Origin of the sequence: Mesorhizobium sp. B2-4-15 (assembly GCF_006658505.1) — a bacterium.
Classification (GTDB): domain Bacteria; phylum Pseudomonadota; class Alphaproteobacteria; order Rhizobiales; family Rhizobiaceae; genus Mesorhizobium.
This window is the reverse complement of record NZ_VFUZ01000036.1, coordinates 1-49,447: the sequence shown is the minus strand read 5'-3', so window position 1 is coordinate 49,447 and position 49,447 is coordinate 1. Positions and strand designations below refer to the sequence as shown.

The 49,447-nt window shown below is 60.8% G+C and carries 50 protein-coding genes and 3 pseudogenes; 30 read left to right on the top strand and 23 right to left on the bottom strand.

What is annotated here, in order from left to right; translation table 11 throughout:
* Positions 1-524 precede the first annotated feature (524 nt).
* A pseudogene (locus FJ930_RS30655) lies at positions 525-701 on the bottom strand (cytochrome C oxidase subunit I); the annotation flags it as partial.
* A gap of 164 nt (positions 702-865) precedes the next feature.
* On the opposite strand from FJ930_RS30655, the gene FJ930_RS27760 reads away from it, so the two are divergent.
* Positions 866-2,380 carry a PAS domain S-box protein gene (locus FJ930_RS27760; RefSeq protein ID WP_181176465.1) on the top strand — a complete coding sequence of 505 codons (1,515 nt, stop codon included), beginning with the start codon at positions 866-868 and terminating at the stop codon, positions 2,378-2,380.
* A 621-nt stretch (positions 2,381-3,001) separates the two neighbouring features.
* On the opposite strand, the gene FJ930_RS27755 is transcribed toward FJ930_RS27760, so the two are convergent.
* The 3 genes and pseudogenes from FJ930_RS27755 to FJ930_RS30645 all read right to left on the bottom strand — a co-directional run.
* On the bottom strand, positions 3,002-3,478 hold the full coding sequence (locus FJ930_RS27755) for a hypothetical protein (RefSeq protein WP_140745328.1): 477 nt from the start codon (positions 3,476-3,478) through the stop codon (positions 3,002-3,004).
* A 58-nt stretch (positions 3,479-3,536) separates the two neighbouring features.
* Positions 3,537-3,749 (bottom strand): YidB family protein, encoded by a 213-nt coding sequence (locus FJ930_RS30650; protein ID WP_246677062.1) that lies wholly within the window; start codon positions 3,747-3,749, stop codon positions 3,537-3,539.
* Positions 3,750-3,767: 18 nt separating this feature from the next.
* Positions 3,768-3,875 (bottom strand): annotated as a pseudogene (locus FJ930_RS30645) (MucR family transcriptional regulator); the annotation flags it as partial.
* A 460-nt stretch (positions 3,876-4,335) separates the two neighbouring features.
* On the opposite strand from FJ930_RS30645, the gene FJ930_RS27745 reads away from it, so the two are divergent.
* From FJ930_RS27745 to FJ930_RS30640, 4 genes are all read left to right on the top strand, one after another.
* Positions 4,336-4,842, top strand: a complete 507-nt coding sequence (locus FJ930_RS27745; RefSeq protein WP_140745326.1) for a hypothetical protein — start codon at positions 4,336-4,338, stop codon at positions 4,840-4,842.
* Positions 4,843-4,868: 26 nt separating this feature from the next.
* Positions 4,869-5,234, top strand: coding sequence for a phage holin family protein (locus FJ930_RS27740; RefSeq protein ID WP_246677060.1), 366 nt, complete (start codon positions 4,869-4,871; stop codon positions 5,232-5,234).
* Entirely contained in the window at positions 5,231-6,103 is an 873-nt protein-coding gene (locus FJ930_RS27735; RefSeq protein ID WP_140745323.1) for a hypothetical protein, read from the top strand. The genes FJ930_RS27740 and FJ930_RS27735 overlap by 4 nt, the downstream gene beginning before the upstream one ends.
* Positions 6,104-6,244: 141 nt before the next feature.
* Positions 6,245-6,493: a hypothetical protein gene (locus FJ930_RS30640; protein ID WP_246677059.1), complete on the top strand. Its 249-nt coding sequence runs from the start codon at positions 6,245-6,247 to the stop codon at positions 6,491-6,493.
* A gap of 613 nt (positions 6,494-7,106) precedes the next feature.
* Here FJ930_RS30640 and FJ930_RS27725 read toward each other — a convergent pair.
* Positions 7,107-7,517, bottom strand: a complete 411-nt coding sequence (locus FJ930_RS27725) for a cbb3-type cytochrome c oxidase subunit I (RefSeq protein WP_140745321.1) — start codon at positions 7,515-7,517, stop codon at positions 7,107-7,109.
* Between the two features lie 1,978 nt (positions 7,518-9,495).
* Between FJ930_RS27725 and repA the strand changes: the two genes are divergently transcribed.
* The 7 genes and pseudogenes from repA to FJ930_RS27690 all read left to right on the top strand — a co-directional run bounded on the left by repA (position 9,496) and on the right by FJ930_RS27690 (position 14,719).
* Complete coding sequence (gene repA / locus FJ930_RS27720; protein ID WP_140745319.1) at positions 9,496-10,698, top strand: plasmid partitioning protein RepA; 1,203 nt, start codon at positions 9,496-9,498, stop codon at positions 10,696-10,698.
* Between the two features lie 81 nt (positions 10,699-10,779).
* Complete coding sequence (repB, locus tag FJ930_RS27715) at positions 10,780-11,748, top strand: plasmid partitioning protein RepB (RefSeq protein WP_140745317.1); 969 nt, start codon at positions 10,780-10,782, stop codon at positions 11,746-11,748.
* Between the two features lie 148 nt (positions 11,749-11,896).
* Entirely contained in the window at positions 11,897-13,102 is a 1,206-nt protein-coding gene (repC, locus tag FJ930_RS27710) for a plasmid replication protein RepC (RefSeq protein WP_141840907.1), read from the top strand.
* A 102-nt stretch (positions 13,103-13,204) separates the two neighbouring features.
* Complete coding sequence (locus tag FJ930_RS27705; RefSeq protein ID WP_140745393.1) at positions 13,205-13,594, top strand: antitoxin Xre/MbcA/ParS toxin-binding domain-containing protein; 390 nt, start codon at positions 13,205-13,207, stop codon at positions 13,592-13,594.
* On the top strand, positions 13,591-14,109 hold the full coding sequence (locus FJ930_RS27700; RefSeq protein ID WP_140745313.1) for an RES family NAD+ phosphorylase: 519 nt from the start codon (positions 13,591-13,593) through the stop codon (positions 14,107-14,109). Before FJ930_RS27705 ends, FJ930_RS27700 begins: the two co-directional genes overlap by 4 nt.
* Positions 14,110-14,238: 129 nt before the next feature.
* Positions 14,239-14,439 carry an AbrB/MazE/SpoVT family DNA-binding domain-containing protein gene (locus FJ930_RS27695; RefSeq protein WP_246677058.1) on the top strand — a complete coding sequence of 67 codons (201 nt, stop codon included), beginning with the start codon at positions 14,239-14,241 and terminating at the stop codon, positions 14,437-14,439.
* Positions 14,436-14,719: pseudogene (locus FJ930_RS27690) on the top strand (DNA-binding protein). Before FJ930_RS27695 ends, FJ930_RS27690 begins: the two are co-directional and overlap by 4 nt.
* A 180-nt stretch (positions 14,720-14,899) precedes the next feature.
* Here FJ930_RS27690 and FJ930_RS27685 read toward each other — a convergent pair.
* The 3 genes from FJ930_RS27685 to FJ930_RS27675 are packed head-to-tail and all read right to left on the bottom strand — an operon-like array spanning position 14,900 to position 16,682.
* Entirely contained in the window at positions 14,900-16,045 is a 1,146-nt protein-coding gene (locus tag FJ930_RS27685) for a site-specific integrase (RefSeq protein ID WP_140745311.1), read from the bottom strand.
* Positions 16,042-16,428, bottom strand: coding sequence for a type II toxin-antitoxin system VapC family toxin (locus tag FJ930_RS27680; protein WP_140745309.1), 387 nt, complete (start codon positions 16,426-16,428; stop codon positions 16,042-16,044). Before FJ930_RS27680 ends, FJ930_RS27685 begins: the two co-directional genes overlap by 4 nt.
* A complete protein-coding gene (locus tag FJ930_RS27675) occupies positions 16,428-16,682 on the bottom strand; it encodes a type II toxin-antitoxin system VapB family antitoxin (protein ID WP_140745307.1) in 255 nt (84 codons plus the stop codon). The genes FJ930_RS27680 and FJ930_RS27675 overlap by 1 nt, the downstream gene beginning before the upstream one ends.
* Positions 16,683-16,955: 273 nt before the next feature.
* Between FJ930_RS27675 and FJ930_RS27670 the strand changes: the two genes are divergently transcribed.
* Both FJ930_RS27670 and FJ930_RS27665 read left to right on the top strand, forming a co-directional pair.
* Positions 16,956-17,912, top strand: a complete 957-nt coding sequence (locus FJ930_RS27670) for a DUF1403 family protein (protein WP_141840906.1) — start codon at positions 16,956-16,958, stop codon at positions 17,910-17,912.
* A gap of 2 nt (positions 17,913-17,914) precedes the next feature.
* On the top strand, positions 17,915-18,616 hold the full coding sequence (locus tag FJ930_RS27665; protein ID WP_140745303.1) for an SMC-Scp complex subunit ScpB: 702 nt from the start codon (positions 17,915-17,917) through the stop codon (positions 18,614-18,616).
* A 34-nt stretch (positions 18,617-18,650) separates the two neighbouring features.
* Here FJ930_RS27665 and FJ930_RS27660 read toward each other — a convergent pair whose 3' ends face one another.
* From FJ930_RS27660 to FJ930_RS30635, 3 genes are all read right to left on the bottom strand, one after another.
* Positions 18,651-19,184 (bottom strand): RES family NAD+ phosphorylase, encoded by a 534-nt coding sequence (locus tag FJ930_RS27660; RefSeq protein ID WP_141840905.1) that lies wholly within the window; start codon positions 19,182-19,184, stop codon positions 18,651-18,653.
* Positions 19,181-19,567, bottom strand: a complete 387-nt coding sequence (locus tag FJ930_RS27655; protein ID WP_140745301.1) for a DUF2384 domain-containing protein — start codon at positions 19,565-19,567, stop codon at positions 19,181-19,183. Before FJ930_RS27655 ends, FJ930_RS27660 begins: the two co-directional genes overlap by 4 nt.
* A gap of 90 nt (positions 19,568-19,657) precedes the next feature.
* A complete protein-coding gene (locus FJ930_RS30635) occupies positions 19,658-19,807 on the bottom strand; it encodes a hypothetical protein (RefSeq protein WP_246677057.1) in 150 nt (49 codons plus the stop codon).
* 246 nt (positions 19,808-20,053) lie between these two features.
* Here FJ930_RS30635 and FJ930_RS27645 point away from each other — a divergent pair, with 246 nt between their 5' ends.
* On the top strand, positions 20,054-20,503 hold the full coding sequence (locus FJ930_RS27645) for a hypothetical protein (RefSeq protein ID WP_140745299.1): 450 nt from the start codon (positions 20,054-20,056) through the stop codon (positions 20,501-20,503).
* 81 nt (positions 20,504-20,584) lie between these two features.
* Here FJ930_RS27645 and FJ930_RS27640 read toward each other — a convergent pair whose 3' ends face one another.
* The 3 genes from FJ930_RS27640 to FJ930_RS27630 all read right to left on the bottom strand — a co-directional run bounded on the left by FJ930_RS27640 (position 20,585) and on the right by FJ930_RS27630 (position 27,986).
* A complete protein-coding gene (locus FJ930_RS27640) occupies positions 20,585-22,123 on the bottom strand; it encodes an HlyD family type I secretion periplasmic adaptor subunit (RefSeq protein ID WP_140745297.1) in 1,539 nt (512 codons plus the stop codon).
* Complete coding sequence (locus tag FJ930_RS27635) at positions 22,120-24,306, bottom strand: type I secretion system permease/ATPase (RefSeq protein WP_141840904.1); 2,187 nt, start codon at positions 24,304-24,306, stop codon at positions 22,120-22,122. The genes FJ930_RS27640 and FJ930_RS27635 overlap by 4 nt, the downstream gene beginning before the upstream one ends.
* A 71-nt stretch (positions 24,307-24,377) precedes the next feature.
* Positions 24,378-27,986 (bottom strand): FG-GAP-like repeat-containing protein, encoded by a 3,609-nt coding sequence (locus tag FJ930_RS27630; protein WP_141840903.1) that lies wholly within the window; start codon positions 27,984-27,986, stop codon positions 24,378-24,380.
* Between the two features lie 545 nt (positions 27,987-28,531).
* Here FJ930_RS27630 and FJ930_RS27625 point away from each other — a divergent pair.
* Together FJ930_RS27625 and FJ930_RS27620 are read left to right on the top strand one after the other, a co-directional pair.
* Complete coding sequence (locus FJ930_RS27625) at positions 28,532-29,446, top strand: helix-turn-helix domain-containing protein (RefSeq protein WP_348642759.1); 915 nt, start codon at positions 28,532-28,534, stop codon at positions 29,444-29,446.
* 473 nt (positions 29,447-29,919) lie between these two features.
* A protein-coding gene (locus FJ930_RS27620) for an IS630 family transposase (protein ID WP_246677055.1) occupies positions 29,920-30,868 on the top strand; the annotation gives its coding sequence in 2 pieces (ribosomal slippage) (positions 29,920-30,263 and positions 30,262-30,868; 951 coding nt in all).
* Positions 30,869-30,891: 23 nt separating this feature from the next.
* Here FJ930_RS27620 and FJ930_RS27615 read toward each other — a convergent pair.
* Positions 30,892-31,815 (bottom strand): nucleotidyltransferase and HEPN domain-containing protein, encoded by a 924-nt coding sequence (locus FJ930_RS27615; protein WP_141840901.1) that lies wholly within the window; start codon positions 31,813-31,815, stop codon positions 30,892-30,894.
* A gap of 597 nt (positions 31,816-32,412) precedes the next feature.
* The gene (locus tag FJ930_RS27610) at positions 32,413-32,739 is read right to left on the bottom strand and encodes a hypothetical protein (protein WP_246677054.1); all 327 of its coding nucleotides are present in this window, start codon (positions 32,737-32,739) and stop codon (positions 32,413-32,415) included.
* A 158-nt stretch (positions 32,740-32,897) separates the two neighbouring features.
* Between FJ930_RS27610 and FJ930_RS27605 the strand changes: the two genes are divergently transcribed.
* Positions 32,898-33,098 carry a hypothetical protein gene (locus FJ930_RS27605; protein ID WP_141840900.1) on the top strand — a complete coding sequence of 67 codons (201 nt, stop codon included), beginning with the start codon at positions 32,898-32,900 and terminating at the stop codon, positions 33,096-33,098.
* An 89-nt stretch (positions 33,099-33,187) separates the two neighbouring features.
* Here FJ930_RS27605 and FJ930_RS30855 read toward each other — a convergent pair whose 3' ends face one another.
* Entirely contained in the window at positions 33,188-33,553 is a 366-nt protein-coding gene (locus tag FJ930_RS30855) for an aldehyde dehydrogenase family protein (RefSeq protein ID WP_348642760.1), read from the bottom strand.
* Entirely contained in the window at positions 33,501-34,616 is a 1,116-nt protein-coding gene (locus tag FJ930_RS27600) for an aldehyde dehydrogenase family protein (RefSeq protein ID WP_348642758.1), read from the bottom strand. Before FJ930_RS27600 ends, FJ930_RS30855 begins: the two co-directional genes overlap by 53 nt.
* Positions 34,617-34,842: 226 nt before the next feature.
* On the opposite strand from FJ930_RS27600, the gene FJ930_RS27595 reads away from it, so the two are divergent.
* The 10 genes from FJ930_RS27595 (at position 34,843) to FJ930_RS27555 (ending at position 43,923) form a co-directional block, all read left to right on the top strand.
* Complete coding sequence (locus FJ930_RS27595) at positions 34,843-35,940, top strand: GSU2403 family nucleotidyltransferase fold protein (protein ID WP_141840899.1); 1,098 nt, start codon at positions 34,843-34,845, stop codon at positions 35,938-35,940.
* 359 nt (positions 35,941-36,299) lie between these two features.
* Positions 36,300-36,569, top strand: a complete 270-nt coding sequence (locus FJ930_RS27590) for a hypothetical protein (protein ID WP_246677053.1) — start codon at positions 36,300-36,302, stop codon at positions 36,567-36,569.
* Positions 36,570-36,649: 80 nt separating this feature from the next.
* Positions 36,650-36,799, top strand: coding sequence for a hypothetical protein (locus FJ930_RS30180; protein WP_181763487.1), 150 nt, complete (start codon positions 36,650-36,652; stop codon positions 36,797-36,799).
* A gap of 51 nt (positions 36,800-36,850) precedes the next feature.
* Entirely contained in the window at positions 36,851-37,078 is a 228-nt protein-coding gene (locus FJ930_RS27585) for a hypothetical protein (protein ID WP_141840897.1), read from the top strand.
* A 317-nt stretch (positions 37,079-37,395) separates the two neighbouring features.
* Positions 37,396-38,934, top strand: a complete 1,539-nt coding sequence (locus FJ930_RS27580) for a winged helix-turn-helix domain-containing protein (protein WP_141840896.1) — start codon at positions 37,396-37,398, stop codon at positions 38,932-38,934.
* A 149-nt stretch (positions 38,935-39,083) separates the two neighbouring features.
* Entirely contained in the window at positions 39,084-39,284 is a 201-nt protein-coding gene (locus FJ930_RS27575; RefSeq protein WP_141840895.1) for a hypothetical protein, read from the top strand.
* A 221-nt stretch (positions 39,285-39,505) separates the two neighbouring features.
* Positions 39,506-40,177, top strand: a complete 672-nt coding sequence (locus FJ930_RS27570) for a GntR family transcriptional regulator (protein ID WP_141840894.1) — start codon at positions 39,506-39,508, stop codon at positions 40,175-40,177.
* Between the two features lie 14 nt (positions 40,178-40,191).
* A complete protein-coding gene (locus FJ930_RS27565; protein ID WP_141840893.1) occupies positions 40,192-41,739 on the top strand; it encodes an ABC transporter substrate-binding protein in 1,548 nt (515 codons plus the stop codon).
* A gap of 61 nt (positions 41,740-41,800) precedes the next feature.
* Positions 41,801-42,835, top strand: coding sequence for a succinylglutamate desuccinylase/aspartoacylase family protein (locus FJ930_RS27560; RefSeq protein WP_141840892.1), 1,035 nt, complete (start codon positions 41,801-41,803; stop codon positions 42,833-42,835).
* Positions 42,832-43,923, top strand: a complete 1,092-nt coding sequence (locus FJ930_RS27555) for a beta-eliminating lyase-related protein (protein WP_181763486.1) — start codon at positions 42,832-42,834, stop codon at positions 43,921-43,923. Before FJ930_RS27560 ends, FJ930_RS27555 begins: the two co-directional genes overlap by 4 nt.
* 204 nt (positions 43,924-44,127) lie before the next feature.
* Here FJ930_RS27555 and FJ930_RS27550 read toward each other — a convergent pair whose 3' ends face one another.
* The 4 genes from FJ930_RS27550 to FJ930_RS27535 form a co-directional block, all read right to left on the bottom strand.
* Positions 44,128-44,907 (bottom strand): alpha/beta hydrolase, encoded by a 780-nt coding sequence (locus tag FJ930_RS27550; protein WP_141840890.1) that lies wholly within the window; start codon positions 44,905-44,907, stop codon positions 44,128-44,130.
* Between the two features lie 313 nt (positions 44,908-45,220).
* Complete coding sequence (locus tag FJ930_RS27545) at positions 45,221-45,826, bottom strand: MFS transporter (RefSeq protein WP_181763485.1); 606 nt, start codon at positions 45,824-45,826, stop codon at positions 45,221-45,223.
* Between the two features lie 39 nt (positions 45,827-45,865).
* Positions 45,866-46,375, bottom strand: a complete 510-nt coding sequence (locus FJ930_RS27540) for an MFS transporter (protein ID WP_181763484.1) — start codon at positions 46,373-46,375, stop codon at positions 45,866-45,868.
* An 87-nt stretch (positions 46,376-46,462) separates the two neighbouring features.
* A complete protein-coding gene (locus FJ930_RS27535) occupies positions 46,463-46,717 on the bottom strand; it encodes a hypothetical protein (RefSeq protein WP_141840887.1) in 255 nt (84 codons plus the stop codon).
* Positions 46,718-46,806: 89 nt separating this feature from the next.
* On the opposite strand from FJ930_RS27535, the gene FJ930_RS27530 reads away from it, so the two are divergent.
* Both FJ930_RS27530 and FJ930_RS27525 read left to right on the top strand, forming a co-directional pair.
* The gene (locus tag FJ930_RS27530; RefSeq protein ID WP_140745391.1) at positions 46,807-47,091 is read left to right on the top strand and encodes a DUF1778 domain-containing protein; all 285 of its coding nucleotides are present in this window, start codon (positions 46,807-46,809) and stop codon (positions 47,089-47,091) included.
* Positions 47,092-47,601: a GNAT family N-acetyltransferase gene (locus FJ930_RS27525; protein ID WP_141840886.1), complete on the top strand. Its 510-nt coding sequence runs from the start codon at positions 47,092-47,094 to the stop codon at positions 47,599-47,601. It abuts the gene before it with no gap.
* Between the two features lie 542 nt (positions 47,602-48,143).
* On the opposite strand, the gene FJ930_RS30790 is transcribed toward FJ930_RS27525, so the two are convergent.
* Positions 48,144-48,761, bottom strand: a complete 618-nt coding sequence (locus tag FJ930_RS30790; RefSeq protein ID WP_281408920.1) for a cold-shock protein — start codon at positions 48,759-48,761, stop codon at positions 48,144-48,146.
* Between the last annotated feature and the right edge of the window lie 686 nt (positions 48,762-49,447).

The following is a 49,447-nucleotide window of genomic DNA, read 5'->3' as shown; positions in this document are numbered from 1 at the left end:
CCTCGGCAAGAGAAGTTGAACGGAGCCTAGGAAGAATGCAGGAGAATGAGGATCGTTCCTGTCTCGACGTAAACTCGCTCCAGGCTACTGCCATCAACAGGATTGGTGATATGGATTCCGGCCGGCCTGTCGATGTGGGCAGCGCCTCTCCTGGCCGCCCTTTGGATTCGACTAGGGAAACCAGAGCAGGGGCCGATGTGCTTCGGCCAGCTTGAATAGGCTTGGAGAGTGCGCCTCGCAGCCGGCGAACATTCTTCCCTGTCCGAGCGCGATATATGTCAGGTTGCGGGCATTTTTCGCCTCGCAAGAGTTGATGAACTAAAAAGCGGGCCAAAGCGGAAAGTCCGTCCGGGCCAAAGATTGCCCGCGCGAACTCGCCTGCGACCCAAAGACGGCACACCGATCTGCGGGCCTCGGAAATAAGAATTAAAAAGAGATCAAGCTACAGCTTCTGCCTCTTTCTGGGATGAATTGCAGGCCACGTCCGCGCAGCACTCGTCCGCAAGAAAGCCGATCAGACGGTTCACCACCAGCACGACGCCGATGTAATAGAAGGCGCTCCCGATCAAGGGCGGGTAGAATGTTTAGAGCACGGAAGCGCTTCCAAGCGAAACCGGGACCATCGCCGTCACCGCGCCGGCCAGGGTGAGCCAGAAGCCCGGCCATGCCGGCCGCCGTCCAATCAGCGGCTGCTTGAGAGACTTTCGGAGATGGCGCATCACCCGGTGCTATGGGATTTCGCCGAGCAGCCGCAGCAGACGCATAGTTCCTCTGGGCAATGATTAGCTTCGGCGCTAAGCTATGTTCTTCGGATAATCGAAAAGCTTTGCCTGGCCGAATTATAATCAGCGCCGCGGGGTTGGGGATGCAGCAAGGGAGATCGAATCGCGCGGCCAGACACATCGGCGAGCGAGGACAGCCCGACAGCGACATCGCTCGTGAGCAGTCCGCCCTCTATCGCCTCACAGACCGACTTTATCACGCAACGGGCCTGATCGAGGTCTACGAGGCCGCGCTGGATGCAATATGCGAAATTCTCGGATGCTCGCGCGCCTCGATCTTGAGATTCGACAGCCAAGGCATCATGTGCTTCGTCGCCTCGCGCTCTCTATCTGAACAATACAAAGGCGCTGTTGAGGGCCATTCGCCTTGGGCGGCTGGTCAGCGCGACGTCGAACCGATCTTTGTGGAGGATATTCGTCACAGTGGCGAGCCTCAGCACCTCGTCGAGACGATTCTCGGCGAAGGTATCGAAGCGCTAGCATTCATCCCACTTGTCAGCGCCCGGGAGCTGATCGGCAAGTTCATGGTCTACTATCCGCTGCCCCATCACTTCACCACTGGGGAATGCGAACTCGCATTAACGATCGCCCGGCAGCTCGGTTTTGCGATCGAGCGAGACCACTCCGACGCGATCGCGCGGCGATTGAGCGCGCTCGTGGAATCGTCGGATGATGCCATCATCGCAATGGAGCCCACTGGCATAATTACCGACTGGAACAGCAGCGCCAGTCGGCTCTTCGGTTACAAGCGAGACGAAATGATTGGGCGCTCTGTCATGTTGCTCAGTCCACCCGATCTCCAGCACGAGGAGCCGGAGATCCTTGCGCGCGTCCGCGCCGGCGATCACGTCGAGCACTACGAGACCATCCGTCTGCGCAAAGACGGAAGCACGCTTCCCGTCTCTCTCACGGTTTCCCCCATTGCGGACGCCTCGGGCGCGATTGTGGGGATCTCTAAGATCGCGCGTGACACCTCAGAACGACTGCGCGCGCAACAGCAACAGCAGATGTTACTTCGCGAGATGGATCATCGCGTGAAAAACCTCTTCGCCATCACCAGCAGTATCGTCAATTTGAGCGCATCTGCCGCGGAGACGCCAGCCGCTCTCGCCTCGATCGTATCGGACCGTCTTGGTGCCTTGGCGCGGGCGCATGCCCTGACGATGCGCGCGTCAGAGGGTCGATCAGAGTCAGCCGCCACGAGCCTACATGCTTTATTGGCCGCGATTCTGGCACCCTATCACGACGATGCGAACGAGCACCCACGCTGGGCGATCAACGGCGTCGATATGTCTGTGCCCTCCACACTGATTACACCTCTGTCTCTGCTGCTGCATGAATTCGCCACCAATGCTGCCAAGTATGGCGGCCTCTCGACTGCGGAGGGGTCAGTGAAGATCGCTTGTTCCAATCGGGACGGCAAAATGGTCATGCAATGGCGAGAGGCTGGCGGACCGCCGCCTAGTAAAACGCCAAGGGAGGGTTTCGGCGGTCGCTTGATCCGTCTGGCGGCCAGCCAACTTGGCCGTGTCGATATTGCCTGGGAGAGTACCGGGGCGGTCATCGAGCTCACGATTGATAGAGAAATTCCGGCCTAACCGCCGAGTCGACCCGGTTTCAACCAATTGTTGCACCTCAAGCAAGCAGATGGATTGCACGGTAGCCCACTGGGGCTGGAGCGGCTCAGGCGGCCCGACTGGACGGGGGATGGGATGACCTACCGTCTCGGGCCCAACTGACCAGAGTGGGAGCTGCGCAGCGTCCTACCAGTCTCAGCGCTCACCGGATCGTTCCATTTGCCCAGGCGTTGCGGAACCCAAAATCCCGGTTAATCAGCGGAACATATGTCGCCGCAACCTTTACGGGATGAGACTGCCTCGAACAATTCGCGATATGATGGCCGAGCTTCCGCCGGATCAGCAGGAGCAGATCGAGATCCGGTGTCCGGCCCTGCGGCAAATTCTGGAGCCCTCATTGCGGGCGAAGGCACCAGATGTTGCACCGAAGCGCAGGCCAGCACCCGCCGCGCCGTCCATAGCCTGTGGCTACGAGCGCCGCTCCACGGCGCTCGGACCGCGGGAACACTGGGCGCCTGTCGGATCAACAGGGGCTCACCGCTATCATGGCTGAAGGTTGCCACATATGAGGACCGAGCCGACAGTAGGTCGATGAGGTACCTTACGAGCAGAGCGGGCAAGCAGCGTCGTATGCCACCCCGGTTAACAACCGTCGGCCCTTAGCGATCTTACCATGCGAACGACAAGCGGATCATAGGGGAGCTTTTCGTCGCTGCTATAGTTGACGGAAAACAGGGCTGCGCGGTCCCCGCAGACTTTGATCGCGCGAACATACAGGATGTGGCCGTCCTTCAGGCCCGAATAGCTGGCCCATTGAGGCGTCACTCGCTTATAGGTCAACTTCCAGCCGTCGGCCTCGTTTACTGCCATGCGATGCTCGATCTCGGTGCGAAAACTCGCCTTGCCGAGTTGCGCGCCCCAGACTGCCAGAAATGCTTTGTCTTTGCCCTCGAAGGCTGCCCCTTGATCAGAACGCTGAGTTAGCACAAACCCAGGTGGAACATCGAACACGAAGCCAAAATGCTTGATCCCGAAGGCTTGCCATCCCTGAGCACCGAGCAGCGATGTGGGCATCATCGCGATGAGTAAACTCAATAGAATATGAGGAACATGTCTCATGGCGTGCCCTTATCGTTTCGGCATCCGCCCCAGGTCTGTGGCACATCGTCGAGCAGGGTCAGCCCGTCCGAGGCATTCGTTCGGTGATCTGCTGGCAGGTTGCCGTTTGGGTCATCTGGTTGATGGCATCCGGCAGATCCGTTGTGATCCTCGCAATCAGCTCCTGGCGCGAACACCCACTCTGCCTAGAATGTGCCTCCAGTGTCTGCGCGTCAATGGCCGTCGCAACCTCGTAACGCCCGTTCGGCCCGGTGCCGACCCACGAATCCACTTTCGAGCCTGCGCCCGTGGCGATCAGATCGGGCAGAGCCGCAGCCGGTACTGAATTGTTTTGAACGTAAGCGGCCACGATGTCGGCAGTCAAACCGATCAGGTCGGCGCTCGCGATAGTGTTCAAGTCTCACTCCTGTGTTGCCCCATCTGCTCTCCTATTGTGGAATTCTTTGCCGCGCGGAGGCGGTACCCGAGCACAACCGGAAGCCGAGGTGGCGCTCGCCTCCTGGTCGAAGATCAGCTGCAGTTGCCAAATTGGGTGCAAGGGGGTCGGGTTCAACCTGTCTCAGGCGCCTGTCATGGTTCCTCGAACGTGCCGTTGGTCGCGGCCGACGGATTCCCGCTGAAAACAGAACTACCGTCGAGAACGCTTCAAGCTTGGAACCTGCTGTAACGCACAGCATGTCAGCGGCACCTAAATAATTTCGACGGTTCGGAACGCTTGCCCACGTCGCAAGTTGCTCGGTGAAAAGGAGCCTGCACATGAACAGCGTCATTTACCTGATTGGCCTGATTGTCGTCGTGCTTGCGGTCCTTTCGTTTCTAGGCCTCCGCTGACGGCAGGCTCGACATGGAAGACTGACATGAACACCAATCCTGAAAAGAACTCCGATCTCACGCGCACCGAGGTCGGCGGCCAGTTAAGCGATGTCCAAACCAAGGCCGCCGACGCGGTTGCCGCGGCAAAGGACGAGATCGCCGAGAAAGCCAGGGACGTCGCCGCGGAGGGTAAGGAGGCTCTTATGGATCAGGCCCAGGGCGCCCAAAACAACCTCACCAATGCGATCGCGGCATTCGGCGGCGCCATCAGGGCAGCCGGCGAGTATCTGGCCAACAGCGATCAACGGGCGGCCTCCAAATTCGCCATGGACGCGGCCGGCGGACTGGAACGCATGTCGGCGTCCCTCAAGGACAAACCTTTCGAAGACGTCCTCACCGAGGTGCGGACATTTGGAAGTCGGAACCCAGGGGTCCTGATCGGCGGGGCGGTTGTCGCCGGCCTCGCACTGGGTCGCTTCCTCAAGAGCACCGCCCCCAGGGCTGCTGATAGGACGGCTGTCGATACGGATGCTCCGAGGACCCAGTCATGACCCCGGGCCAGGACGAGCGAAGCTTGATGAGCCTCATCAGCGATCTGTCGCAGCAGATCGCAACGCTGCTGCAGACCGAAGGAAGACTGCTTCGGACCGAGCTTTCCGAAAAGGCCGAGAAGGCTGGTGCCGGTGCAATAGAGGTGCTTGGCGGAGCCATCTGCCTGATGGCCGCACTGCTTGTTCTGCTTCAGGCACTGGTGATCGCGCTGTCGAAGACGGCGCTCGGCCCGGGATGGTCTTCGTTGCTGGTGGGCGTGGTGGTCGCCATTGTCGGCGTCGTTCTCATCCGCACTGGCTCGGCTGCCATGAAACCGTCCGAACTCGCGCCGGATCGCACCGCTGGCCAACTCAAGCGCGATGCTGGCGTCATCAAGGATCAAGTGAAATGACTGAGAAAACATCCGCTGAACTTCAACGCGAAGCCGAAATTGCGCGCGCAAGAGTGTCCGATACGGCCGAATCCATTCGCAACAAAATGACGCCAGGTCAGCTCATCGACGAATTTTCAGGGTTGTTGACCGCTGGGGACAGCGGTTCGATGTTCGCGACCTTGAAGTCGCAGGTCGCGGCCAATCCGCTGCCGGTCGCGTTAGTCGGCGTCGGATTGCTCTGGCTGATGGCAGGGCAAGGCGCGGCGCTCCCCCAGCCGGACGGATCAATCAAGCGGCAAAGCTGGGGGTCGGGTCCGGTGGAGCGTGAACCCGCAGCGACGGGCGCCAGCTCGCCGGAGGGCGGGATCACCGACGCCCTGTTGGACGCTCCCGGACAGGCGGTGTCGATGGTCGGCGATGCAGTCGAAGGGATCACCGCCAGCGTTTCGGCGGCCGCTCGCGAAGCTTCGGGCGGTGCCGCCAGATACGGGTCCGCGACCGTTGAACAGGCCACCAAGGTAACCACCGCGGCAGCCGATATGCTGAGCCAGGAACCCCTTGTGCTTGCCGCTCTGGGATTGGCGTTGGGCACCGCTGTCGGAGCGCTGTTGCCGCACACCGATTTTGAAGACCAGCAACTCGGGCAAACAAGCGAAAACATTCGCGACAAGGCGAACGAACTGTTGTCCCAAGGGGTGGACGGCGCCAAGGAAGTCGCCGCCGACGCCTATCGTACGCTGAAGGAAGAGGCCGATAACAAGGGCGTCAGCGGAGATTCCGCCTCCCTTGTGGACAAGGTGAGCGATGTCGTGCGCAACACGGCCGCGAAGACCGAAAGGAACGTCCGCGACAAGCTGACAACGACCTCTGATAGTTGGCCGACCTGAGCTTGGCGAAGAGATCCTCGACTTTCTCGTTCATCCCTCGACAACGAGCGAACTGCTTCGCCGCAGCAGCGGGTTCATGAGACGCGACGCAGGTGCTCATGATGAGCAAACGCTTACTCAGCCTGCGAGGCAGCCGTCGCGGTGCGTTATAGGCTGTGCAAGGACCTGATACACGTCGACAACCTCGTGCTCGATCTCGCTATCGGCCATACGTTGGCGGTGAGCCGATTTTCGGGCCTCATCGAGCAGATCGCCTATCATCGCCGGATCGTCGACAGCCCCTTTCGGGAGATGATCCGAAATCCAGGCGTGGAGGAAATTGGTGGCGAACCGAATCGCAGGTCAAGAGCGCCCGTCAGCCCCTCTTGCTGGTTGGATTCGATCGCATGATCGCGGCTATCAACGAGTGCCGCACCGCCCGCTGACTGACGACCCGCGGCGCAGATTCGCAGGATATCGTACCTTTGCTGGCGAAGCGTGCCGGATGGGCAGGGATACAAGTCGACGAGGACAGGCATTCGAGTAGGTCGGAATGGGATTCTTGGGCAAATTGTTCGCAGCGCCGTTCGGCAAGAAATCCGCGCCGGCCAAAAGGTGGCGATATGCGCCGGGCCACCGGCGCGGGCCCGGCGACCGCCGCGCATTCGAAAGATGCCAGGACGCCAGCCGCCACCGGTCAAAACGCCAAAGCTGCGAGGAAAAGGAAATGACGGGACAAGAACAACTGGGATCTCACCAGCGCTCCCGCGTCGGCTGTGACGAAGAATACGACTCCGCGATTCGCTAGCAAGTTCCGTAGCTTAGCACCAAATCGGTTGCCAGCCATGTCAGCCCGCCTCGTTGGTGTAAGACGCGTACCAGGAGCGGCAGCCGGGAGCGCAACCGGCAAACTTGCTCGATTGCCGCGTGTTGCCAAACCCAGGTTGGCCCAAGGCCCGAAGACGGTGGCCCGGCCCTCTGCATTCCGACACCTACCCCGAGCGGGGCGGCTATAGCGCGGATTTCAGCGTGGCGCTGTTGACAATCCAGCAACCGAGCGCGCCGTCTCGGTCGAAAAAACCACGAAGGCAAATATCAAAACCGCCGCGGCCACAATTAGCGATCCGCCGGCGACGACCGGTTCGAGCTCCGTCCTTCCGCTCTGCATCATGAGATACAGCGCCGGAAGCATAATGACGATACCAAGGGTGTAGAGGCCATAGTGGATCATGGCGATTCGGCGCGCGGCCTTGGCCGGATTCAGTGCGTAGTACCCGCCGAATATCGCGCTTGTCACCCATCCCAACAGGTTGATATGGGCGTGTGCGGGGAAGGCCCCGTGATCGCCCGAGATCGCCATCTGCAGACCGGCTCCAATCCCCAGGATGAGGAACACTATTGCTGTTTTAAAGAACAGTTCTGAAACCCTTGGCATCTTATTTCCTCCCCGAATGCCATTCCAACGGTTCGCACATGCCACGGTTCTGGGATGTTGACAGCGGTTCCAGGCGCCTCGCGACAGGCCATTAGCCGGCTGCGTTGACGGTTGGTCAACGTTCCGTCAGCGTATGCGATTATGGGGGGCTAAAAAAGGGATTTCTAATAAAAACTGCTATCTTTAGCCCGCAATGAACCTTGCCGCATCAAGTGGAGCTGAGGCTCACGAGAAGAAGACGTTAGCCACGCGCAATCGGCACCGCCATTTCACCCCGAACAGACCGCGGCAGATAAACGAGGGTGCCGCCACTGGAGGTAGGGGCTCGGGCGCTTGCCAACGGGGTGCACATGGATTGCGTTATGGTCATCCCTGTGCGGGCAACATCGCGTCGATCCCTTTCATATACGCCCCGCCAAACCGATCTGCTGTTTCGACCGACGCCGTCAAATGCCGCTGCGCGGCAGGGTTCTGAGCCTCCACCGCGTCAGGCGGAACATTAGAAGCTTCTAAGTGTTCATCCTCGGTCAGAGGGCACTCGATAGTGCCTCCGGCATCAACTCTCGACCACAGACACGGAACTTGGACGGGGCCGAGGGCAAAGAGTTTGGAGATAGGTCATGCACAGCATTATCTATATTGTAGGGCTGGTCGTCGTTATTCTCGCAGTGCTCAGTTTCTTTGGCCTGAGGAGATAGGCCGCCTCGCCGACGGTCGCAGCGTAGATGTAGCGGCCTTGGGCGGCCGAAACACGCCAGTTGTATCCCGGTCCCTCCCCTTCATCCCTTCGATATGAAGGCATCAACGATGTTGCGTGGCCTTGAGCCTTTGGGCGGGCACGCGGCGCCGGCGTTGTCGTGGAATCTTTGACGAGGCCAACGGCAGCGTTCTCAGCGGATTGCATCGGCGGTGGCTTGCTCCGATTTGTCTATGCACTTTCTAGTCAAGCTTCGGCTCGGGGAAGCTCTTCGAATCCGTCCAGCATTTTCGGGATCGCGCCCTCGGGGTCGGGAGCGGTGGGCGGGCAAGCTCGGCCGGTAGCGTGCCCCACGGTTGCGGATGCGATACTTTGAAACAGTCCCCTGCCCCGGCTATGCGTGGCCGATCGAGCCGTGCCCATTGTTGGGCGCACCGAAGCATCCTCGCCAGCGCAGCGGCGAGGTCCAAATGCACATTGTTTCGCCGGGTGATGCGTGAAGGTCGCGACAAGCGCGACCTGAACCGGGTTTCTCCCATGGGCTTGGCTGGCCAAGGGGACTAGGCGCTTTGGATCGGTTGGATGCACTTCGAGGTTCTGCTTCGGCACGCTCATAAACTGATTGCCGAATACGCCCGTCTCGCCGTCGCGGGCCCTGGCAGGAACTGGTAAAGGCGAAGCCGGGTGGGGTTAGCCGAGCACGTGGTAGGCTGCAGGTTCTCACGGACTAGCGCTGCGGCATCGCCGGTGGTTTCTTTTCCAGCAGCTTGGCGACAGGCCCTCGCCTTGCTCGCGTGATGTGCGGACGTATTCGACAAGACACGCCGCCGCCAGCCGCTTTGTAGTGATGAAGGCCCGCCGTGGCTCTCGCCGATCGTTGGCTGATGAACATTCAAGTGACTGAGTCAGGCGGAAATGTCGGTCAGATGAAGAGGGCGGCGAACGCCTGATGGACGCAGAAGTCGGTGAAGGCGGGACCTTCTACAAGGGATTGGCGGGCTGGTTTCCCGGCGCACCAATGGCAGGTGATTCCAGACCGTGCGCACGGCCAAGTGGATAGTCCAGCGGCGTCGCTGGAGTTTACTGCGGTAAATTCCTTGACGAATGCCAATGAAAACAGCGCACTAAACTCGACGGCCCTGCATTTTCAGCGCGGAACCGATCGAAGGTTGTTAACTTCTTGTTAACCCAAAACTTCTTGCTGCTGCGGCCGAATCGGAGCTTAATGGCGGTTGTTGGGTACTTTGTCTCCAAAAAGCGCCAATTCAGGTTTCGAAAAGAATGAATATCGCCATGCGACTTCCTGTCTTCGAGTTCGACGACAAGATCCTCGAGCATGGGGCCGAAATTTCGCGCAGGCTCAATCAGCTGCGCATGGAGAAATTTCCCCCCAATGCGACGAAAACCCTGCGTCCGTTTTCGATGGCCGAGGTTGCGCACTACCTTGGCGTTTCGCAGAACAATCTGAAACGGCTCCATCTCGAAGGCAAGGGCCCCCTGCCCGATCAAGCAGCATCGGGCCGGCGCTCGTACACTGCCGCACAGATGCTGGAGCTTCGCCATTTTCTCGATCGCCACGGCAGGACCGATGTGAAGAAATATGTCCCCCACCGCAAGCCGGGGGACAAGCTGCAGGTTATCGCGGTTGTCAATTTCAAGGGTGGCAGCGGCAAGACCACGACGGCGGCCCACCTCGCCCAGCATCTGGCACTGACCGGCCACAGGGTCTTGGCCATCGACTTGGATCCGCAAGCTTCGTTGTCGGCACTCCACGGCTTCCAGCCGGAACTCGATCGCAACCTCTCGCTCTATGAGGCGATACGATACGATGAAGAACGTAGGTCGATAGCCGACGTCATCGTCCCAACGAACTTCCCTGGCCTGGACATCGTCGCGGCCAATCTGGAGCTTCAGGAATACGAATACGACACGCCGCTTGCCATGCAGGACAAATCGTCCAATGCCGGCCGGCAGTTCTTCCTGCGGATAGCCAAGGCGCTGGCGGACGTTGACGATCGTTACGATGTCGTGGTCGTCGATTGTCCGCCGCAGCTCGGATATCTGACCTTGACCGCCATGTCGGCCGCAACGTCGGTGCTGATCACCGTGCATCCGCAAATGCTCGACCTCATGTCCATGAGCCAGTTTCTGCTGATGCTCGGTGGGATCCTGAAGACGATCAAAGGGGCGGGCGCTGAAATCCAGCTCGACTGGTTCCGTTACCTGATCACGCGATACGAACCGACGGACATCCCGCAGGCTCAGATGGTGGGCTTCATGCAGTCAATGCTTGCCGGCCAGATCCTCGATCACCCGATGTTGAAGTCGACGGCGATATCGGATGCGGGCCTGACCAAGCAGACACTCTATGAAGTCGAGAAATCGGCGTTCACTCGCTCGACCTACGATCGGGCGATGGAGTCACTCGATGCGGTCAACGCCGAGATCGTCTCTCTTGTCCATCGCGCCTGGGGCAGGGTGTGATGGCGGCTTGTTTTTACTGCGGTAAAAATGCGCTTTTTTGTCCACAAAATCAGCTCTCTAGCTGATTTCGGGAATGGTTGAATGGCACGCAAGGACATATTTGGCAGCGTCATGGGCTCCGCAGCTGCGGCGCAGCAAGACAAGGACGTGTCGAGCTACGCGGTGCGTGGTGCGTCGCGTTCCATCATCCAGTCGTTCGAAGAGCTGTCGAAGAGTTCGGTCGTCGAGCTCGATCCGGATCTGATCGACACGTCGTTCGTATCGGACCGCATCGGGGACGACGACGGCGAATTCTCCGAACTGGTGCAGGCAATCCGCGAACGGGGTCAGGATTCTCCTATCCTGGTGAGGCCACACCCGTCGTCGTCAGGACGTTATCAAACGGTGTTTGGGCATCGGCGCGTCAAGGTCGCCCGTGCGCTGGGTAGGCCTGTTCGCGCCGTCGTCAAGCAAATGGTCGATCAGGACCATGTGATCGCTCAAGGCCAGGAAAATGCCGCGAGAGCCAACCTGTCGTTCATCGAGCGCACGCTTTTCAGTGAGCGTATTCTCAAGAGCGGACACTCACCGGAAGTCGTGAAGTCGGCATTGACGCTCGATGACACCACGTTTTCAAAGATGCGGTCGGTTTCGAACAACATTTCCGAAGACATTATCCTGGCAATCGGCGCCGCCAAGGGGATTGGCCGTGATCGCTGGTGGCAGCTGGCCAAGCTCATGGAGCATCCGGCAAATTCCGCCAAGGCAAGGATATTTGTCCAGACCGATGCCTTCAGCCAGGTCGACAGCGATGCGCGCTTCAATCAGCTCTTTGATGTCCTGGCAGCGTCGGGCAAAACGGCGAGACCGTCGCCGGCGCGAGCACGGGAAACCACCTGGGCGCCGAAGGACAATTCCGTGAAGGCAAGGATCACCGATAACGGCAAAGTGTTTACGCTCGCCCTGAAATCCAAGGACGCGTCAGCGTTCGGTGCATTCATTGCCGGCAGGCTCGGAGAGCTTTTCGAATCTTTCCGGGCGTCGGAAGCCGAAAACAAGACAGGAGACTGAACCCGCAAAAGAAAAAAGCCCCCGAGCGTTGCCGCTGCGGAAGCCTTTCTCTGAACTAAGCACTCTGAGAATCCCATTTCCGCGAATCACTGTCAAGTGCTTTAGGCGCCGTTTCGGCGAGCGGAGATCTTTTGCCTAGCCAAAGGCAATGAGAATGGGACTGGGAGTGACGCCCTTCGGTGGGCGAACAATGACGCTTGCCTTGCTGCAGGCCAGCAACGGCACGCGCGAAATTCCTCAAGGCGCCAGCGTAGACAAGTGGCAGGTCTATCGCTGGCTTTGCGAAGGCAAGACCATCATAGGTGTTGGCGATCGCGCCCTGGCGGTTCTGAACGGGCTGCTGTCGTTCTATCCGGACAGCGAGTTGAGCGAGGAAAACGGGCTCATGGTGTTCCCGTCGAACGCGCAACTGTCCTTGCGTGCCCATGGAATGGCCGGCGCGACGCTCAGGCGCAACCTGGCGGCTCTGGTCGCTTGCGGGCTTGTCATTCGCCGCGACAGCCCCAATGGCAAGCGCTACGCTCGCAAAGGCAAGGATGGCGCGATCGACGAAGCCTTCGGCTTTTCCCTGGCGCCCCTGCTGGTGCGCGCTGATGAAATACGCCTCGCCGCCGAGCGCGTACTGGCTGAAGGACGGGCACTGAGGTTGATGCGCGAGCGCCTTACCCTGCAGCGGCGCGACATCCAGAAGCTGATCGAGGCGGCGGTGGAGGAGGGCGCTACGGGCGACTGGGGAGCTATCTGGCGACGCTTCAGGGCGATTGTTGACACGATTCCACGGCGCGCTGACCTTCGCGATCTCGAGCCGATCGTGGCCGACATGGCCGCGTTGCGCGAGGAAGTCGATAGGATGCTGGAAAGCTTCATGAATTCCACAAATCAGAGCGCCAATGAGTCTCATAGTGAGCGGCAGCAATCTGATTCAAACACCGACTCTATCTTTGAATTTGAACCTGCTTTGGAAGAAAGCATGGCGCCGGCCGAGCCAGCAATCGGGCGGAACGACAAGCCGAAAGCCTACCCGCTTGGCCTGGTGCTGAAGGCGTGCCCGGACATGCTCGATTATGCCGTGGCGGGGATAGGCAGTTGGCGCGATTTCATGATCACGGCGGCCCAGGTCCGCGGATATCTGGGGATCTCACCGTCGGCCTATGAGGAGGCCTGCCACACGATGGGCCAGGAGACCGCCGCCGTGGTGATCGGCTGTATCCTGCAACGGGCCCAGCACATCAATTCCGCCGGCGGATATCTGCGGGTGCTGACCGAGAAGGCGCGGGCAGGGCAGTTTTCGGTTGGGCCGATGCTGATGGCGGCACTGAAGGCGAATGGGGCAACCATGAGGATGACAGGATGAGCGCACCGAACCGCCCAGGACGTCCGGCGCTTGAAATTGGGGGAAAGGTGGCATATTTTTTGTACAATAAATGCGGCCATTGATGTGGCGACGGTGGACTTCATGAGTCAGGCTCTCAAGGCACCTGGGCAGATGGAACCCTTGGTTTTGTCCTATATGGACCAGGCCGGGAAAATCGGCATCGACCAGGTGGCGGACGGCTTTGGAATGTCCAAGGGGCAACTGGCCGAGACCGCGGGCCTGGCTCGCGAAACGCTCTATCGATTGGAACGAAGCCGCACGGTCAAGACGCAGGGACGCCTGCGTGAAATGCTCGAAATCATAAGTCGTGTCGCGGATTGGGCCGGCGGAAAGGAACAGGCAATGGCCTGGTACCGAGCCCAGCCGCTTCCGGCATTCGGCGGGCGTACGGCTGAAGCGCTTGTGAAGGAGGGCAAGGCCGGCGCCGTTCGCGACTATCTCGATCATATGGCTCTTGGCGGCTTTGCGTGAGGTTCGTCGGAACCTGCTACAGGGCGCATGATCCACGTTGGGCCTTCAGGCCGACATCCGGGGAGGGAGCCGCAACCAGGGGCGCGCGCTTTAATCCCAAAGGTGTCCAGGCGCTTTACCTGGCCCTGACCGTCATGACGGCGGTGAAGGAAGCCAATCAAGGCTTCGCGTATCGGATCGATCCGTGCGTGTTGTGCTCCTACGAGGTCGATTGCGGGGCTATTGTGGACCTGACAACCGAGAAGGGGAGGGGAGAAGCGTCCGTCACCCTCGATGAGATGTCTTGCGCCTGGGCGACCACGCTCAGCGACGGGAAACGCCCGGCTTCGTGGGGTGTCCATGACCGCCTGCTGTCTCAAGGCATTGCCGGCATTCTAGTGCAGAGCTTTGCGCCGGGCGCTGAAGCGGAGGATCGCAATCTCGTGCTTTGGGACTGGGGGCCAGATCTGCCGCACAAGGTGACCGTATTCGATCCGAGCGGCCGATTGCCGAAAGACCAGCTGTCCTGGCGGTAGGGATAGGGGACGGCGTTTTTACTGGCGCGCAGCGACGATTGAAATCCGGTCGACAAGGCAAAAACCTTCAAGAAATCTGGCATTTACCGAGGACTAGACATGACCGTTACGGTCACAGCAAAGGGATAGGTGACGATCCCTAAACCCGTCCGGGATCTTTTGGGGATCGTTCCCGGGAGCAGGGTCGAATTCCATCGCGCCGCGGATGGCAGCGTGGTGCTTGCTCGAGCTGACAAGAAACAGCCTAGCCGTTTTGCAAGATTGCGAGGCCAGGCCGGTGAAGGTCTCGACACCGCTGCGATCATGGCACTGACGCGTGGTGAAGCGTGACGCTGGTCGACACCAATGTTTTGCTTGATCTTGTCACGGACGATCCGAACTGGGCGGACTGGTCCGTTGCTCAGCTTGAGGCGGCAAGTCTCGACGGGCCGCTGCCAATCAATGATATGATCTACGCGGAGCTGGCAGTCCGCTATGGCGGACCGGCGTGTCGCCTGACTTCTTCATTGGTACCCATGCGGCTGTCGGCCAACTTCCATTGCTTACGCGCGATTCCGGACGATATCTCACATATTTTCCATCTGTGCGGCTGATCACACCGAAAGCATAGGGGCACGAATCCAAGAGCTCGTTCGCGATGGGGCGGAAAGCGCCATTGGTCCGCGGCGAGGTTGTGGCAAGCAAGCCGCACGCAAGCGAGCCGCGTTCCAAGTGAGCGCCGCGGCCGACAGGCGACCACGCGCCGGCTTTTCACCGCGGCCTTGTCTTCCGGAAGAGGGGAGGGGGCTTTTCAGAGCCCCGACGCCTTGGTGAGGTTGACCCGAAACCGATCGCGCCGTCGCTGATATTTTCGGGTCATCTCGGCCGAAGCATGGCCAAGTTGCTTTTGCACATGGCGCTCGTCGACCTCGGCCGAGGAGGCCAGCCCGGCGCGAAGCGAATGGCCGGCAAAGAGTTTTCCGCGCTGACCTTCCGGCAAGTCGCCACGCACGCCGGCGGCGAGGGCGGTCCGCTTTACAAGTCGGGCGACCTCCTGGTCGTTCAGGCGATTGCTGCCGACGGCCTTGCCCTGGCCAGTAACGCGCCGGAAGAGGGGACCATGGGCGATGCGAGCAAGTTTCAGCCAGATTTGCACGGCAACAACCGGGCAGGTGGCGTCGGAGGAACCACGGCCGATTTCGACCTCACGCCAGCCGGTTTTTCCCCGCAATGTGATCAGCAGGCCTTTTTCCAGAATCTCAATCCAGCCGGAAGAATCCTCGGTTTGATCGCGGCCGCAATCCAGGCCGACGACCTCAGAGCGACGCAGGCCGCCGGTAAAGCCGAGAAGGAGCATGGCGCGGTCGCGCAAGCCGCGTAAGGTTCCGCGGTCGAGCGTTTCCAGCATGGCGATCAGATCCTCGGGCAGCACCGCCTCCTTCTGGCGGGGCGGCGCGGCGTGGGTGTTGCGGATGCCGGCCATCACAGTCGCGATATGGCGGTCCTTGCGGTCGAGCGCCTGGCCACGTTGCGCATAATTCCAGGTCAGCGAGGACAGACGGCGTTCAATCGTGGACACGGAGTTCGGCCTCTTGTCGCCCGTGACGGCACCTGACGCGCAGGCGGTGATATAAAGCCCGATGACCTGCGGATCAGGCGGAAACACCTCAATGCCCTGGCGGCGGCACCAGCTCCCAAAATGCTTCCAGTCGGCCGCATAGGCGCGCCGCGTATTGGCCGAGCTTGCTGCCTCGACATAGTTCTGGGCGCGGTCAGCCAGGCGCTCCAGATGCTCCGAAACGCGCGGCCCGGGTCGGACGGCCGGAAGGGGAGGGGAGGGGGCGTCGGCTGAGAGATCCTCCGGCGCGCGGCCCATCTCCATGACGACGTCGACGATGTCGGGCATGTCGTCGTCGCCGGAAGCCGATGATCCGTGACCGTCGTCAGCCATCCTCATGCAGCCTTGATGTCCGTTCGGGAGAAATCATCGCCCTTGAAAAGAAGCGGTTCGCCGGAGAGTTTGGCCAGGGCATAAGAGAAGCAGTCGCCGTAATTGAGCGCCGCTGGATGCCGTCCCTTGCCAAAGCGGCGCCAGGCGCGGCGGGCCTGGTCTGCGTGCTCTGCGGTCACAGCCACGATGCCCACCTCCGCTTTGTGCAGCCAAAGGTCAAGATCCGCTCCGCCTGCTTCTCCGAGGCGCGCCTCGATGACCATGGCTGCCTCAAGCACCGTCGCAGCCGATATCAGGCGCACAGGATCGTCGGCAATTTTCTCGTGGAGACCGCTGGCTTCCGGCTCATTGAACGCGATTGCGGCGATAACCGACGTATCGATGACCATCAGGATGGAATTCCGTTCTCGTCATAGCCGATGATCTCATCGGGCGTTCGATCGTCGAGAACCGGCAGCGCGTTCAAGCGCTTGCGAATTGCCTCCAGATCCTCCAGCAGCGCTGCCTTGCGCGCATCAGAGCCTGTCCTCTTCAGTCGCTCCTCGAGCGCTCGCTTGGTGGCAACAGTAATGGTCTCACCCGTGCGCTGGGCGAGCTCGCGAGCCAGAAGTTCCGTTTCCCGATCCTTGATGCTGAGGGCCATATGCGGGTACCGTGGTTCCTAATTGTCTACCTTCAGCCTATATACTCTACCCAACGCCGGAATGCACGACATCTGCGGCCCTTCTCTGTGGTCGAGGGGAGCGATGCCGAGTACGATTTTTAGGGTTTTGATCGACGAGAGAGGCCATTTCCTCTATAAAGAACAAAACGAATGATAATGCAACATTATCATTCCTTATTCTCTGACGACAAGCTGTGCGTTTTGTGCCGAAATTGATGGCGCAAAGCGCACGCGCGATTTACCGTCAAAAGCATGATTCGCCTTGATCCCATGACCGCCAGCCCTACCGCGCCGCCGATCGTTCCGGCCTGGGCGCTCGCCCTGGGCGGCGCGCCGAGCGATGCCGAAGCCGCCTTCCAGGCCGGCGCCGCCTTGGGGGCGCTCGACAGCCTCGCCCGCGCGCAGCCCGCCTGGGCCGGCGCGTGGCGCCAGCGGCTGGCACTTCGCTGTGCCGCCGCCAGCATGCGGCTGGCCGGCCGCGCCGAGGACGAAGCCGCGTTGCGCGATGCCTGGCATCTGTGCTCGGCCGGCGCCGATCCCGGGCCCGCCGGCGCCATTTTTTCCGCTTGGCGGCAGCTCGCGCTGCAACCGCCCGTTGCCAGCGCCGATCGGCTCGACAAGATCGTCGGCCAGCTTGGCCTCCATTGGGACGCCGCCGCACTCGCCACCCTCTGCACGGAGATCGAAAAGCTGGCGGGGTCGCAGCGGCCGGCGCCATTCGCCGCCGCGGCGATCGCCGCTCAAATCGTCGCCATCCGGCCCGACTTCGAGCTGGCGGCCTGGTGGCTGGCCGATCTGGTGCTGGCCCACAGCCTGGGCTGGCCGCGGCCGCTGCCGCTCCTGATGGCCCAGGCCTTTGGGCCGGCATTTCGGTCGACGGACGCGCGCGGCAAAAGGATCCGGCCGGGAGAAGAGGGGTTTGAAGTGGCGATCTGCGTGGCGCTGGCGCAGGCGGCGGCTGATGCCTGCCGGCTGGCCACGGAGTTGTCGCGCCGCGCCGAAAATCTCCTCGCGGTGGCGCCAAAGCTGCGCGCGAAAGGCGCCGGCGACGTGATTTTCTTGCTCCTGAATGAAGACGCTGTGCCGGGCACGCTGACGACCAAAAACCTGTCGCGTTTCGCGGCGCGACGCCTGTTCGAGCGGCTGCAACACCTCGGTGTCGTGCGCGAGCTGTCGGGCCGCCCCACCTTCCGGCTGTTTGGGCTCTAGCGATGAGCGAAGCGTCCGCCCGCCGCAAGCCGAACGATCAGCCGGCCCTGCTTGACACTGAGCTCGAGCACTTGCCGCCGGAACTGCGCTGGCGCGAGTGGATGGGTCGCGTCGAAGCGGTGATCTTTGCCGCAAGCGAGCCCGTCCCGCGCGAGGTGCTGGCGCGGGTGGTGGGCAAAGACTGCAATCTCGAGCTGGTCATCGACGACATCCGCGCCGAGCTCGCCGGCCGCCCCTACGAGCTGGTGGCGGTCGCCGGCGGCTGGCAGCACCGGACCAAAAAGGTTTTTGGCGACGCCATCCACGTCGCCTTCGGCACGGCAGCGGGCGAGGGTGCAAAAGAGCTGTCGCAATCCGAGGCGCTTGTTTTGATGTGCATTGCCTATTTCCAGCCGATCACGCGCGCGGAACTGTCGAGCTTTTTCGGCAAGGAGGTGTCACGCGACCTGATCGGCGTGCTGCGCGGGCAGGAGCTGATCGCCTCGGGGCCGCGCAGTCCGCGGCCGGGCGCGCCCTACACCTATGTGACGACGAAGAATTTTCTGTCGCAGTTCGGGCTCGACACGCTGCGCCAGCTGCCGGATTTCGAAGCGCTCGAGGACGCCGGGCTGCTGTCGAAGGAGAAGCTTTTGGCCGGGGATATTCCGGCCGGGTTGGCTAATAGTGAGGGCGAGGACGATGTCGTCGAAGAGCAGGTGTCGTGAGCGGGCGTTTGTCGCCTTGCGATCCCAGAGACGGTCAATGACTCAAGGACCAGGACGACTGGTCGTGCGGTAGTCGGTGATCGGGATCGTGAACCGCGACGTGATCGCCGTCGACAAGGTTGGCTGGAAAGATCACCAGATTAGTGCCGCCGGCATGACGCAGCGACGGAAACAGAATGCCGCGAAGCCCGGCGGTGATGACCATGTCCGCAAGTTTCCACGACGGCGGGATTTTCTTGTCGATGCGAGCGATCTTGCGCCAGGCACAATCCCATTCCCGCCAGGCACCGTCCCAGATGTCCGGGTCGAATCCCTGCGAAAGGTCGGCCACCTCGGCGAGCGTGATCTGGTAAGCGGCAAGAGTGGCTGGCGGGACGATGCTGGCACCCTGCTTGTATTCCTCCAACGCTGTCTGAGGAGCGCGGGACAGGTAAAGCGCTTCGACGCCTGGCCGGTTGAAGCGCCCGCCGTCGATCGCCGCGCCTGCACCGCTGGTGGGCAGGAAGGCCCATTTGGGTGTCAGATAGCGATGGAAGATCTCGTCCGGCCCGACGCGGGTGACCTTCACCCGCGCGCCCCGTTCTCGAGATCCCGGATAAAGGCCAGGACTGCTTCGACCTGGCCGTCCGCGACGAGCTCGGCCGCCGTGCGATGGCCATAATCGGCGATCGGTTCATTGCGATACCAGTAGATTGCCTTGTCCACGTCGCCGGTGAGCTCCGTTGCCGCCGAGATCACCTTCACCATCTCGCGCATCCGGCCCTGCAGGCGCTCCGATGACGGGTTGCGGAGCGTGTTGCGGTGGACGCCGGTCAATTGCGCCAGATTGGCAACTTTCACGCCCAGCGCCTGCGACAGGCGCTTCGGCGAGATATAAGGAGTGCGCGGCTCCTGCAGGCTGTCGACAAAGCCCGAGATAACCGTGGAATGTGCTAGCTGTGCCTGGGCCATGACAATTCTCCGACCTCTCATACGCACAATATATGCACATTTCAACGCATAGCAAGTGAACAGACGTTTGGGCGCGTGGGCGGCATGTACCTAGAAGAGCGTTCCGAGAACCTTCCAGATCTGTTCGACAACCGGAATGCCGGCGGTCGGCGATGCTCCAATGACCGGAAACTGCACGAATTCTCCCTCGCCAGCCTGACCAACATTCTCAAGATAATAGACGGTCTGCGAACCGGGCATCGCCTTTCCGAGCCGTTTGAGATAGGCAAAGTGATCGGTCGAAAACTCGTCGGCTCTGGTAACGACTGCTAAGATGCGCCCGTCGAGTGTCGAGATTTGCGGTTAAGAGCCGAATCAACAGACTATTATGTAAGTATCGATAAGAGATAATTTATCGATACTGACTTTTATCATCGAGGATATCGCCTGTGACGGAAGTAAAACCCAAGATAACTTCTGTTTCGTGGATGACGTACAATCGAATCAATGGCTTATGATCTTGCCAGCCTGCCCCTGAAGGTCCTAATCGGGCCGCTCGCATGCGCCGAAGACCTTTTGGCTCGCCTCGACGAGCGCGTGCACAAAAGCCCGGTCCGCGACGGCTTTTTGCAACGCTCCCACTTCGCTGACGCGGCCGCCGCGCTGTGGCTCGAAGGCGAGCTCGCCTCTGCCGAGAAGCGCGCGGCTGGTCGAGATGACCAATCAATCAGGGCAGCGAAGCAGTCGTTGAAACGATCAAGTCCGACGCGGCGCGCCGACAACACGCGATGCGATCATTGTGATGGCACGCGCCTAGCTTCGATGGCGTATCCATTTTTTGCTTTGAGGCGGCACATCGGAAGTGCCCGGCGCGCACCCTCATGGCATGCGATCGGCTATGAAAAGTTCATGAAGGCTCAAAATGCGATCGGCTATGTTTCCCCCGCGACAAACTAGCAGGGCCTAGTTCGACCATGGTCGGCCCAAGCGGCAATCCTTATGAATGACGGGAGGGCCCATAATAAATACACCATCGCGTCATTTCTCCCTGAGCGCCTCCGAAGCAACCTTGGCTAGCGGCGAGAGCAGGTAGTCGATCACGCGGCGGCTGTCGGTCTTGATTTCCACGGTCACCGTCATGCCCGAAGTCAGAGGGACCATTCCTCCGTTTATGTTCATCGCCTGTTCCTCGATCGCGATGGTGACCGGGAAGACGAAGCTCTGGGGCTGTCCAGCCTGACTGGTGGGCGCGGTGTTGGTCGTATTGGCGGAGGCTGCCGCATTGGCGAGGCCACGCTTGGCCTCCTGCTCCTCGACCGCTTCGGAAGCGATGCGCGTCACTGTCCCGTGCAGCACGCCGAAACGGGTGAAGGGGAAGGTATCGACCTTGATCACCGCGGTCTGGCCGGGCTTGACAAAGCCGATGTCAAGGTTGGCGACGAGCGCCTCAACCTGCAGCGCGCCCGCCGTCGGCGCCACGACGAGGAGCTGCTGCCCTGTGGTCACGACTTGGCCGACCGTGGTCACGGCGATCTGTTGCGCGATGCCATCGGCCGGCGAATAGAGCTTGGTGCGCGCGAGGCGCGCGCCCGCTTTGATAACCGCCTGTTTGGCTTCGTCCACCTTGCGTCCGGCGTCGGCGAGCTTGTTCTCGTTATCGGCTATGAATTGCAGGAGCGTCATGATCTTCTCGCTCGTTAGCTCTTTCAGCGCGGCGTCGGCCTCGATCAGTTGCCCCTCGTCCGAGGCCAGCGACGATTGCGATTTCTCCAGCTGCTGCGTGGAGTCGTAGAGATTGACCTTGCTGCCGACTTCGCGATCGAGCGCCTCCTGGCGGGTGCTGACGAGTCGCGTCAGCGTCTCGATCAACTTGTTCTGGTAGGCTATGCTCATATCGAGGCGCTGACGTGTCGCCGCCTTCTGCAAAATCTGCTTGTCACGACTCTGCAAGGCGCCGATGAGTTGGTTGAGGTCGGCCGTCAGCACTGAAGCCTCGCGCAGGCGGATCGCCTCCGGCAGCGCGACGCTCCAAATGATTCGTGGCTCGGGATCCGCGGCGGCTTGCGCCAGCTGTGCGACGATGACCTCGCCAGCGTTTGCCTCGTCCGACTTCGCAGGACCGTCCAGGACGGCGCGCGCTGTCGCGATGGCGAGGCGCCGGCGCGCGCTTTCGGCGAGGTTGGCATTGAGCGCGTCGCTTTGCGCGTTTTGCTCCGCGGCGGGTTCCGCGGGATCCATCTCCAGGAGCAGGTCTCCCGCCCTCACGCGCTGTCCGTTCTCGACATGTATTGCAGCGATCTTGCCGGGGTCGAGCGGCTGGATCACCTTGGCGTGCCCGGCCGTGTCGATTTTGCCGGGCGCCACCGCGTGCACGTCGAGCCGGCCGTAAAACGACCAGGCGAGCGCGGCAGCGAAGAAGGCGCAAATTGTCAGCATCGTCACGACGGGCAGCGGCGGCGCCGGCGTTTCCAGGATTTCGATCGCCGCCGGCAGAAATTCGCGATCGCGACCGGAGATGACCGGCGCAGGTCGGGCGACCGGCACCGGAAGGGGAGGCGGTATCGTTCTTTCGTTCATGCCCCGACCCTCGCTTGATCCGACTGCAGCGCCCAGAGCCGAGCGTAAAGGCCGCCTTCGCGCGCAAGGAGTTCCTCATGGCTTCCGATCTCGACGATCTCGCCCCTTTCCATTCCGACGATGCGCGTGCACGGGCGCACCGCCGCCAGGCGATGGGCGATAATCAGTACCGTGCGGCCGCGCACGATCGAGCGCATATTCTCCTGGACAATGCGCTCGCTCTCGTAGTCGAGCGCCGAGGTGGCTTCGTCGAAGATGAGGATGCGCGGATTGGTGGAAAGCGCGCGGGCGATGGCGATGCGTTGGCGCTGTCCCCCCGAGAGGTTGGCGCCGCGCTCCTCGATAATCGTGTCATAGCCCTGCGGCATCTGTGCGATGAACTCGTCGGCACCGGCGAGCCTGGCCGCCTGTATCACCAAAGCCCGCGGCAAAGCGGGATCGCCGAGCGCGATGTTTTCGTGGATCGACCGGTTGAAAAGGATGTTGTCCTGCAGCACGACTCCGATCTGGCGGCGAAGCCACCCTGGGTGGAGCTGGGCGATATCGATGCCGTCAAGCATCACCTGCCCAGCCTGCGGCGAATAGAGCCGTTGTACCACCTTGACCAGCGTCGACTTGCCCGAGCCCGACGCGCCGACGAAGCCGATGACCTCGCCCGCGCCGATAGACAACGTGACGTTGCGCAGGGCCTCGGTCGCGTCGGGCCGATAGCGCAGTGATACGCCGCGCACTTCGATTTCGCCCCGCGGCGGCGGCAGCGTCAACAGGTTCTGGGGCACCGGTTCCGGCGGCGTGTTCAGGATGTCGCCGAGCCGCGCCACCGAAACCTGGACTTGCTGGAAGTCCTGCCAGAGCTGCGAGAGGCGAAGGACAGGCGCAACGACCTGGGAGGCGATCATGTTGAAGGCGATCAGCTCGCCGACCGTCATCGCGCCGTTGATCACCGCCTCGGCGCCGAAGAGCAGGATCAGCGCCGTCGTCACCTTGCTCACATACTGGATGAGGTTCTGGCCGAGCGAGCCGGTGACGCCGGCGTCGAACGAGGTGCGGACGTAGGCAGCGAGCCGCTCCTCCCATTGCGCCTGCATCATCGGCTCGACGCTCGCCGCTTTCAGGGTCGGCGCCCCGACGATCGACTCGACAAGGAATTGCTGCGAGCGCGCGCTGCGGTTGAACTTCTCGTTGATCTGCTCGCGAAGCACCGGGCGGATCAGCACCGCAATCAGGAGATAGACGGGGATCGTGCCGAGCACGACCATCGTCAGCGTCGGCGAATAGATGAACATCACGACGAAGAAGACCAGAGTGAAGACGAGGTCGAGCAGCGAGGTCAGCCCCTGTCCGGTCAGGAAGTTGCGGATCGTCTCGAGTTCGCGCACCCGTGCGACCGTCTGGCCGGTCGCGCGCGTCTCGAAATAGGCGAGCGGCAGGCGGAAGAGGTGATGGAACAGGCGCCGGCCGAGCTCGACATCCATCCGGTTGGTGGTGTGGCTCAAAGTATAGGTGCGCAGGAATTGCAGGACCGTCTCGAACAGTCCCAGCGTCACCAGGCCGACGATCAGCACGGTGAGCGTGGACACTCCCTTGTGGACCAGCACCTTGTCGACGATGAGCTGGAAGAACACCGGCGTGATGAGCGCGAACAGCTGCACGAAGAGCGACGCGACCACGACCTGGGCGAGAGGCCGCCGGTAACGCATGATCGAGGGCAGGAACCAGCGGAAGCCGAACGTATTGGGATCGGTCCCCGCGCCGCCAAGCCGACGCGTCACGAGCACCACTTCGCCGGACGACAGCGCCGCGATCTCCTCGATCGCGAGTTCGTGGGCGATGGGCGCAACAGGATCGATCAGCCGCGCGCGGCCCCTCGCCGAACCCGCCGCCAGGATGCCGAAGCGCCCGTTCCGCAAGCCAAGAATCGCAGGATAGGGAACGGCGGCCAGGCGCTTGGCCGTGACGCCGCGCAGGATGCGCGAGCGCAGCTCCAGGCGATTGGCGCCGCGCACAATATCCTCGGCCGCCGCGAAGCGCCCCGTCAGCGCGAGTTGATGGCGCAGCTGTTGAATGTCGGCGGCGATGCGGTAGTAGCCGGCGACCAGGGCAAGGGCAGCGAGGCCAGAATCAAGCGCCTGGGCCGCCGAATGTGGATCGGCCGCGTCCGCTCGGCTCAAGACGCTATTCATCGGCTCCCCCTAGCTAGACTAAGACTAGGCCTCGTGTAAGGACCGCTCCGCTCTCCGCATTGTCCTGAGTTTCAGGCGACGCGATCGTGGATGATCGGGTCTACCACAAATTGTCCGAGCCCCGAGGGCCCGCCCCCGAACTGGACTGTCCCATTGCCCTCCGTGAAATGGGCCGTGCCGTCATTGATCAGGACACCCCACGTGTTTGTGTTAGCGTAGTAGGTAAGGATGTCGGGTTTTCCGTCATGGTTCACATCAATAGCAGCGTTGGCCTGCGCATTGGATTTGATGACTCCGGCGAACGAAAAGTTTCCAGCTCCGTCGTTTGACCACCACTCGCTTGCTTGGGTTACATTGTTATAGAAAAAGAGATCCAACGTGCCACTCGAATCCAGGTCGGCCAAGACACCACCATGGAACCCGGGACCGAAGTCTTGCGATGATGGGGTAAAGCTTTGACCAGTGCCATCATTTAGAAGCAGCTCTGGTGCGGATGCGACGGAACCCTTGCCGCGTAAAATATCCGCTCTCCCATCGCCATTTACGTCACCAACGCTGACCTGTTCGTAGCCAAGTCCACCGGGCAGCACGGCGCCAGAATCGGTGAAACTTCCGTTCCCATCATTTAACAGTATTTTGTCGGGAAGGGGGTTGGGGTCCGAATCCTGTACGCGACGTATGTAGAGGTCCTGAAACCCATCACCATTGAAGTCTGCGAACATTGATCCCACGGTGTTTTGGTAGAACCCATTGCTGCCAAGGTCAAAATACTGGTAGCCGGCCGTAAAATGACCTGTGCCATCATTCATATACATTATTGAGGCATTTCTTCCATTTCGAACGAAAAGGTCTTGGTCACCATCGTTATCCACATCGGCTACCGAAGCTCCCCGCTGGAAGCTCCCCGGGAACGAGTTACCTGAGTCGGCGAAACTTCCTGCGCCGTCGCCGAAGTACAGGTGGCCTGCGCCGTTGTCACCAGAAACGAAAACGTCGCCGTTACCATCCCCATTAAAGTCCGCCACCGCTGAGCCATAGTTCCACTGACCGCCATTGGAGAGGAACGTTCCTGTGTTGGAAATGCTGCCGTCTGCGCCGACTCGGAACATACTTCCACCCCCGAATTGGCCGTCAACAATCAGGTCAACTTCTGGAACAGGTGGCGTTGTACCGATGGAGTAGGTTGCTCCGGTGATGGTCGGAGGAGTGTTGAGCAAGATAGATACCGTACCATCGTCGGCGTTGGTTACGGCGATGTCGGGCCGCTGGTCGCCATTAAGGTCGCTGGTGGCGACCCAGACCGGGTTCGCGCCGACCGCATAGAGTGTCGGTGCCTGGAAGGTGCCGTCACCATTGCCGAACAGCACCGAGACGGAGTTGCTGCCCTGGTCTTGCACGACGACATCGAGTCGGCCGTCATCGTTGAGGTCGTCGACCGACAGCGAGATCGGGTTGGCTCCTCCAACGGCAAACGTCGTGTGCGGCTGGAAGGTGCCATCGCCGTTCCCGAGCAGCACAGAGATTGTTGCCGAGCCGCTATATTCATCGTCGGTCACGATCAGGTCGGATTTGCCGTCGCCGTTGACGTCGGCAATCGCGACCGCGCGGGCCTGGTCTATGCCTGCGATGCTCGTCGCCGCTTGGAAGGTGCCGTTGCCATTACCCAGCAGCACGGAAACGGAATTGCTGTAAGTGTTGGCGACCGCGAGATCGACCTTGTCATCGGCATTGAGGTCACCAATGGCAACCGAAGATGTCCCCGATCCACCGGTCGCGTATTCCACCTTCGGCTGGAAAGTGCCGTCGCCGTTGCCGAGCAGCACCGAGACGGTGTTGCTGGCGATATCCGGCACCAGGATATCGAGCTTGCCGTCTGCGTTAACATCGCTGCCGGAAATTCCGTAGGGTCCAGCACCGGCCGCATAGGTCGTCTGGCCGGCGAAGGTTCCATCACCTTGGCCGAGCAGCACGGAGATTGTGTTGGTGCCGCTGTTGGCCACGGCAAGATCGGGAGCAGCATCGCCGTTGAAGTCGCCGACAAAGATGGCCGCCGCACCTGATCCTGCCGCATATGAGGTGGCGGCGCCGAAGCTGCCGTCGCCGTTGCCGAGCAGAACAGAGACCGCTCCGGAGCCGGCATTAGCGAGCGCCAGATCGATCTGGCCGTCGCCGTTCAGATCAGCGGTGCTTACCCATACGGTAGCGCTTCCCGCTGCCGAGTACGTCACCTGCGGATGCAGGCTGCCGCCCGGCAGAACGTTGCCGGCGAGATCGGCGACGGCGGCGCCGACAAAGTCGAGTCGCACAGTGCCGTCGCCCGAGCCGGTGTCAACGGCGACTGTGTAGGCGGTGCCGCCGCTGCCGGCGACTGCGCTCACGCTTGCAATGCTGGCCCCGCTGACGCCGACCGAGCTGACCAGCGCAAACTGGCTGGCATCGACGCCCGTCACTGCCTCAGAGAACGTAACTGTGTAGTGAACCGTCCCCCCGTTCGTCACCAGCGGATCCGTCGCTATGAAACTCGTCACGGACGGCGCAACATTGTCCTCGTTGGCATCGGTCACATTGACGGTGATCAACTGGTCGTCAAAGCTGCCGGCGCTGTCGGTTACCCGAACCCGAACGTCGTAGAGCTCATCGTGGGCCGTGGGGCTTCCCGGATATGGCGGATCGAGCGGGCGCTCGTAGTCCGGGGCCTGCTTCCATGTCAGAACACCCGTTTGCGCGTCGATGTTGAAAAAGCTTCCATCCAAGCCACCCGAGATCGAATAGGTTAGCGTGTCCCCTGCATCCGGATCGGTGGCCGTGACCGTAGTTACCGCCGTTGTGTTCTCGACAACCGAGATCGCGGCGGTGTTGCCGCCGCCGCTCGAGGTGATCGTCGGACCGTCATTTTGGCCCGTTATGGTCACCGTCACGGTTTGAGTGGCCTGGTCGCCATCAACATCCGTTACAGTATACGTAAAGCTGTCATGGGCGATTTGGCCGGCTGCCAAATACTGCCAGTGAGCGCCATCAGAGGTATAGATGGCGTTGGCAATGGGGTTGCTCGGATTGGAATAGTCGGTTACCAACGCCACTGATCCATTGAGGGGCTGTGTGAACGTCAGCGTCTTCACCAGGTCAGGGATGCTGTCATTCGACAGTAGATTGACTGCTGATCCGGCGCCATCCTCCGGTGCCGAAATGGAGTCGGCCGCTAGCGAAACTGCCTGATCGGCGAGGTTCATTTTGACGCCGTTCACGTAGACGTCCATGTACTCGATGTTTTTAACAGTGAGATCAAAGGACGTGAAATGAAATGATTTCCCACCAGGCGGCTGGATGAAAGTTTGCGCAGTAGTCAAATCTTGTTGTACATCAGCGCGGATCCACTCGTTGTAACTTAGGTTCAGGCGCAGTCTATCTGCTGTACCAGACCCGCCGTCATAGGTGTCCGTCGCCCCGGCATTCTCGGCCATTGTGTAGGCGAGAGTGTCATTGCCAGAGCCGCCGACGAGCGTGTCGCTCCCACCTCCGCCGTCAAGAAAATCATTATCTGAGCCGCCATCGATCTGGTCGTTTCCGCCGCCACCATAGACAACGTCGTCACCAGAGCCAGCCGTTATTTTGAAATTATCAAAAAAGCCGCGTTTATCTATATGATCATTACCAGCCGTTCCGTTGATTGAGATCGCCATGTGTTATCCTCCCTTTGACCTTGACGGTCCATGGTCAACATAGTGAATTCGGGGAGGTTGGCGCACGACGAACGGTCAAGTAGTATCCACCCGCGAGCAGTGCTACGCAGGCCGTGTCTTGTCTCTTTCTGCAATAGTAAAATCTTGCCGAGCTAATCTCTGCCAGAAGTCCTGATCAGCTAAGGACCATTCTAAGCGCCGTTCTTCGTGCGGCGACAGCTCCCTCGGATGTTGGAGAATGCGCCCTCGCTCCGCATGTTGTCAACAATTTAATTAGAATTGTCTAATTCTACATGCTGTAACCCCAACAAGAAGCCACTTCGCGCGCTTTTTAACAGGTTAAGCGGGTTCTTCGGGTGCAACCGCAGCGCGAGACCTATCTCTGCCGCGAAGGTGAGCACAACACGTGGAGAGTCCAGGCCGGTAACTTCTCTGGGGTCGATTGCGGGTTGTTAGGCCGGCGTAGTCCATCAGCGTCGCTTTGTTCGGAGGGAAAGCGATAGCGGTGGAATGGACGATCACGATCGAGGGCAGGAACGAGTTCGGTGACGTTTGCCGGAAGGCGGTCCGTGTCGAGCAAATCGACACTCTTTAGCATAGATCTTTTGTCGGCTGACCCTGCTACTCCACCCGCCAGCATGGACATTACATTTCCCATGACGGCGACATTTGACGAGGGTCGGAAATTTGACCTGGTCATTTTGCTCGTCTCATACAACGTGGCCGACGAGGCGAAGGGAAAATTGTTCGGATGGCTTCGCAGGCAATCTGCTGCTGGAGCACATCTTTGTGGGATGGACACCGGGCCGCTGCTTCTGGCCGAGGCCGGGTTGCTCGACGGCTACGACGCGACCTGCCATTGGACCGCCATGGCCTCTCTGAAGGAACTCTCCGCAAACACGCGCATCGTCGAGCAGCTCTATTTCATCGATCGCAATCGCTCGACATGCGCCGGACAGGCCGCCAGCCTCGACTATTCGATGGCTATGTTGAGATACATGCGTGGAGATGCGCTCTACCACCTCGTTGGCAATGAGCTGATCTACACCGCGCCTCGGTCCGCCGAACTACGCCAGCGCGAGATCATCAACCCTCAGCCGTTTGTGACCAACCCGCTATTGAACCGCGCGCAACGCATCATGCAGGAGAATGTGGAAAGTCCGTTGGATATCGAAACGGTTGCCGCAAGGTGCGGAATCTCCATTCGGGAGCTGCAGTACCTGTTTCAGCGGCATCTGAACACCAGTCCCAAGAAGAGGTACATCGCTTTGCGGCTTCAGCACGCCAAGGAACTGCTGCTCTACAGCTCCATGAGCATCCGCGAGACGGGCCTAGCTAGCGGTTTTATGACACCCTCCGCCTACTACAGGGCCTTCCTAGCGGTTTTCCAGACGAGCCCGCAGGAATATCGCAATGCTTTCACCAAAAAATCCAGAGTGTACGGTCGGAATCTTTATTGAGCAGCCACTCACGTGGCGGGCTTTGCCCACGCGGTGCTGCAATGAGTAGTCTGCGCCATTGCTCAACGTCGGCTCCCGAGTTCCGGTTCACAGGACGGCAATGGCTTGTCCCGTCCTGCAAAGATGGATGCTGTTGCTCGCTGCTCCATGATGTTGTCTCAGGCGTATGCAGTGGCCGGCGATGAAGATGAATGCGCCACCGTTGTTGTTCAGGGCGTCAACCTGCCAAGCCCAGTCCATTCGCAGGTGGCGCATACTAGTCCCCTTTGCCGCAAAAGGCTTCAAACCAGCGAGTTGACGTCCGCTATCGTTTTACGCCGCATCGTATGTTCATGCTTCGTGCTGAAATAGTCGCATAAAAGGCAGTATGGAATTGAAGCTAGAGCATAATCTGACCTGATGGAATCGCGAGGGATTCCCATCGGCGAGAATATCTGATTCATCATGTCTGCTGGATATGGAGGCCAGCAGGCATGGTTAGAGCCATATCGGAGGATCTGCGTTCGCGTGTGATCGTGGCGGTTGAGGGTGGCCTGTCGCGGCGGGCCGCGGCGGATCGTTTCGGTGTTGCCCCGGCAAGCGCGGTGCGCTGGGTCCGCGAATGGCGAGAGAGCGGCGCGACGCGGGCAAAGCCCCAGGGCGGGGACAAGCGCTCCCAGCGGATCGAGGCCTATCGGGATACGATCCTGTCGGCGATCGAAGGTCAGGACGACATCACGCTGGTCGAGTTGGCTGAGTTTCTCAGGGCGGAGCATGCGGTCATGTTCGCGCCGAGCACGATCTGGCGCTTTCTCGACCGTCACTCGATGACCTTGAAAAAAAACGGCGCACGCCAGCGAGCAGGATCGGCCCGACGTGCTCGCGCGGCGACGCGCCTGGTTCAAGGCCCAGCCTGATCTCGATCCCGAACGGTTGGTCTTTATCGACGAGACCGGCGCGTCGACGAAGATGGCTCGCCTGCGTGGACGGGCAAAGCGGGGCATGCGGTGCCGGTCTCCGATCCCGCATGGGCACTGGAAAACGACCACTTTTACAGGCGCATTGCGCCTGACGGGCATGACTGCGCCGATGGTCCTCGACGGACCGATGACGGGTGAATGGTTCGCCGCTTATGCCGAGCAGGTACTGGCGCCTACGCTTCGAACTGGGGACATCGTCATCCTCGACAACCTGCCCGCTCACAAAGTCACCGCCGCCCGCCAAGCGATCGAAGCGGTCGGCGCGCGAATGCTCTTCCTGCCACCTTATAGCCCCGACTTTAACCCGATCGAAAATGCCTTCTCGAAGCTGAAGTCGATCCTCAGGAAAGCCGCCGCCCGCAACATCCCCGAGCTCTGGGACACTATCCGCGACGCGCTGCCCCGCTTCACCGCCGAGGAATGCACAAACTACTTCAGCGCCGCAGGTTACGAGCCTGAGTGATCAGATTCTGCTCTATCTTGCCCCTAACCGGCTCGCTGAGCTGCGGGGCCTGCCTCTTTTTTCAATTTTTCTAGTCGGGATCGGCAGATTAATTCGATCCGATCGATAAGATGCGAGACGCGTTCTGCAAGCCACTGAAGTGCTTCCTGCGTGATCTCGAAGTACTGCGAGTAGCGGGCTTTCACATAAGCCTCATTGAGAATGTTGAACCACGCAACATACCGCTGCTGGTCGCGAGGCCATGCCTCGGCGAGTTCCTGGGCTTGATCCTCAGAGAGGCTCCGAAGGAATTTTATGTTGTGAGAGGCAGGACTGTAGTTTGTCAGAACCAGCAACAATGATGCGTAGGCTTGCTCGATCGATTGATGAAGGAGGAACGCGCTCTCCTTAAGCCTCCCCTTGGTAGCGAAGAATTCCGCTCCCTCGGCGAATGCTCTAGCTTGAGGGAGACGCTCCGTATAGTAGTCCTCTGCCAGTCGAAACGCCTCCGCCGGGCCCGAAGGGACGGGGTTGGTGAGGGGCTCTTCATCGAGCTCGTACAGGACGATCCCGTCACGACGGATATCTACGAAGAAATATCGGCCTTCCCTTAGCGCCGTGTTCACTTCCCGGCGCGAGTGCACGATGAAGCTGACTGGTGTGTTGACCTCGCGCATCAATCGATCAGCGGCGGTCTGCCAGTAACCGGCGAAATCCGTCAGCTTTCGATTGTTGACCACCACGAGCAGATCGAAATCGGAACGGTAACCCTTCTTGGTATGCGGCTCGTCGACCCAACCGCCGCGCGCATAAGAGCCAAAGAGTATGATCTTCAGAATGCGCCCGCGCTTCTTAAAATCAGCGGTTCCTCCTTTCACGGCGTCGTCGAACTCCTCAAGCAGCAGCTCCACTGCCTTTTTGAGCTCACGCTGTTTCGGGGGCGGGAGGTGGTCGATGCTGGATTTCATAAACAAAGGTCGATCGCCCACAACGTATGCATAGCCGATATAAGCGCCGAATTCCGATAATGACGGATTTGTTCACGCGAAACAACGCAAACGTCGATTGTGTATTGTGATGTTTTTTTGCATGAATGTGAACCTTGAAACAAGCAAAATCTAGAGCTTCGACTTCCTACCGGACGCGCTGCCCGAGCGAGGAGCATCTTTCTTGAACTTCGTCTGGGGATGATCCTCTCAGCATCATCGTCGTGCCCTTGGTATCTGCATCGAAGATCGGCCTAGCTCATCACCCGAAGGGTCATTTGGACACGGGCGTTTCGGCCCTGCCGTAGGTTGCGCTGGTGTGTGCTCGATTGAAAGGGCTGGCTTTGATGTTAGCTGTCATGCGGATGAGAAGACATAATGGAAACGTTTTTTGGCTGAACGGGTGATCGGGGTTTTGAGAAGCACCGAGTTGGGCTTGGCGTCTGGCCGGATTCGAAAGATGAAGACCCTCGACGCAAGGTCCTTTCTGACGAGAGCTGTCAACCGCCGCGCGCGTACCGTTGGTGGACTGGAACGCCCCTTTATGGAAGAACCTGTCCGTCCCGACGCGAGCGGCTTTCACCCGCACGCCCCGTTCTCAAGGTCCCGGATGAAGACCAGAACTGCTTCGACCTGGCCGTCGGCGACAAGCTCGGCCGCCGTGCGATGGCCATAGTCGGCGATCGGTTCATTGCGGTACCAAAAGATCGCCTTGTCGATGTCGCCGGTAAGTTCCGTCGCCGCCGAAATCACCTTGACCATTTCGCGCATCCGGCCCTGCAGGTGCTCTGATGCGGGATTGCGAAGCGTGTTGCGGTGAACCCCCGTTAACTGGGCTAGGTTGGCCACCTTCACGCCCAGCGCCTGCGACAGCGCAACAGCGTCTGTGTCATGGACCAGAAGCATCCGCTCGCCGAGAGCGAATGGGTCCGGCTGGAGGATTTTTGCCGATATCCGTTCGTGTCGTTAGGCGAGCTCTACTTCCGGCGCAACCGTGACGGAGCCAGGCTTCTGGAGGCGACGGCAGCCAACACCGTCGCCGACATCTTCCAGTCGTTCCTGGCTTGCGCGCTGGTCAGGGGCCTTCGCTGGATGTCGTCGATCCGTTCACGGCAGACTTCTATTCCGCGTTCGGACTGGCACTCAGTGCAATTGAGCTCGACATTCCGTTTCGCATCTCGATCATCGTCAACAATCGGTCGGCGACGGGGGCGGCGGTCGGTAAGGTCATCGAGGCGGTGACCGATCTGATCGTTCAGGACTGAAGGACGGATGCGGAATAACAGGCCATCACTCGAAGCGGACAGGTGCCCGGCGCAATTCGGACTGCAGCTTTGCGCCTTAGCTGCGCGCTCTACATCTCGGTCACGAACTTCGTCCGCAGAAAGGCGTCGAGGCCTTCGATGCCGCTCTCGGAGCCGTAGCCGGATTCGTTGACGCCTCCGAACGGTGTTTCTGGCGTCGACACCATCATGTGGTTGACGCCGACCATGCCGGCCTCCAGCGCCGCCTCGGTCTTCTGCGCGAGGCTGAGGTCGCGGGTGAAGACGAAGGAGGCCAGACCGTAGGGCAGCGCGTTCGCGCGCTCGATCATGTCGTCGAAGGTTGAGAAGGTGGTCGTCGGGGCGATCGGCCCGAACGGCTCCTCAGACATGATCCGCGCCGTATCAGGCACATCCTTCAGCAATGTCGGCGCGTAGAAGTAGCCTTTGTTGCCGATCCGGTTGCCGCCGTGACGACGCTCGCGCCCTTCGCGGTGGCATCACTGAGAAACCGTCCATCGCGTCGAGGCGCCGGGGAGCGATCATCGGGCCCATCTGCACGCTTGTATCGAGGCCGTCCCCGATCTTGAGCTTCTGCGCGCGTGAGGCAAACCCATCAATGAAGCGGTCGTAGACAGCTTCATGCACATAGAAGCGGGTCGGCGAGGTGCACACCTGGCCGGCATTGCGGAACTTGAAGGCGACGACGGTATCGAGTGTCTTGTCGAGATCAGCATCCTCATAGACGATGACCGGAGCATGGCCGCCCAGCTCCATGGTGGAGCGCTTCAACGTCTCCGCCGCCTGTTTCTGCAACAGCTTTCCAACCGCGGTCGAGCCGGTCAGCGAGACCTTTTTCGGGATAGGCGAGGCGATCAGATAGGATGAGACTTTGGCGGGTTCACCGAAAACGATGTTGAGCACGCCTGTCGGCAGTCCGGCCTCTTGGAAGCAGCGGGCGATTGCCACGGCCGTTCCCGGCGTCTCTTCCGCCGGCTTCAGGATGATCGAGCAGCCGGCGCCGAGCGCACCCGAGATCTTGCGGATGACGTTGCTGGCCGGAAAGTTCCAAGCGGCAAAGGCAACGACCGGTCCGACCGGCTCCTTGAAAACCATCTGCCGCACGCCGGGTAGCCGGGCAGGGACGATGCGGCCGTAGGCGCGCTTGCCTTCCTCGGCATACCATCGGGTCGCGTCCGCCGCGAACTGCACCTCGCTTGTGGCCTCGGCCAGCGCCTTGCCGTTTTCCATCGTCAGAATGCGGGCGATGGTGTCCTTGCGTTGCTCGATCAGGTCGGCGGCCTTATCCATGATCGCCCAGCGCTGCATCGCGGTCATCGTCTTCCACAGCCTGAAGCCTTTGAGCGACGCCGCGAGAGCGCGGTCGAGATCGGCTTCTGTGGCATGCGGCACGGTCGCAAGCGCCTCCTCGCTGGCGGGATTGATCAGCGTTTCGGATTTGCCGTCCGATCCTTGGCACCACACGCCGTCAATCAGCAGCTCGATTGTCTCTGGATACATGTCCTGGCCCTTTCCGGCGCGGCGGTCCGCGGAAGCCGCGGGCAGATTGCACGTCACAAGAAAATCTCCGCGACCCCTGCTCAGGCAGGCCGAGGGTCTGCTCGAACCAACCTTGGATGATGCGACAGAGTTATAAGAAATATGCAGATTTCTTATAACTCGCTTGCCACTCTTGAGCTCATGCCGCTATAAGACAAACTCATTTTTCTTATAACGGAGCCGGCGCATGAGGACGGTCGACCTCGTTTATCGCACGATGTATGCGGAACTCGTTCAGCGATGCCTTGATGCATCCTTCGAAACCGACTTCTCAACGGCGGGAAATTTCGTCCGGGTTCCGGTGAAGGGGCGGGACTATTGGTATTTTGAGGAAACCCAACCCAAGAAAACGCGGAAGTATGTCGGCCCCTCCGACGATCCCGAGATCGCGAAACGCGTTGAAGCCTTCCAAGAGATCAAGGAAGACCTCCGCAGCCGAAGGAAACTCGTCTCCACGCTGACCCGCGAAGCAGGACTGACTGCACCGGACCGGTTCACTGGCGATGTGGTTGAAGCCATGGGAGTAGCGGGAATCTTCCGCCTAAGAGGCGTGCTCGTCGGTACGGTTGCCTTCCAGACGTATGCGGGACATCTCGGCGTAAGATTGCCCGGTGCTTCATTGCAAACCGGCGATGCCGATTTCGCGCAGCACTACTCGATCTCGTCGTCAGTCGAAGACAGCCTGCCGCCGATCTTGGAAATCTTGAGAGAGATTGACCCAACCTTCAGGGAGATCCCCCACAGATCGGATCCCGGACACGCCACGCAATTCGAGAATGCAACGAGATACAAGGTCGAATTCCTTACCCCGAACCGGGGATCCGATGACTACATCGACCACGCCAGCCCGATGCCAGCACTGGGCGGGGCTTCAGCGCAGCCCTTGCGTTTTCTCGATTTCCTGATCCGCGAGCCCATCCGGGCTGTGTTGCTGCATCGGTCGGGAGTGCCTGTAACCGTGCCGTCGCCGGAACGCTATGCAGTTCACAAGCTCATCGTCGCGTCTCGCAGAAAATCAGATGCAAACGGCGTCGCCAAGCGCGAAAAAGACGTCTATCAGGCCAGCCTCCTTGTCGAGGCACTGGAGGCCACACGTCGCAAAGACGACCTTGCAACAGCGTTCTCGGAAGCGTGGGGCAGGGGACAGCACTGGCGCGAGGCGATGCTGAAGGGCCTTGACCTGATGCCGCCGAAGAAACGACAGGAAGTTGAGGAGACAGTCAGAAAGGCCCTTGTCGAGATCGGCGAGGAGCTGGACGGCTTCAACTCGGCCGTGAACTCGTAGCCAGCAAAAAGGGGCGACCCGAAAGCCGCCTGCCGCTCGGGCTGGGGAAGACACTCGTTAATCAGGATCGCGTATGATCGACGAGACGTCACTGTGGGCCATCCGCGACCTGCTGCGGGCCTGTCCCGACCTTGTGGAGGGCAAGACCACCGGCACTGCTCGAGATGATTGATGAACTGCCCCTTGGCCGATCATGGCCATGGTGAACGAGCTCCGCGGTGTGGTGCACCAACGGCACGCCCTTGCCGGAATGATTTATCTCTACGCCCGCCGGCTCAGAACACGCGCCGGCGGAGCTCGACGCTTTCGAATGGGCGATGGTCGAGGTTTTCGGCCACAGCAGCCACGCAGGGAAGGCCATGGAAGTCAAGCGCTTCGGGGCCAAGATGATGCGGATCGACGTGCCGAAACTGATCATGGAACCGATAGTCGAGGGTCAGCCGCTGTCCTATGCGGTCGAAAGCTCGGTCACCCACTTTTACGGCGGTAGGTCGATCTTCTCCTACACGCTGACCGACGAGACCAACGTGATGCGCATCAACCGGCGCCTAGCGCCGCCGCCCCACCGGTACTTGCCGCCGCCACACCGGGACGAGGACGATTTCGGAGGCGATCGCTATGATGACTGAACGCCTGCCGCGTCTGCGGCTGCATTGAGACACACGCCTGCGTCACCGGGGGCGTCCCCTGCCATTGGGTCGAACCCGATGTGTGCTCAGCCTGCGCCGAACCGTCGGCCGAGCCGCAGGTCTGGCCTCCCGCAGGCCGCAGTTGGGTGCCGGCCGCCTGGCTCGACGAAATGAACCCGACGATGCTTGCCAGCCCCGACGGCTACATCGAACGCGCCGGCGAGGCGTAGACGCTGCGCCTCCCGGCCTGCGCCCACGAACGAGAGAGCGAGTCCTATCAAATGACCGTCGAGCCCGGGCAGATCGTGCAGTTCATGTGGACCGAGCACCACGGCGATCGGCAGCTGACCGTTGCGGCCGATCGGACATTCTCAATCGACGCGCCAGCGTCAGACGGCGCTACGCACTTCTACGACTACGAGACTGACGCGATCGCCGATAGCGTTGCCGAGCTCGTCGCCGGCGACGAGGACCTCGGAAACCCGCCGCTAGAGCATAATCTGACCTGATGGAATCGCGAGGGATTCCCATCGGCGAGAATATCCGATTCATCATGTCTGCTGGATATGGAGGCCAGCAGGCATGATTACCCCTGCGTGACGTAACCTAGCCAGCACCGCAATGCGTAACATCCGGGTCGTCGCCGACCATTTGTGACACGGTAGCGTCAGCCCTAAACCTTGAAGTGACACTTGGGCTTGGGCACCTGTCGTGGACCAATGACTGCTTTGCGCCCAGAAACAGACCTTCGCGATTCCAATTCCGGCACTCCAGAGGGAATCACGTTCTTCTCACAGGGATCCTTGGTCCATGCTATGATTTGCCGATGGACTCGGTGACATTTGGTCCGTTCGCCTTCGACCGCGGCAAGGGAACGCTGACGCGGGAAGGAAAGCATGTTGGGCTTGGAGCGCGCAGCTCCGCGCTCCTGATGGCGCTGCTCGACGCGGCGGGGTCAGTCGTTTCCAAGGCCGACCTAATGGAACGCGCATGGCCCGGAACGAGTGTCGAAGAGGGCAACCTAACAGTACAGGTCGCGGCGCTGCGCAAGGCGCTTGGGCAGCGCGCCGACAACAGCGATTGGATCATTACGGTTACGCGGATCGGCTACCGGCTTTGGACCGTGGATGCCGAAGCGCCGCGGGAAACGACCTCGCCGCTGCCCTTTCTCGCCGTGCTGCCGTTCCACAACCTCAGCGGTGACGCTGCCCAGGACTATTTTGCCGACGGCATCGTCGACGACCTGATCACCGCCCTCAGCCGGTTTAAGACCTTCGCCGTGGTGTCGCGCAACTCCTCGTTCGTCTATAAGGGACGAGCGGTGGACGTTAGGGAGATTGGTCGCGAACTCGGCATCCGCTACATCCTCGAAGGGAGCATCCGGCGGTCTGGCAAACGCGTGCGGGTTACGGCCCAACTGGTCGACGCGGCGACCGCTGCACACCTTTGGGCGCAACACTACGACGGCGCCCGCGAAGATGTCTTTGACATGCAAGATCGTATCACCGAGAGCGTCGTCTCGATCGTGGAGCCGATGGTCAAGCGCGCGGAGATTCAGCGCACGCGGTTGAAGCCGCCGACCAGTCTCGATGCGTATGACCTTTACCTCGAAGCCATGGCGCTGGTCCTGGCGACAGAACCAGGCGCCACACTGAGCGCGATCGAACTAATCGAGCGCTCGCTGGCACTCGACCCCAATTTCCCGCCGGCGATCGCCATTGCAACAATCGCCTACACCTCGCTGTACGACCGGCAAATGCCAGGTGCGACCGAGGAAACGCGGCTCAAGGGTCTCAAGTATGCCCGTGTGGCGTTGGCCGTCGCGGGCAGCGATGCCAATGTCCGCGTAACCGGCGGAATATCGGTCATCATGCTCGGGGGCGAGTACGAAAGCGGGCTGGCCGCAATCCGCCAGGCGACCGCGGAGAATCCTAACAGCGTTCACGTTCTTGGCTATGCCGGGGTGGGGGCGCTGTGGGCCAGCGAGGTCGAGGAGGCCGAGGGATATTTGCTCCGGGCAGTGCGGCTCAATCCTAACGACTATGTCAGCCACTGGACGCTGACGCGGCTTGCCCATATCCGCATCCTGCAGGACCGCTTCGAGGAGGCACTCGAATGGGCGAGCCGATCCTATGCTGTGTCACCCAGCAACGCGATCACCCATTCCATGCTGGTAGCGGCCAACGCCTTCCTTGGGCGGCTCGATACAGCATCCCGCTGGGTCGAAGCTCTGCGCAAGGTTTCGCCCGAGACCAACTTCGCGAACATCCGCCGCGGCCATCAAATGATGCGCGATCAGCGGCAGGTCGAAGTGGTGATTGAAGGGCTGCGATTGGGGGGAATGCCGGACGACGCGGCTCGCTAGGCCGGTCGCATAGCTCGACACTGCGGCCGGAGCTATTTTGGACTGCATAGGATCATTTTGGAATATTTCAGACCCAAGACCACGACTTGAAAAGGCCACGGGCCCAATCTCCTCGTCAACGCCCATGGGGCATGGTCGAGGAAAAGCAAATGTTCATCGAAGTCCTTGAGGTCGACTCTTTCGGAAAAGCGAAAGTAGGACATCAGCCGCTCGCAGCCCGAATATTCGCCAAGACCCTCACTGCTGTCGTCGGCGTCGCATACAAGATTGCTGACGAGGTCGTCTACACTATCCGCGCAGACATCCGTCACGGCCAGATGTCGCGGGACCCGAAAGACTGGGAGCGCTGAGGCGCCCCTGGTGCGAACGCGAAGCAGAACGAGCGCAGCGTCGTCGTAGAAGGTTTCGAACGTGTCACGTTCTGAGAACTCCACGATGTGCGCATGGGTGACGCCTTCCGGCTCTCCTTCGGTAACGCCCGTGGTTTTCGGAATAATCGTCAGGGATTTCGAATCCTCCATTGACAATTGTTAACAATCGACAATGATGGGTGCCATCCGAGGAACGTTAGATGGCACTTGAGAAACTCAGCCTGGTTGATCGTGCGGCGCAACAACTGCGCCAGATGATCGTTGGAGCCACGCTGTCTCCCGGGCTGCGTCTTACCGAACAGGATTTGTCGGATGAAATGCAGGTTGCCCGCGGCACGATCCGCGCAGCGCTGGCGGCATTGGCAGCTGAAAATCTTGTGATCCGGCGGCCTTACGTCGGATGGGCCGTTCAGGCGGTCGACGGCGAAGTGCTGCGTGAAAGCTACCAAGTTCGTGGCGCCCTGGAAGAGCTATCGGTGCGCCTTCTGGCGACGGACCTGGACCGGGATAAGCGGGCAGATCTGGTCGCCTCCTACGACCGGCTTGTCCTCGCCGAGTGCACCGGGGAAGCCGAGGACCGCCTTCGCGCCGACCTGGGTTTCCATGCCGGCATAGTGCGCGCAAGCGGCAACAAGCTTCTGCTCCGGCAATATGAAAGCATCTCCGCGCAGACGGAGTGGTTGTACCGATGGTCCGAGAAGAACTGGCCCCGGCGGATCAACCTGGTCGACTGGCACAAGCCGATTTTCGAAGCGATTCTCGCGCAAGATGCAGAAGCCGCTGCCGCAGCTGTGCGAATTCATACGCAACGCAGCCTGCATGACGACATGCAAGATCTTCACACCAACCCATCAACACAAATCAACCGGTAGAAAGAGACCTTTGCATGTCCATCTACACATCGTCGATCACCAGGCGCGGTTTTCTGGCTGCCAGTGCCGCCACCGGGCTTCTGCTTCCTCTGGGGGCGGCACTGGCAGTCGCGCCAGCCGCCACGCCTCGAAAAGGCGGCGAGTTTCGCCTTGCCATGGCCGGCGGCAGCTCGGACAATTCGCTCGACCCCCGAACGTTTACCCAGCAGGTGCAGCGGGTGGTTGGCGTTGCCGTTTGCAATCAGCTCGTGGAAATTCTGCCCGATGGCACGCTCGCGCCTGAACTCGCGGAAAGCTGGGAAAGTGCCGACGCTATTGGCTGGGTCCTTAAGATCCGTTCCGGTATTTCGTTCCACAACGGCAAATCGCTCGACGCCGACGATGTGGTCTACTCGATCAACCTCCACCGCGGCGACACGAGCTCCGGCGCCAAGTCCCTTTTCGGCGCCATCGCCGAAATCAGGGCCACTGGCTCCCATGAGGTCACCCTGAAGCTCGATAGTGCGAATGCCGAGTTCATGCGCACCTTTGCCGACTATCACGCAATGATCGTCCCGGCGGGTTTTACCGACTGGCCCCATCTGGTCGGTACCGGCGGCTATGTTCTTGAGAGTTTCGAGCCGGGGATCCGCGCCACCCTCGCGCGCAATCGCCAATACTGGAAGACCGATCGCGCCCATGTCGAGCGTGTTGTCCTGACCGTCACGAACGATGCCACCGCCCGCCTCGCCGCCCTTCAGAGCGGGACGGCGGACGTGATCAATCAGCTCGACCGCAAGGTTGCGCCCCTGATCAAGCGGAACGCGTCGCTGGAAGTGGTGCGCTCCCCGGGGGCTGTGCATTGGACATTCATCTGCGCCTTCAACGCCGAGCCGACCAGCAACAATCATGTCCGGCAGGCGCTGAAATATGGTTGCGACCGGCAGACGATGCTGAACGTGGTCATGGGTGGGCTCGGCGCGCTCGGCAACGACCACCCGATTTCCCCGGACAACCCCTACTTCAACAAGGCGCTGGAACAGCGTGTTTTTGACCCCGACCGCGCGAAATTTCATCTCAAGGAAGCCGGGCTCGAAGAACTGTCGCTCGACCTCTACACGTCGGATGCTGCTCTGCCGGAAGCGATCAGCCTGTCGGAAGTCTATCAGAGCAAGGCCGGTGGGGCTGGCATTAAACTCAAAGTAATCCGGCGCCCCGCGGACGGATATTGGTCGGACACCTGGATGAAGAAGCCCTTCGCCGTATCCAGCTGGCTCAATCGTCCAATCGACCAAACCTTTTCGCTGATCTATGGCACCGGCTCCGCCTGGAACGAGAGCTATTGGTCCAACGCCCGGTTCGACAAGCTCCTCTCCGAAGGCAAGGCCACGCTCGATTTCGATAAGCGCAAGGAAATCTACGGCGAGTTGCAGGCGATCCTGCATGATGAGGGCCCTAGCGTGATCCCGGTCTTCGCCGATTTCCTCGATGCCAAATCAGTCCGGATAAAGGGCTTCGAGCCTAGCAGCGTGTCAGACCTGTCCGGCGACCGTATCATCGAGCGGGTCTGGATCGAAGAGTAGGGGCGCGACCGCCTCTGATTCGGGCTGCGTTGGCAGTCGCGGCCACTCGTGGAGATGTTCGATGTCGTTGTCGTCAATATGGACCAATGTCGATCTGGACGCTCCCGGTCGGCAGGTCGGTCTTATCCGGCTAGAGCATTCCGTGCATCGCTCTGCGTATGGAACAATCCCGATCCCGGTCGCGGTCTTTGCCAATGGTCGGGGACCAACGCTGCTGCTGATGGCAGGCTCGCACGGGGACGAATATGAGGGACAGCTTGCCCTGGCACGCCTGATTCGCGATATCGATGTGGAGCGCGTCCGCGGCCGGATCCTGGTGTTGCCGGCCGCCAACCAACCGGCTGTTGCCGCAGGCCTGCGAACCTCACCCCTCGACGCAGGAAACCTGAACCGATCCTTCGGCGGGAGCCATGCCGATACACCGACCGGGAGGATCGCTGCTTTCATCGCCGATGAATTGATGGTCCACTGCGATGCGGTTCTCGACCTTCATTCAGGCGGGAGTTCGCTGAACCACCTGTCGTGCTCCTATGCCGATCTCGGGACCGACAAGGCGATGGCGCAGAGGACGTTCGCGGCCTTGGAGGCTATGAATGCCCCACTCTCCTGGGCGCAGATCGGCTGCCCAAACGGGCCGGTTGCCGGGCGCGCCGCGCTTCAAAAGGGAGCGATGTATCTTTCCGGAGAATTCGGAGGAGGCGGCCGCCTCGACCATGAGGCGCTCGAAGTGGCCGAGCGCTGCGTTTATCGTTTGCTCAATCATTTGGGCATTCTGGCGATGGAAGCTCGATGGCGCGCCGAAGTGCCGACGCGTTTCGTCTTCAACGTCCAGGGCGATTTCGTGTACGCGCCGAGCGACGGCGTCTTCGAGCCCCTAGCCGGGCTGGCCGATACTGTCGAATCGGGACAACTCGCCGGCTATCTGCACCTGCCGGAATGTCCGATGGAGGCCCCTGTGGAGCTGCGTTTCGCGAACGGAGGAACCGTTTCCGTCCTTCGCACAATGGGACGCAGCAGGGCTGGCGACTGCCTGTTTCAATTGCTGGGCGAAACCAAACGCGACGAAATTCTGGCAGCGATAGAGACGATGGCGTGACTGGGTTTCTTTCGGACAACACAAGCCCGCCAGCGCCCGCCCTCCTTGACCGGTTGCTGAAGGTGCTGGGGACCGGTGGTGCGGCTTATGCCGAGGACGACATCACCACGGCAACCCGGGCCAGGCTTGGGGAGATCTTCGAATGCGAGCTGGAGTTCTTTCCGATCTTGACTGGAACGGCGGCCAATGCGCTTGCCATTGCCCAGTTGTCTGGCCGCTTCGGAGAGGTGATATGCGACCGCAATTCCCATATCTTCGTCGATGAATGCGGCGCGGTTGAGTTCCATTCTCAGGCACGCCTGCGCCCTGTTGCGAGCCACCAAGGCAAAATACGGCCCGAGGATCTACCGTCCTTGGCAGACAGCGGAGACGTGCATCACGGCAAGCCGACTGTGCTTTCGCTCAGCCAGAGCACCGAAACCGGGCTCGTCTACCGTCCTGATGAGATTGCGTTTCTGGCCGGGAACGCGAGGGCTGCCGGAATGCGGGTGCATATGGATGGCACGCGCTTCGCGAATGCCGTTGCGGCTACCGGTGCGTCACCGGCGGATTTGAGCTGGCGGGCAGGGGTGGACGTGTTGTGCCTCGGCGCCACAAAGGGCGGGGCGATCGGAGCCGAGGCGGTAATCTTTTTCTCGCCCGGGCATGCCCTGGAATTTCGCAGGATGATGAAGCGGGCGGGTCATCTTGGTGCCCGGATGTGGTTTCTTTCGGCCCAGATATGTGCGTGGCTTGACAGCGATTTTTGGCTCTACGCAGCAAGACACTGCAACGCCATGGCCGCCCTGCTCGACCAGACATTGCGGGCTGGCGGAATTCAGCCGCTCTACCCGGCGGAGGCGAACATGGTCTTTGTCGAGATGAGCGTCGATCAGAGCAAGTTCTTGATGGATAGCGGTTTTCCCCATTATCTTGTCGAGCAGCCGAGCGGATGTCGCGCTGCCCGTCTGGTAACATCGCATGATACCCAGGAGGCAGACGTCAAAGCCCTCGCGCTCGCGATCGAGGATTGCTTCGCGACCCAAGCGATGGCTGCTCCACAGGAAGAAGTCGCAAACTTCCTGCGGGCGTCGGCGGCCAATGAATGAAAGAGAATATGGTTCGGTACCCGCCGACGCCAAGTGCATGAGCATCTACAAGGGCGCGGTCGGAGCGGATCGCGTGTTTCTTCATCGTTGCTGGCCAGAGGGCCAAGCTGTTCACCCCATACGTTGGGACAGCGTCAGCAGCACGTCAGCAAACGTCACTGTCGTATTTTTCGATGGCCGATCTCTCCGAGTTGACAGTAGCCGTTAGACGCGCTGTCCTGCGGCCTCCAGGATGAGCTGAGTGATCTCGTGTGGATGAGAGATCAACGAGAGGTGGCTTGCCTTCACTTCGATGGTCTTGGCTCCCATCCGCTTGGCCATGAAGCGTTCTAGATCCGGATTGATCGTCCGGTCTTCGGTTGAAACGGCATAGAAACTCGGTTTCGACCGCCAGGCCGCATGCGTGGTCTTGCCGGTGAGCAAAGCCTTTTGGAACGACCCCTGGACCGCATAGAGAACCTTGGCCTTCGCTTCCGGCAGATCACCGGCGAAATCGCGCAGAAACGCAGCCTCGCTGAGGCGTCCTTCATCACCATCGAAGACGATCCCCGCGGATGCCGGCGGCGTCGGAAATGTCTTGGCCAACACCGTGTAGTCCTCGTTCGCATCGGGCGCCCTTGCTGCCACATATACGAGAGCCGAGACGTTCGGGTTCATGCCGGCTTCCGTGACAATCATTCCGGAAAAAGAATGCCCAACCAGCACTGTTGGGCCATCCTGCCGCGCCAATACACGTTCGGTGGAGGCTACGGCTTCAGGCAATGTCGTCAGGGGATTTTGCACGGCCGTTGCGTTGAGACCCGCTGCCTGCAATCGTGCGATCACCTCGGCCCAGCAGGAGCCATCGGCAAACAGTCCGTGCACGAGAACGACGTTGCGCGCCTTTGCGGGTGCAGGATTTGCGGCCATGCCGGGGCTGGCGACCAGCGAAGCGGCCATGGCGGCAACCATGGTGGCGGAGAAACTACGTCTGTTCATCGTCATGATCTAAATTCCTTATTGTTAGGAGTTAAAGCGAAGCTTCAGTGGCACGGGACTTGAGCGCAACGTTGGGCCTGACCGGTTCAGGCCGGCAGCGGCACGCCAGAAATCTCTGTGCAGGCCACAACAGTCCGTCCACCAGCGCCGGATTGTTACGCGGCGGGTTGGGGTCCTTTTGCCGCAGGTGATAGCAATACTTGCCGGTGACCTCTGTTTTGGACGTCCCCGGCGGCGAGCCAGCCTGGGTCAGGTGCGCCTGACGGGCGCACCCGGCTTCCGATTTTGTCGACACCCGGGCAGGCGGCAGCGAATTGGATCAGGATTGAGGACTGCGGACAGTGAGAACGAGTGCGGCACCGAGCAGCGCGCTGGCGGCGCCGAACATGTAGACCGCGGCGTACCCGAACTGCCCGACAATGACGCCGGCGATGGGACCCCAGACACCGTAAAAAATGTCAATCGCGCTGCCACGATTGGCCGGCGACACCCGTTTCAGCGCCTCGACGCCGAGTGCGGGAAAGATCAGGGCACAGCCAAGGCCGGTGACCAGTGCACCGGCAAGCGCGACGCTCTCATCGGGAGCGCCCCAGATCATCGCCTGGCCGATCGCCTCGATCACCATCGACCAGAAGGCGACGCGGTAGCCGCTCATCCTGTCCGGCAAGGACGCGAGGGCCAGCCGGACGAAGATGAAGCCGATGCCGAAGGCGGTCATGACCAGACCGGCATTTCCCCAGTTGCGTGCCACAAAATAGAGCGACGCGAAGGCGGTGAGACCCGACACGCCAGCGCCCTGCAGCATCAGGCCAAGGCCTTCGCGCCAGATCTGGCCGACCACCCTGTGGAAGGCCAGGCGCCGGCCCGAGGGGTTGGTGTAGGAGATCTCGCGCGAAGCGATCGCCGCCGCAACGAGTGGAGCCACGATGCAGGCGATCATAGCGGCCTGGAGCCCGTAACCCTGCTAGAGCGCCATGCCGATCGGCGCGCCGATGGCAAGGGCTGCGAACATGGCGATCCCGGTCCAGGACATGGACATGCCGGCGCGTTCCGGGCCGACCGAGGCAATCGACCAGGAGACGCAACCGGTGACCAACTGGCTCTCGCCAAATCCCGCCGCCAGGCGGCCAAGGACAACGATGGCGAGGCTTGCCCCCGATGACAACCCCGACGTGCCCGAAATTAGATACAGCAGCCCGCCGACGGCACAAACCGCCGCGCCCTGGAGAGCCGAGCGCTTGCCGCCATAGTGGTCGGTCGACCGGCCGGCATAGCCGCGGCTGAGCACGGTGGCGAGGAACTGGATCCCGATCACCAGACCGACGACGAGATTGCTGAAGCCCAGCGTGTCGTGGACAAACAGCGGGATCACCGGCAATGGCAGGCCGACAGCGAGATAACCGCAGAAAAGCGCCAGGATGATACCGGGCGCGGGACGGGACAGGTGAACCCGCGCCGCCTTGGCCTCGTTCACGGCGGTTTTGGTAAGTGTGACATGAAAGCCTCCAGAGAACTGATTGAGGATTAAGGGCGCCGCCCACTTCAGGGCGGCGCCGCTGGATCAGGCCGCGGCTTTTGCGGCGGTTGACGGGCCAAACAGCTCTGGGCGGTAGCCGCTTGCCTCGAGCAGAAAGTCGCGCGAGGCCGTTACGTCGGCCGTAAGCTTGGCGACATCGACGCCAAGGAGTTTGCCGGCGCGCTTGCGGATCGCACCTGCGACCATCACCGTGTCGACATCAGAACGTTCGACCGCCTGCACGATCGTGCCGATGGCGTTGGTCAGCGGGAAAACCGCCACCTCATTGGTGCGGACCATGATGATGTCGGCCTGCTTGCCAGGGGTCAGGAGAAGTATTGCAATCTGCGTTACACGTTGTATATACAGTCGCAGCACAGGAGCGCGACATGGCCACCACAGCCCCGAGAAAGGAAACACCTGTCTCGATGCGATTCCGGGACGATGATCTGACGATCATCGATCGTGGCGCGGAACTGCTCGGCCTGTCGCGCACCGAATTCATGCGCCGCGCCGCATTGCACGAGGCGCAGGCGGCGATCCTCAATGAGAGCGTCATCCGCCTCTCGCCAGATGCCTACGACACCTTCATGCAGGCGATTTCCGCCCCGGCGGCCACTCCACCGCCGAAGGTGGCCGAACGACTGCGACGGGCAGCACCCTGGGAACGTTAGGTGGCGCTCTCCGGCATTGAATTGCTCGGCAACACGCATCGGCTTGACGCTTTCGACTGCGGCAAGCCGGCCCTTAACGCGTGGCTCTCCGGCTTTGCCCGTACGAACCAGGAGCGAGGTTTCACCCGCGTGCTGGTCGTTCACAACGACGGAGAGGTTGTCGGGTACTACGGTCTTGCGCCAAGCGTGATCCAGCCGAACAGCGCGCCCCGTGCGATCCGCACCGGGAGGCCACCTGACCCCATCCCGTGCCTCCTGATTGGACAGCTTGCCGTCGATCATCGCTATACCGGGCAGGGCATCGGCAGCGGGCTGGTGAAGGATGCCCTGCAGCGCTGCATCTCCGGGGCCGATATCGTCGGCGGCCGCGCGGTCGTTGTCCGGGCGATTGACGCCGAAGCCGAGCGCTACTGGCAAAGCTGGGGCTTCATCGCTTCGCGAGACAACCCGTCCGTGCTTATGCGGTCGATCCAGGACGTGCGCCTCTGGCTGGCGGACAAGGGTCACTAGATCCGCGTCACTCGATTATTTGAGGCTCGAGTGAATCGCCCTCGCCGTTGTCAGTGTTGCGCGCGGAACACATGGACGAAGCCGGCTCCGACCACTCGGCGCAGCCAGCTTGCTGACGTAGATGTGCCTGACAGACACCTGCGGTTCGGCCGCGCGCTGGCAGGACGAGTCGACGAAAGATCGCGCATCTGGCGCCGGCGCGAGCAACGCCATCGAGGTTGTAGCGCGGTTTCCAGCTGGAAGTGCAGCCAGCCGTGTCGACCTCGCCACCCATGAAGGGGAATGATGCGGGCAAGAGGCGTCGCCGCTCTTGTTCTGACTCCTGGTTGCAGCATTATCCGCTGAGCAGCAAATATTGACGATTTGTGGCAAATAAGAGCGTCATGGATTGTCATCGACATGGCGGCACCCAAGGGAGCGATTCATGCAACGCGGCCGCAGTCAATCCCAACCGGATGTGGCATCTACGAGTGCATCAAGGGTCTTGGCTCAAGCGGGATCGAGTGTCGCGCGACACTCTTGCGGGACCAACAAATCCGCGCCTAGGCGAGGCGAATGCTGCGAACTTCCACGCCTTTTTTGGCCTGTCCGCATTCGACGAACACCTTTTGCCCCTCTACCAGCACCGCAATCCCTGAGCGGGTCAGCGCGGTGGCATGCACGAAGATGTCCTTCTCCCCACTATCGGGCGAGATGAAACCGAATCCCTTCTCGGGATTGTACCATCTGACCGTGCCCGCGCTCTCCGCTTGCGCATCCCGCCCCGCGACGTCGCTCCCGGCGAGACGCGTATGTGCCGGCGTTCTCGCGATCTCCTCGCCGATCTCCAGCACCTGCGCGACCTGCCAACCCCGTGAGCTTTCTTCGACCGTGACCTTGAGACGTGTTCCCTCGGAGACACCGTGGCTTCCGGCCGCCTCGAGCGCGCGGATGTGCAGATAGACCTCGGTCCCGTCCGACAATTTCACAAATCCAAAGCCCTTGCTGGCGTTGAACCATATCACCTCGGCATCGCGAGCGTCCGCGGTAGCGGCGGGAAAGCGCTGAAAATAGCTTGGTTCGGAAGCCGGTTCCGAAAAGGAAGCGGGATCATCGTCGCGGCGACGCCGACGTGGCTCGCGATGGTCTCTATGTTTGCCCATGATCATCTCGACTAGCATGGAAAGCGTCTTGCGCTTCCGTCAGGATAATCTCCATCGAACGACGCGTTTGTGTCAAATGCCGTGATGGCGCATTGCCGTGCTGCTGATCACGTCCGCTTGGTTGGACGCGGCCGATCCGCCCCGGCGATGATCTGGCAGCGATTGCCGCTCACGGCTATGACAACGGCAGACGGATCAACACGCGCATCAGCGTGGGATGCGTGGCCATCGATCGCGGCCGCGGGGCGGCGCTGGGAGCCACGAGCCCTTGGCTACGCTTATTGGCCTCTCGAAAAGATCCGCAGCCGGGTGCGCCCTACACCCTATGTGACGACCAAAGACCTTCCTGTCGCAGTTCGGGCTCGACACGCTGCGCCAGCTGCCGGTTTCGAGGCGCTCGAGGACGCTGAGCTGCTGTCGAAGGGAAAAGTTGTTGGCAGGCGACATCCCGCTCACACACAAGAAGCGACCGCTCGATGACGACGATGCGGTGTGAGGCAGAATGATGTCGATCCGTTTGGCGTACGCAATGGGGCTCCGTCGCATCGTGTTGACGTTCGCAAGGCACGTGGGCGGGAACACCCGTTTCGCGCGTTTTGCAGGACTCTTCAATGTCAGAAAAAAATAGCCTATTTTCTGACGTATGAACGCGGCCGTGACATCAGTTTCACATCGGATCATGCGCCGCGCCCGCGCCGGCGGCC

Coding starts and splice junctions, on each gene's coding strand:
- FJ930_RS27760 (WP_181176465.1), top strand. CDS start 866: ATGCAGCAAGGGAGATCGAATCGCGCGGCCAGACACATCGGCGAGCGA.
- FJ930_RS27755 (WP_140745328.1), bottom strand. CDS start 3,478: ATGAGACATGTTCCTCATATTCTATTGAGTTTACTCATCGCGATGATG.
- FJ930_RS27745 (WP_140745326.1), top strand. CDS start 4,336: ATGAACACCAATCCTGAAAAGAACTCCGATCTCACGCGCACCGAGGTC.
- FJ930_RS27740 (WP_246677060.1), top strand. CDS start 4,869: ATGAGCCTCATCAGCGATCTGTCGCAGCAGATCGCAACGCTGCTGCAG.
- FJ930_RS27735 (WP_140745323.1), top strand. CDS start 5,231: ATGACTGAGAAAACATCCGCTGAACTTCAACGCGAAGCCGAAATTGCG.
- FJ930_RS27725 (WP_140745321.1), bottom strand. CDS start 7,517: ATGCCAAGGGTTTCAGAACTGTTCTTTAAAACAGCAATAGTGTTCCTC.
- repA (WP_140745319.1), top strand. CDS start 9,496: ATGAATATCGCCATGCGACTTCCTGTCTTCGAGTTCGACGACAAGATC.
- repB (WP_140745317.1), top strand. CDS start 10,780: ATGGCACGCAAGGACATATTTGGCAGCGTCATGGGCTCCGCAGCTGCG.
- repC (WP_141840907.1), top strand. CDS start 11,897: ATGAGAATGGGACTGGGAGTGACGCCCTTCGGTGGGCGAACAATGACG.
- FJ930_RS27705 (WP_140745393.1), top strand. CDS start 13,205: ATGAGTCAGGCTCTCAAGGCACCTGGGCAGATGGAACCCTTGGTTTTG.
- FJ930_RS27685 (WP_140745311.1), bottom strand. CDS start 16,045: ATGAGGATGGCTGACGACGGTCACGGATCATCGGCTTCCGGCGACGAC.
- FJ930_RS27680 (WP_140745309.1), bottom strand. CDS start 16,428: ATGGTCATCGATACGTCGGTTATCGCCGCAATCGCGTTCAATGAGCCG.
- FJ930_RS27675 (WP_140745307.1), bottom strand. CDS start 16,682: ATGGCCCTCAGCATCAAGGATCGGGAAACGGAACTTCTGGCTCGCGAG.
- FJ930_RS27670 (WP_141840906.1), top strand. CDS start 16,956: ATGATTCGCCTTGATCCCATGACCGCCAGCCCTACCGCGCCGCCGATC.
- FJ930_RS27665 (WP_140745303.1), top strand. CDS start 17,915: ATGAGCGAAGCGTCCGCCCGCCGCAAGCCGAACGATCAGCCGGCCCTG.
- FJ930_RS27655 (WP_140745301.1), bottom strand. CDS start 19,567: ATGGCCCAGGCACAGCTAGCACATTCCACGGTTATCTCGGGCTTTGTC.
- FJ930_RS30635 (WP_246677057.1), bottom strand. CDS start 19,807: ATGCCCGGTTCGCAGACCGTCTATTATCTTGAGAATGTTGGTCAGGCT.
- FJ930_RS27645 (WP_140745299.1), top strand. CDS start 20,054: ATGGCTTATGATCTTGCCAGCCTGCCCCTGAAGGTCCTAATCGGGCCG.
- FJ930_RS27640 (WP_140745297.1), bottom strand. CDS start 22,123: ATGAACGAAAGAACGATACCGCCTCCCCTTCCGGTGCCGGTCGCCCGA.
- FJ930_RS27635 (WP_141840904.1), bottom strand. CDS start 24,306: ATGAATAGCGTCTTGAGCCGAGCGGACGCGGCCGATCCACATTCGGCG.
- FJ930_RS27630 (WP_141840903.1), bottom strand. CDS start 27,986: ATGGCGATCTCAATCAACGGAACGGCTGGTAATGATCATATAGATAAA.
- FJ930_RS27615 (WP_141840901.1), bottom strand. CDS start 31,815: ATGAAATCCAGCATCGACCACCTCCCGCCCCCGAAACAGCGTGAGCTC.
- FJ930_RS27610 (WP_246677054.1), bottom strand. CDS start 32,739: ATGCTTCTGGTCCATGACACAGACGCTGTTGCGCTGTCGCAGGCGCTG.
- FJ930_RS27600 (WP_348642758.1), bottom strand. CDS start 34,616: ATGTATCCAGAGACAATCGAGCTGCTGATTGACGGCGTGTGGTGCCAA.
- FJ930_RS27595 (WP_141840899.1), top strand. CDS start 34,843: ATGAGGACGGTCGACCTCGTTTATCGCACGATGTATGCGGAACTCGTT.
- FJ930_RS27590 (WP_246677053.1), top strand. CDS start 36,300: ATGGAAGTCAAGCGCTTCGGGGCCAAGATGATGCGGATCGACGTGCCG.
- FJ930_RS27585 (WP_141840897.1), top strand. CDS start 36,851: ATGACCGTCGAGCCCGGGCAGATCGTGCAGTTCATGTGGACCGAGCAC.
- FJ930_RS27580 (WP_141840896.1), top strand. CDS start 37,396: ATGGACTCGGTGACATTTGGTCCGTTCGCCTTCGACCGCGGCAAGGGA.
- FJ930_RS27575 (WP_141840895.1), top strand. CDS start 39,084: ATGTTCATCGAAGTCCTTGAGGTCGACTCTTTCGGAAAAGCGAAAGTA.
- FJ930_RS27570 (WP_141840894.1), top strand. CDS start 39,506: ATGGCACTTGAGAAACTCAGCCTGGTTGATCGTGCGGCGCAACAACTG.
- FJ930_RS27565 (WP_141840893.1), top strand. CDS start 40,192: ATGTCCATCTACACATCGTCGATCACCAGGCGCGGTTTTCTGGCTGCC.
- FJ930_RS27560 (WP_141840892.1), top strand. CDS start 41,801: ATGTCGTTGTCGTCAATATGGACCAATGTCGATCTGGACGCTCCCGGT.
- FJ930_RS27550 (WP_141840890.1), bottom strand. CDS start 44,907: ATGACGATGAACAGACGTAGTTTCTCCGCCACCATGGTTGCCGCCATG.
- FJ930_RS27535 (WP_141840887.1), bottom strand. CDS start 46,717: ATGGTCCGCACCAATGAGGTGGCGGTTTTCCCGCTGACCAACGCCATC.
- FJ930_RS27530 (WP_140745391.1), top strand. CDS start 46,807: ATGGCCACCACAGCCCCGAGAAAGGAAACACCTGTCTCGATGCGATTC.
- FJ930_RS30790 (WP_281408920.1), bottom strand. CDS start 48,761: ATGCTAGTCGAGATGATCATGGGCAAACATAGAGACCATCGCGAGCCA.